Source organism: Stenotrophomonas sp. STEN225 (genome assembly GCF_056756445.1).
The window spans coordinates 1-54,811 of record NZ_JBRRBV010000017.1; the positions used below are offsets into that span (position 1 = coordinate 1).

Sequence of the window (54,811 nt, forward strand, 5' to 3'; positions counted from 1 at the left end):
GGGGGGGGGGGGGCCCCCCCACTCCCCCCCCCCCGGGGGGGGGCCACCCCCCCCCCCCCCTTGGGCCCTCCGACCCCCGGGCCGTACTCACCCCCAGGCGATCAATCCGATCGCCAGCACTGCCAGCGCCAGGCCGGCCCGGTTCCACTTCGTGGTCGGTTCGCCAAAGGCAAACACGCCCACCAGCGCGCCCAGTACCACCACGCCGATGTTCGTGCCGGCGAACACCGTGGCCGGGCTGTCCGGCATCGCCTGGTGCGCGTGCACATAGAACAGGATGTTGCCGCCGTTGAGCAGGCCCAGCAGCGCACCCGCGCCGAGGTTGTGCCAGGCCAGCCGGCTGCGGCCGCTGAAGTGCCGCCACAGCTGCAATGCCAGCATCAGCACGAAGGCCACGCTGAAGCTGGCCAGCACCGCCGCCATCGACGGCGTGCCGGACAGCGCCACCTGCTTGAGCAGCACGTCCACCACCGCGAAGCCGCCCCATACGCCCAGCAGCCAGCCCCAGCCACCGGGCGAGGACGCCACCGCCGGGCCGCGCGGGCGCAGGCTGATGGCCACCATCGCCAGCAGGCCCAGGCCGAGCCCGGCCAGCTTCCACGGCGTGGCGGTCTGGCCGAAGAACAGGAACGCCGCCGCCAGTGACAGCAGCAGCGACAGCCGCTGCGCCACGTCGCTGCGGACGATGCCGGCCACCGCCACCGCGCGGCCCAGCACCAGGAAGATCGAGGGCAGCACCACCGCCAGCGCCAGCAACGACGGCCACGGGGCATGCGGCGCGCGCAGCGCATCCAGCGGTGGCTGCAGCACCACGGCCGTCAGGGTCGCAGCCACCAGGTAGTTCCAGGTGACCATCTGCGCGACATCCAGTTGGCGGCGTCCGGCCACCTTCAACAACACCGAAACCAGCACGCTGCAGATCACGGCCAAAGACAGGTAGAGCATGGGGCGGGCACAGGGCAGGGGCGGGGGACGGTATCATGGTGCCATGCACAAGCCTTCGTTCCCCGTCGCCCCTGGCGAAACCGCCTGCCTCGAACTGGACGGCCCGGCCGGCCCGCTGGAAGTGGTCGTCGACCTGCCCAAGGCCGATGTGCCGGTGCAGCCGATCGTGGCCATCGTCTGCCACCCGCTGTCCACCGAGGGCGGCACCCTGCACAACAAGGTGGTCACCATGACCGCCAGCACCCTGCGCGAGCTGGGCATCGCCACGGTGCGCTTCAACTTCCGCAGCGTCGGTGGTTCGGCGGGCACCTTCGATGGCGGCGTGGGCGAGCAGGATGACCTGAAGGCCGTGACCGCCTGGGTGCGCAGCCAGCGCCCCGACGACCACCTGTGGCTGGCCGGCTTCAGCTTTGGTGCGTTCGTTTCGCTGAAGGCCGCCGCCACGCTGCAGCCGGAGGCGCTGATCTCGATCGCGCCGCCTGCCGGCCGCTGGGATTTCGACGGCGTGCAGCCACCGGCCCGCTGGCTGGTGATCCAGGGCGAGCAGGACGAGATCGTCGACCCGCAGGCGGTCTATCAGTGGCTGGACGCGCTGCAGGCTCCGCATGAGCTGGTGCGGATGCCCGACACCAGCCACTTCTTCCATCGCAAGCTGATCGACCTGCGTGGTGCGTTGACCCACGGCGTCAAGCACTGGCTGGGCGCAGCGGCATGAGTGCAATCGAGTTGACCCCGTCGCAGCGGTATGCGGCCGGGGTTGCCCGGGGTGACTGGCAGGACGACCCCGCCCAGCACGCGGCGCTGGCCGAGCTGGACCGCATCCACGTGGGCCTGCTGGACAACGCCGACGACGGCTGGCTGGACCGGTTGTCCTCGTTCTGGAAGAAGCCCGAGCCGGTCAAGGGGCTGTATTTCTGGGGGGGTGTCGGCCGCGGCAAGACCTTCCTGGTGGATCTGTTCTACGACGGGCTGCCAATCAAGCAGAAGTACCGCACCCACTTCCATCGTTTCATGCGCAGCGTCCACGAGCGCCTGCGCGAGCACCAGGGCCAGAGCGACCCGTTGGCGAAGATCGCCCAGGAATGGCGCAGCAACCTGCGCGTGCTGGTGCTGGACGAATTCTTCGTCACCGACATCGGCGACGCCATGCTGCTGGCGCGCCTGCTCGAACGCCTGTTCGCCGAGGGCGTGACCCTGGTCACCACCTCCAATACGGCGGTGGAGAACCTGTATCTCAATGGCCTGCAGCGCGAGAGCTTCCTTCCCGCCATCAGCCTGCTGCAGCGCTTCTGCGTCGAGCTGTACGCCGAAGGCACGGAGGATTACCGGATGCGCGCGCTGACCCGTTCGCCGGTGTACCGCGCGCCGCTGGCCGCCGATAGCGACGACTGGCTCGCCACGCGCTGGAACGAACTGAGTGGTGGTCAGCCCGCCAAGGCCGGCAACATCGAGATCGAAGGCCGCAAGATTCCGGTCCGCGGCCGGGGCAAGAGCATCGCCTGGTTCGACTTCGCCGCCCTGTGCGAAGGCCCGCGCGGCCCATCGGACTACATCGAGATCGCGCACGAGTTCAATACGGTGCTGCTGGGCGGCATTCCCGCCTTCGATCGCCTGAACGAGGACGCCGCGCGCCGCTTCGTCAACCTGATCGACGAACTGTACGACCGCCACGTCAACCTGGTCTGCACCGCCAGCACCTCGCCGGTCGAGCTGTACACCGGCCAGCGCCTGCAGGGCGCGTTCGAGCGCACCGCCTCGCGCCTGATCGAGATGCAGAGCGCTGAATACCTGGGTACCCCGCACCGGGCGTGAGGGCCCGGGAGCTGCACGATCTGCCGGAAGGGCAGCCGCGCGCAGGCGCTGCAGCGGCAGCTCGACGTTACCGGCTGGGCGCCAGTGCGTTCCCCTGCGGCCGCTCCTCCGGCCCGGTCGACACCTGCAGGCCGTTGTCGCTGCGCTCCAGCAGCCGCAGCGGCTGGCCCTGGTAACGCACTTCCAGCGCATCGTGGGTATCGGCCAGCGCACGCACCAGCGGGCACAACGCCATGGCGCTGGCCTCCACACGCTGGGCACCGGCTTCCAGGCGCCGGTCCAGCTCGGCATCCAGGCGCTCGGCACGTTCCTCCATGGCGTCGCTGCGGCCGGTGAAGACCTGCCAGAGCACGCTGCGGGCGATCGAGCCGGACAGCGTCTCGGCCATGTCCTGCACCTTCGCCTCGAATCCGGGACCGAAGGTCGCCTGTTCCCAGTAGCCCTTTCCGAGCGTCCCCTCGATCCAGTCATCCGCCTGCCGCCGCAGGCGCCTGACCTTGCGGCTGTTGGCGGTGCCGGTCAGGCTCTCGTAGACGCCATCGAGCGCGTCGAAGCTCAGCTGGCTGACATCGCGCGCCAATGCCGTGGCGGCGGGCATCAACCGGCGCGCGCCGGCCTCCAGCTGGCGCAGGCGGGCGGCATCGGCGTCGCTGACCGGCACGATCGTGTCATCCAGGCTCAGCACACCATCGTGGAACACCACCTCGTGCGGCGCCTGTGGGCCGTGTCGCAGCCAGATGCCGCCGCTGTCCACCAGCACGTCATAGTCCGTGCGGATGCCACACTGGTCCGCGTGCAGCTTCGGCGCGTCGGCCGCCTGCGCCGGCATGATGCACAGCGCCGACAGCACTGCCAGGGCAGGCAGTCGCAGGTCCATTGGACATTCCTTTTCCAGTCGCCAGAGCCCAGCGTCCGCCTCTCCGGCGTGTCCGTCATCGGCCGGAAGTCACGCCGTCCACCGGAATCCCACCGGCTGCCCACCTTCTATCCACAGGGTTGTCCCTTGGTCATTCCGTTACTGTCATGTGAAGCTGTCATTGTTCTGTTTCCGCACGCCGTTGTACCGCCGGAATGACGCGTTCCGGTCTTGACTGCGCGGCCCGTTCCGGCAGGTCCAAAGCGTCTGATCCGGGCGCCGATGGCACGATCCTTGCGGCGCAAGGGATTGCCGAATTTCACTACATTTGGCGTTGACGGACCCCACCACCCCCACTATCTTGTGGCCATCGGTCGCAGCGACCCCACGTCGCAAGGACAACGGGGAAGGCGCAGAGGCGGGAGCCACGCGGCACCCCCGTCCACAGCGATACCCGTCGGCGACCGTCACGGCAGCGGCAGGCGCAGGTCTCACCTCCTGCGACGCCCAGCTGCCATCCTGGACCGTCATGTCCTGGGCCGCGCCACCGATGCACCTGCAACCACCCCATCACGCCAAGAGGACACACGCCGTGACCACCGAAACCAGCGCCACCATCGAAAAGGAAAGCGAGTTCCTGTTGACGTCGCCGCCGACGGCCAACGCGATGAGTGTGACCAAGCGCAATGGCACGACCGAACTGGTGGACCTGAACAAGATCGTGCGTGCGGTGCAGCGTTCCTCCGAAGGCCTGCACGCCGTCGATCCGATGCGCGTGGCCACCCGCACCATTTCCGGCCTGTACAACGGCGCCACCACCCGCGAGCTGGACGAGCTGTCCATCCGCACCGCCGCCCTGCTGATCGGTGAAGAACCCGAGTACGGCCGTCTGGCCGCGCGCCTGCTGGCCAACTACATCGCCAAGGAAGTGTCGGGCCAGGAAATCTATGCCTTCTCGCAGTCGGTCAGCCGTGGCCATGAAGTCGGCCTGATCAACGACCGCCTGCTGAACTTCGTGCAGACCAACGCGCGCAAGCTCAACGATGCGATCGACATCTCGCTGGACCTGAACTTCGATTACTTCGGCCTGCGTACCCTGTACGACCGCTACCTGCTGCGCCATCCGCACACCCGCAAGGTGATCGAGACCCCGCAGCAGTTCTTCCTGCGCATCGCCAGCGCGCTGAGCGAGGACGTGTCCGAGACCCTGGCGCTGTACAAGCGCATGGGCAACCTGGACTACCTGCCGTCCAGCCCGACCCTGTTCAATTCCGGCACCACCCACGAGCAGCTGTCCTCGTGCTTCCTGCTCGATTCGCCGCAGGACTCGCTGGAGTCGATCTACGCCAAGTACGGCGATATCGCCCAGCTGTCGAAGTTCTCCGGCGGCATCGGCGTCAGCTACACCCGCGTGCGTTCGCGTGGTTCGCTCATCAAGTCCACCAACGGCCATTCCAACGGCATCGTGCCGTGGCTGAAGACCATGGACTCGTCCGTGGCGGCGGTGAACCAGGGCGGCAAGCGCAAGGGCGCGGCCTGCGTATATCTGGAAACCTGGCACGCCGACATCGAGGATTTCCTCGAGCTGCGTGACAACACCGGTGACGAAGCCCGCCGTACCCACAACCTGAACCTGGCCAACTGGGTGCCGGACCTGTTCATGAAGCGCGTCGAGGCCGACCAGGAATGGTCGCTGTTCGATCCGCGCGTCGTGCCGGAGTTCACCGATCTGTTCGGCGAAGCCTTCGAGCAGGCCTACCTGCAGGCCGAAGCCCAGGGCAAGGCCAACCGCACCATCTCCGCCCGCAAGCTGTACGCCCGCATGATGCGTACGCTGGCCGAGACCGGCAACGGCTGGATGACCTTCAAGGACAAGTGCAACCGCGCCAGCAACCAGACCCTGCGTCCGGGCAACGTGATCCACCTGTCCAACCTGTGCACGGAAATCCTGGAGGTCACCTCCAACGATGAAACCGCGGTGTGCAACCTGGGTTCGATCAACCTGGGCAACCACTTCGACGAGCACAACGAGTTCGACTTCGAGAAGCTGGCCGAGACCGTGCGCCTGGCCGTGCGCCAGCTCGACCGTGTCATCGACCTGAACTTCTACCCGATCGAAACCGCCCGCCGCGCCAACCTGCGCTGGCGCCCGGTCGGCCTGGGCTGCATGGGCCTGCAGGACGTGTTCTTCCGCAAGCGCCTGCCGTTCGACAGCGCCGAAGCCCGTGCCCTGTCGAAGAAGATCGCCGAGACGATCTACTTCCACGCGCTGGAAACCTCGACCGAGCTGGCCCAGGAACGCGGCAAGCACCCGTCGTTCAACGACACCCGTGCCGCCAGTGGCGAACTGCAGTTCGACGCCTGGAACGTGGTGCCGGAAGACACCGCGCGCTGGGATGCCCTGCGTGCCCGCATCAAGGAGCACGGCCTGCGCAACTCGCTGATGATCGCGATCGCCCCGACCGCGACCATCGCCTCCATCGCCGGCTGCTACGAGTGCGTCGAGCCGCAGGTGTCCAACCTGTTCAAGCGCGAAACCCTGTCCGGTGACTTCCTGCAGGTCAACCGCTACCTGGTGAACGAGCTGAAGAAGCTGGGCCTGTGGACCGCCGACATGCGCGATGCCATCAAGCTGGCCGAAGGTTCCATCGCCGGCCTGACGCAGATTCCGGAAACCCTGCGTGAGGTCTACCGCACCGCGTGGGAACTGCCGATGCGTTCGCTGATCGACATGGCCGCCGAGCGTGGCGCCTTCATCGACCAGTCGGCCTCGCTCAACCTGTTCATGGAAAGCCCGAACATCGGCGCGATGTCGTCCATGTACATGTACGCGTGGAAGCAGGGCATCAAGACCACCTACTACCTGCGCTCGCGTCCGGCCACCAAGATCGCCAAGACCACGGTCAGCAACGCGGCCCCGGCCAAGGTGTTCAGCCCGGACGAAGCCATCGCCTGCTCGCTGGAGAACCCGGAAGCCTGCGAGGCCTGCCAGTAATCGCGCGCTGTGCCGTAGATGGAGCCGGGCTCGGCCCGGCTGCGCAATGACAAGGTAGCGCCGGGCCATGCCCGGCGTTTTGACCCGAGAAGACAAGGAAACACCCATGGCCGACAAGCCCAAGCAGATGCTGCTCGATCCCGGTTTTGAACTGACGTTGCGCCCGATGCGCTACCCGCAGTTCTATGACATGTACCGGAATGCGATCAAGAACACCTGGACGGTGGAAGAGATCAATTTCCAGATCGACATCACCGACCTGCACAGCAAGATGTCGCCGGGTGAGCGCCACCTGATCCATCGCCTGGTCGCGTTCTTCGCCACCGGCGATTCGATCGTGTCCAACAACCTGGTGCTGAACCTGTACCAGCACCTCAATGCGCCGGAAGCGCGCATGTACCTGTCGCGCCAGCTGTATGAAGAAGCGCTGCACGTGCAGTTCTACCTGACCCTGCTCGACAACTACCTGCCGGACCCGGAAGAGCGCGCCAAGGCGTTCTCGGCGGTGGAGAACATCGACTCGATCAAGAAGAAGGCCGATTTCTGCTTCAAGTGGATCGACTCGATCCAGGACCTGACCCGCATCGAGACCCGCGAACAGCGCCGCCAGTTCCTGCTCAACCAGATCTGCTTCGCCGCCTGCATCGAAGGCCTGTTCTTCTTTGCTGCGTTCGCCTACGTGTACTACTTCCGTTCGCGCGGCCTGCTGCCGGGCCTGGCCTCGGGCACCAACTGGGTGTTCCGCGACGAAAGCGCCCACATGGAGTTCGCGTTCGAGTCGGTGCGCGTGGTCCGCGAGGAAGAGCCGGACCTGTTCGATGACGAGATGAAGCAGCAGGTGTACGACATGCTGGCCGAAGCGATCGAATGCGAAGTGCAGTTCGCCGAGGACGTGCTGTCCGGCGGCGTGGCGGGCATCTCCACGCGCGACATGCGCCAGTACCTGCAGCACTGCGCCGACCAGCACTTCGCCAAGCTGGGCATGGAAAAGAAGTACAACGTGCGCAACCCGCTGCCGTTCATGGAACTGCAGGACGTGCAGGAGCTGACCAACTTCTTCGAACGCCGCGTTTCGGCCTACCAGGTCGGCGTGCAGGGCGAAGTTGCCTTCGACATGAACTTCTGACCCGTCCGGTCAGGCCTGTCGCAGCGAAAACCCCGGCCGATGCCGGGGTTTTTTGTGGGTAGCGCCGGGCCATGCCCGGCGGGTACCGTCCGGGGCTGCGCGCAGCGTCGACCGCGCTGCGCCTTCGCCGGGCATGGCCCGGCGCTACCGCCGCCCTTCCACCGCCATGCGCACCGCCAGCCCGGCCAGGACCGTGCCCATCAGCCAGCGCTGTGCCGCCTGCCAGCTCGGGCGCGCGGCGAGAAATGCCGCGATGCTGCCGGCCAGCACCACGATCACCGCGTTCACGCTCAGGCTCACCACGATCTGGGTAGCACCCAGGACCAGCGACTGCATCAGCACGCTGCCGTGTCCGTCCGGATGCAGGAACTGCGGCAGCAGGGACAGGTACATCACCGCGATCTTCGGGTTCAGCAGATTGGTCAGAAAGCCCATCGCAAACAATCTGCGTGGGGTGTCCTGCGGCAGGTCGCGCACCGCGAACGGCGAGCGGCCACCGGGTTTGAGCGCCTGCCAGGCCAGGTACAGCAGGTACAACGCCCCCCCGATGCGCAGCGCGTCGTAGGCGAACGGCACCGTCATCAGCAGGGCGGTGATGCCCAGCGCCGCGCACAGCATGTAGAACACGAAACCCAGCACCACCCCACCCAGCGAGACCAGGCCGGCGCGGCGGCCCTGGCAGATCGAGCGCGAGACCAGGTAGATCATGTTCGGCCCGGGCGTGAGCACCATGCCCAGCGAGATGAGGGCGAACGCCAGCAGATCGGAGGTCGCGGGCATGGGCAGTCCTGGCAGTGGGCGTGGCGCAGTGTAGCGCTGCCTGTACGGGGCCTGGCTTAACATTGCCGCACCCCACACCGAAGCCCTACCCATGACCCCGATCCCTGAAACCGTGCCACCGATCGAAGTGCGCATGGCCGAAATCGTCTTTCCCAACCATACCAACCATATGGGCACGCTGTTTGGTGGCCAGGCGCTGGCGTGGATGGACAAGGCCGCCTTCCTCGCCGCCGCCCGCTACTCGCGCCGCACCGTGGTCACCGCGCGCAGCGACCAGGTAGACTTCAAGCTGCCGATCCGCATCGGCCAGATGGTGGAAACGATCGGCCGCATCGTCGAGGTCGGCCGCAGCTCGATGAAGGTCGAGGTGGAACTGATTGCCGAAGACCTGCACAGCGGCGAGCGCAGGCTCTGCACGCGCGGCCACTTCGTGATGATCGCGCTGGACGAGGCGGGCCAGCCGATCGCGGTACCGCCGCTGCCGGCGCCCTGAGCCGGCGCTTGTGGGGGCGCCGTGCTGCCCCCATCTGGGTGGCATGACCCCGCCGCTGACCGACTTCATCGACCGCGCCCAGCGCCTGTTCGTGCTGACCGGCGCTGGCTGCAGCACGGCCTCGGGAATCCCCGATTACCGGGATACCGATGGCCAATGGAAACGCACGCCGCCGGTCACCTACCAGGCATTCATGGGCGAGGCCGCCACCCGCCAGCGCTACTGGGCACGCAGCCTGCTGGGCTGGCCGCGCTTCGGCCTGGCCCAGCCCAACGGCACCCACCAGGCGCTGGCCGCGCTGGAGAAGCAAGGCAAGGTGCAGTTGCTGCTGACCCAGAACGTGGATGGCCTGCACCAGCGCGCCGGCAGCCGGAACGTGATCGACCTGCATGGGCGGCTGGACCTGGTGCGCTGCATGGGCTGCGAGCGCCGCAGCGGTCGCCAGGCGTTCCAGCAGCGCCTGCTGGACGCCAATCCCGGCTGGGACACGCTCGAGGCCGGCATCGCCCCCGACGGCGACGCTGATCTGGAGACCGATTTTTCCTCCTTCGTGGTGCCCGACTGTCCGTCCTGTGGCGGCCTGCTGAAGCCGGACGTGGTGTTCTTCGGCGAGAACGTGCCGCGTGAACGCGTGGCGGCAGTGCATGAGCACCTGCAGCAGGCCGATGCCGTGCTGGTGGTGGGGTCCTCGCTGATGGTCTATTCCGGCTTCCGTTTCGTGCAGGCCGCAGCAAAGGCCGGATTGCCGGTGGCTGCCGTGAACCGTGGCCGCACCCGTGCCGACGACCTGCTGCAGTTCAAGGACGAGCGCGATTGCGCTGAAGCGCTGGCCGGGTTCGTCATCGGGTAGCGCCAGGCCATGCCCGGCGAGCATGCAGCGCCACCGCGAAACAGCGATCCATCCACATGGTTGATTCGCCGCCCTTGCAGCGGTGCAATACGCACCCCCCTCTGCCCGTCCCTGCACCCCTCGTGAGCCAGCTGTTCTCGCCGATCACCTTCGGCCGCCTGACCCTGTCCAACCGCATCGTCATCGCGCCGATGTGCCAGTATTCCGCCGAAGACGGGCGCGCCAGCGATTGGCATGCCATGCATCTGGGCAACCTGGCGCAATCCGGTGCCGGCCTGCTGATCCTGGAAGCGACGGCGGTTGAGCCGCGTGGACGCATCAGCTGGGCCGACCTCGGCCTGTGGGATGACGGTACCGAAGCTGCGCTGGCACACGTGCTGGCCAGCGTGCGGCGCTGGTCGCCGATGCCGCTGGGCATCCAGCTGGGCCATGCCGGCCGCAAGGCCTCGGTACAGCGTCCCTGGGACGGCGGTGGCCAGCTGCCGGCCGATGATGCACGTGGCTGGACCACGGTGGCGCCGTCAGCGCTGCCGTTCCATGCTGCCGATCCCGCGCCGCAGGAACTGGATGAGGCGGGCATCGCGGGAATCGTTGCTGCCTTCGCCGCCAGCGCGGTGCGCGCCGAACGCCTGGGCTTCGAACTGATCGAAGTGCATGCCGCGCACGGCTATCTGCTGCACCAGTTCCTGTCACCGCTGAGCAACCGGCGCACCGATGGCTACGGGGGTTCGCTGCCCAATCGCCTGCGCCTGCTGGTAGAGGTATTCGATGCCGTGCGCGCGGCAGTGTCCGACAAGGTGGCCGTCGGCGTGCGCATCTCCGCCAGCGACTGGGTCGACGGTGGCTGGGATCTGCTGCAGAGCGAAGCGCTGTCCCAGGTGCTGGACGCGCGTGGCTGCGACTTCCTGCACGTCTCCAGCGGCGGCCTGGATGAGCGCCAGAAGATCAGCGTCGGGCCGGGCTACCAGGTGCCGTTCGCGGCCGCGATCAAGGCCAAGGTGCGCATGCCGGTCATCGCGGTGGGGATGATCACCGAACCGGAGCAGGCCGAATCGATCCTGCGTCATCGCCACGCCGATGCCATCGCCCTGGCCCGCGGCATCCTCTACGACCCGCGCTGGCCCTGGCACGCGGCAGCCGCGCTGGGCGACAGCGTGGTGCCGGCTGCGCAGTACCTGCGCTGCGAGCCGCGTGAGGCACGCGGCGTGTTCACCCCGCGCTGAAGGTCATGCCCGCCAGGCCGGCGGCAGGCCGGCCTGCAGGTGATCGAACAGCGCACGGATCCTGGCGGTGAAGTCGCGGCGGTCGCTGACGCAGAAATAGACCTCCATCGGTTCCGGGCGCCATGCGCTGTCCGCGCCGAACACCGCCTGCAACCGGCCATCGCGCAGAAAGGGATCGGCCACGAAGGCCGCCAGCCGGGTGATGCCGGCACCGGCCGCGGCCAGTTCGGCCAGCGCGTCGATGTCATCGCACACCATGCCGGGCGGCAGCGGCGCATCCGCGCGCTGGTCGCCCTTGCGCAGGCCCCAGCGCAGAGGCCGCCCATCGGTGGGGAAACGATGCAGCACACCCCGATGGCCGCGCAGATCGGACGGCTCCTGTGGCCAGCCATGCGCCTGCAGGTAGGCAGGCGAGGCGCAGAAGACGAAGGGAATGCGTGCCAGCGGCCGCGCCACGACGCCGTCCTCCAGCTGCGCATCGATGCGGATGCTGGCATCGACCGCCTCCGGACCATGCTGCACGGCCCGGTCGGACAGCCGCAGTTCCAGCTGCAGCTGCGGATAGCGTTGCTGCAGTGAAGGCAGCAGGGGCGCCAGCACGTGGCGGCCGAACGCGCAGCTGCTGGCGATGCGCAATGGCCCGGCCGGCTCGATGTCACCGCTGGTGACCAGGGCCTGCGCCCGCGCCAGATCGGTTTCGATGTGGCGCACCTGCGCCAGGTACAGCGCACCGGCCTCGCTCAGCGCCAGCTGGCGCGTGCTGCGGTTCAGCAGGCGCACGCCCAGGTGTGCCTCCAGGCGATGGATGTTCTGGCCCACGGCGGTGGCGCTGATGCCAAGGCTGCGGGCCGCAGCGGCAATGCTGCCGGTGTCTGCGGTGCGGGTGAAGCTGCGGATCAGCTGCAACAGGTTCATGACCCGCCAGCGTGCCACGAAAGACGGCCACGATCACCTGGAACTGTCCGAAGCGGTTCGTTGCATCGGTGACAATGGATCACGCGGGCGGGGTGCTGCCCTACACTTGCAGAATGCGACCCGATTCCATCCTCACCCTGTCCTGCCCCGACCGTACCGGCATCGTCTACCGCGTGTCGGGCCTGTTGTTCGATCATGGCTGCAACATCCTCGACGCCCAGCAGTTCGGCGACGAGGAAAGCGGCCGCTTCTTCCTGCGCGTGCATTTCGACCGCGACGCCAGCCTGCCCCTGGACACGGTACATGCGTCCATGGCGGCACTGGCCCGCGAGTTCGGCATGGACTGGCAGCTGCAGGACGGTCGGCGTCGTGCGCGCCTGCTGGTGCTGGTCAGCAAGCAGGGCCACTGCCTGAATGACCTGCTGTTCCGCGCGCACAGCGGGCAACTGAAAGTGGATATCGCGGCAGTGGTGTCCAACCATGCCGATTTCGCACCGCTGGCTGCGTCCTACGGCGTGCCGTTCCACCATCTGCCGGTGAACGCGGATACGCGTGCGGTGCAGGAGCAGCAGATCATCGATCTGGTCGAACACGAGCGTATCGACCTGGTGGTGCTGGCGCGCTACATGCAGATTCTTTCACCCACCCTGTGCCGCGCGCTGGCCGGCCGGGCGATCAACATCCATCACAGCTTCCTGCCCAGCTTCAAGGGCGCGCAGCCCTATCACCAGGCGCACGCGCGCGGGGTCAAGATCATCGGCGCCACCGCGCACTATGTCACCGAGGATCTGGACGAAGGTCCGATCATCGAACAGGACGTGGCCCGGGTCGATCATGCGATGACGCCGCGCGACCTGGTACGCCTGGGCAGCGATACCGAATCGCAGGTGCTGGCGCGTGCCGTGCGCCGCCATGTGGAGCACCGCATCCTGCTCAACGGGCACCGCACGGTGGTGTTCCGCTGATACCTGCCCGGCCGGACGTGCGTCAGAGGATCCCGATCCCCGCAGTGCCCAGTGCTTCGCGCACCATCCCGTCGTTGGCCTCGGTCACCGGCCGGGTCAGGTCCCAGAGGAATTTCACCCTGAAGCCGGACGTGGCTGCGTCCTGCGCGCTCCACAGCACGCAGTAGTCGCGGGCCAGGCCACAGACGTGCACCTCGTCGATGCCGCGCTCATGCAGCCAGCCGGCCAGGCCAGTGGCGGGGCGTCCGCCATCGGGGCCGTGGTTCTCGCGGAAGGCGCTGTAGGAATCCACCTGCTGGCGGGTGCCCTTGCGCAGGATCAGGTCGGCCATGTTCCAGTCCACCTGCGGATGCAGGGCGGCACCGGCGCTGCCCTGCACGCAGTGGTCCGGCCACAGGGTCTGCGGTTGCGCATGCAGCAGGATCGTTTCGAACGGACGATGGCCGGGGTGCTGGCTGGCGAACGAAGCATGGTCCGCGGGATGCCAGTCCTGGGTGGCCACTACGGTGCGGTAGCGGCGCTGCGCCAGCAGCTGCGCGATCGGCGCGACCAGCGCATCGCCACGGTCGCAGGCCAGCGCGCCCCCGGGCATGAAGTCCGGCTGCAGATCGATCACCAGCAGGGCGACAGTGGCGGGCAGGGTGGGCATGGACGTTCCAGCGCGGCGGAAGAGGCGACCAGCGTGGCCGCCCCCTCGCCACACGTCAATCGCCCTGCGGCGTTTCGTTGTCCTGGCCGTAATACAGCAGCCCGATCCGGATCCGCTCGCGGCCGGTCTCCCGGCGGTGCCGGTTGGCATCGCGCAGCGAGTACACGCAGCCACAGTACTCCTGCTGGTAGAACCGCTCGCGCTTGCTGATCTCGATCATGCGGCTGGCACCACCGCCCTTGCGCCAGTTGTAATCCCAGTACTGCAGGCCCTCGTAGCGCGCCGCGGCGCGGATGCCGCAGTCATTGATCTGCGCCATGTTCTTCCAGCGCGAGATGCCCAGCGACGAGCTGATGGTGTCGTAGCCGTGCTCATGCGCGTACAGCGCCGTGCGCTCGAAGCGCATGTCGAAGCACATCGTGCAGCGGATGCCGCGCTCGGGTTCGTTCTCCATGCCGCGCGCGCGGCTGAACCAGTTGTCGGTGTCGTAGTCGCAGTCGATGAAGGGGATGCCATGCTGCTCGGCGAAGCGGATGTTCTCCTGCTTGCGAAGCTCGTATTCCTTCACCGGATGGATGTTGGGGTTGTAGAAGAAGATCGCGTAGTCGATCCCGGAGGCGGTGATCGCCTCCATCACTTCGCCGGAGCAGGGCGCACAGCACGAATGCAGCAGCAGGCGCTTGCCGTCGGCGGGCAGGGACAGGGTGGGGCGTTGGAGCTCGGTCATCATCAGGTACCGCACGGACCGCCGGCAACGGCGGCGGCCCGTGCATCGGGGTGGAGAGACAGGTCAGGCGACGCGGGCGTCGGTGTGCTCGGCACGCAGTTCCACTGCGGCGGCAACCAGTGCCTGCAGTGCAGCGCGGGTTTCCGGCCAGCCACGGGTCTTCAGCCCGCAGTCCGGGTTGACCCACAGCTGCTCCGGCTTCAGCACGGCCAGCGCCTTGCGCAGCAGGTCCACCATCTCCGCCTTGTCCGGCACGCGCGGGGAGTGGATGTCATACACGCCCGGGCCGATCTCATTGGGATAGTTGAACTTCACGAAGGCATCCAGCAGTTCCATGCGCGAGCGTGAGGTCTCGATCGAGATCACGTCCGCGTCCATCGCTGCGACCGAGTGGATGATGTCGTTGAACTCCGAATAGCACATGTGGGTGTGGATCTGGGTGGCATCGCGCACGCCGCTGGTACTGATGCGGAACGATTCCACCGCCCAGTCCAGGTAGGCGCGCCAGTGGGCACGGCGCAACGGCAATCCCTCGCGGATGGCCGGCTCGTCCACCTGGATCACGCCGATGCCGGCTGCTTCCAGGTCCTGCACTTCGTCCCGCAGGGCCAGCGCGATCTGCCGGCAGGTCACATCGCGTTCCTGGTCGTCGCGCACGAACGACCACTGCAGTACCGTCACCGGACCGGTCAGCATGCCCTTCATCGGCTTGTCGGTAAGCGATTGCGCGTAACTGGACCAGCGCACCGTCATCGGCTGCGGGCGGCTGACGTCGCCGAAGATCACCGGCGGTTTGACGCAGCGCGAGCCATAGCTCTGCACCCAGCCGTTGCCGGTAAAGGCGAAGCCTTCCAGTTGCTCGCCGAAGTACTCGACCATGTCGTTGCGCTCGAACTCGCCGTGGACCAGCACGTCCAGGCCCAGCGCTTCCTGCACGCGTACCGCATGCGCGGTCTGCTGTTCCAGGAAGGCCTCGTACTCGGCCAGGCCCAGCTTGCCGGACTTGTGCCGGGCGCGTGCCTCGCGCACCTCCAGCGTCTGCGGGAAGGAACCGATCGTGGTGGTGGGCAGCAGCGGCAGCTGCAGCGCCGCATGCTGTGCGATGCGGCGCTGCGGGTAGGCGGTGTGCCGCTGCGCATCGGCCACGGTCAGCGCGGCCAGGCGTGCGGCCACGGCCGGGTTGTGCACGCGTGGCGAGCGACGACGCCCCTCCAGTGCAGCGCGGTTGGCAGCCAGGCCCGCTTCCGCATCCACCCTGCCATCGAGCGCGTCGGCCAGCAGGCGCAGTTCCTGCAGCTTCTGCCGGGAGAACGCCAGCCAGCCCTTCAGTTCGTCATCCAGCTTCTTTTCCAACGCAAGATCCACGGGCGTGTGCAGCAGGGAACAGGACGGTGCCAGCCAGAGCCGGTCGGCGCCGCGGTCCACCTGGGCAAACCGGGCCAGGATCAGTGCGTTGTCCAGATGGGTGCGCCAGATGTTGCGGCCGTTGACCAGGCCGGCCGACAGCACGCGCTCGGCCGGCAGCGCCTTCAACACGGCGTCCAGCTGCTCCGGCGCGCGCACCAGGTCCACGTGCAGTCCGTCCACCGGCAGGCCGGTGGCCAACGCCAGGTTGTCCTCGAGCGCACCGAAATAGGTCGCGACCAGCAGTTTCGGACGCCGTGCCGTGGCCAACCGGGCATAGGCGCGCTCATAGGCTGCCTGCGCATCGGCGTCGAGATCCTGCACCAGCAGCGGCTCATCCAGCTGCACCCAGTCGGCACCGGCGTCGGCCAGCTGGCCGAGCAGCTGCACATAGGCCGGCAGCAGCGCATCCAGCAGGTCCAGCGCGGCGCTGCCGTCGGTGGTCTTGGACAGCAGCAGGAAGCTCACCGGCCCCAGCAGCACCGGACGGGTGTGGATGCCCAGCGCCCTGGCCTCGTTGAACTCGGTCAGCGGCTTGTCACCGCGCAGGGCGAAGGCCTGGCCCGCGTGCAGTTCCGGCACCAGATAGTGATAGTTGGTGTCGAACCACTTGGTCATCTCCAGCGCGCGCAGGTCGATGCCATCGCGCTGCAGGCCACGGGCCGTGGCGAAGTAGGCGGCCAGTGGATCGTGCGCGGCCAGTTCGCGGTAGCGTTCGGGAATGGCATCGAACAGCCATGCGGTGTCGAGCACCTGGTCGTACAGGCTGAAGTCGTTGCTCGGCGGTACATCGACGCCGGCCTCGATCTGCAGCTGCCAGTGCCGGGCACGCAGTGCCGCGGCGGTGGCCTGCAGGGTGGCGGCGTCGTCCTCGCCGGCCCAGTGGCGTTCGAGCGCCCGCTTCAGTTCGCGCTTGGCGCCGATGCGGGGAAAGCCCAGGTTGGTAACAGTGGTCATTGCAGCGTGTCCTCATTGCATGTCGGCATTGAGGAACGAAGGAACCGCAGGACGACGCGTGCCGTTGCCGGCCCACGGGCGTCTTGCCAGCGACCTTCGCCCCCGCGGGCGAACCGGATGCCGTGAAAAGGACGCACGTGGCCGCGCACCCTGCAGGCGCAGGACGACGACGGCCCCGGCAACCTCCCCGCGGAGATTCCAGGTCGAGTCAGGGGACGGTCGTGTCCCCCGGCCGGGGCCGGTATTCGGGCTGTTGGACGCGGGCCGCAGCCCACCTACTACCTGCCGCTTCCCAGGCGCGAGCCCAGTGCTGTTGGCAGGATTCGTTTCCATTCACCGCTGCGGGGCAGCTCCGGAATGGGCGCGCGAAGCGCCTTCACCGGATTCCCGTTTAAATTCATCCCTTCATTCGCATGAAGAGATGAATACCTTCGGCGTGCACAAGGTAGGCCGGTTGGCAGCAATGGTCAAGGCCCGGGATCACACCACCGGGATGTGGCGCCTTTCTCAGGCCGTGAGAGGCCGGCTTGCGATACTGGCAACCGACGGACGGGAGGTGACGTGTGGCGGCGAAGTACTGCGATCTGGTCATGAAAGGTGGCATCACCAGCGGCATCGTGTACCCCAATGCGGTACTGGCGCTGGCGCGCGAGTATCGCTTCAAGAGCATCGGTGGCACCTCGGCAGGCGCCATCGCCGCCGCGGTGGCTGCGGCGGCGGCCTATGGTGATCGCCGCCAGCAGGCGGGCGAGCCGCTGCCCGGCGATGCCGGGTACGGTGGATTGTCGGCGGTGTCGGCGCAGCTGTCGCGGCGCGGGTTCATCTACGGTCTGTTCCAGCCGGCGCGCGGCGCGCGTGCAGCCTATCGGCTTCTGGTGGTGCTGACCGGCAATGCAGGCTGGCCCCGCAAGCTGCTGTGCCTGGCCATCGCCGTGTTCCAGATCGCGCCGCTGGAAGTGCTGGTGTCGCTGGCATTGCTGCTCGCGCTGGGCGCGTGGGGCGGCGGCTGGAGTGGAGTGGCGGCAACATTGCTGCCGTCCCTGCTGTGCGCCTACGGCGCTGGCGTGGCCGGGGCCGCGCTGCGGGTCGCGCGGGTGGCACGACGCAATCTGCTGGGCCTGTGCAGCGGCCTCGGCAGCGACGCGCGCCGGCCGGCGCTGACGGAATGGCTGCACGGCTGCCTGCAGCAGCTGTCAGGCAAGCCGGCCGATGTGCCGCTTACCTTTGCCGACCTGCACGATGCGCCGCGCTATGCCGACGAGCCGGACAGCCCGCATGCCATCACCCTGCAGATGATCACCACCTGCGTATCGCACAACGAACCCCGCACGCTGCCGCTGGGCGGCGCGCAGTTCTGGTTCCTGCGCGAAGAGTTCGACCAGCTGTTCCCGGCCAGCGTGGTGCAGTGGCTGGTCAACCATGCGGGTCCGCCGCTGGGCGTGGATGGACGACTCTATTACCGCCTGCCGCAGGGGCCGCAGCTGCCGGTACTGGTGGCAACGCGGATGAGCCTGAGTTTCCCGTTGCTGATCAGCGCAGTGCCGCTGCATGAGCCCTCGCGCCGCGAGCGCCGCTGCGAGCCTGGAGCGACCGCCTCCGATCCGGAACACAACGTGGCCGACAGCATGGAGGGGCTGACCAGTGCCGGCCAGGCCTGCGGCCCGGTGATCACCGCCTTCCGGATCTGCTGGTTCTCCGATGGGGGCATCAGCAGCAACTTCCCGATCCATCTGTTCGACGCGGCGCTTCCGCGCTGGCCGACCTTCGCCATCAACCTGGTCTATCCACAGCATGCGGAGGAGGTCAGCTCCGGCGGCAATGCACGGCAGGCGCTGGAGCGATCGGTGTTCCTGCCCAGCGAAAACCGTCATGGCTGGCAACGCACCTACCAGTCCATCGCCGCGCCGGTGGCCGCCGGCGAGCTTGGCCGTTTCCTGTTCGCGGTGGTGGCAACCATGCAGAACTGGCGCGACCTGCTGCAGGCGCGTGCTCCGGGCTATCGCGACCGCATCGTGCACGTGACCCTGCAGGGTGATGAGGGCGGCATGAACCTGGACATGCCGCAGGAGGTGCTGACCCGCATCGCCGACAAGGGCAGCCTGGCCGGTGCGCGCTTCTGCGCGTTCTCCTTCGAGAATCACTACTGGATCCGCTGGCGCAACCTGGCCTCGGCCTACCAGCGTTACACGCTGGAAGTGGCGCGTACCGACGATCCCGCGCAGCAGGTGCTGGCCTATCGGGCGGCGTACACGATGGTGGCTGCCGGCGTGCCGTCGCCACCGTCGTACAAGCTGGGCTCGGAGGACAAGCGGCTGGCGTCACAGCAGTTGTGGGGGCTGATGGTGGAGCAGGGCCGCAGCTGGGAGGATCTCGGCCCGGACCTCACCGACGGCGCACCACGGCCGCTGCCGCAGATGAAGGTGACGCCGATCTACTGACCGCTGCCGCAGCCGATTGAACTGTTCCGGCGGGTGCCGACCTTGTCTGGTGGGTGCCGACCTTGGTCGGCACGATCTGATCCCTGCGGTGGCTCATCGCCAGGATTCAACCGTGTCGACCAAGGTCGACACCCACCAGGGCAATGCGTCGTTCTGACAGCTTGCGGAGATCTGTCGAAGGCGGGGTGGGTCCGGTTGCGGGGGCGTGAGCGCCATGGATGGCGCGACCGAGGCTACATGGACGTACTTGCGCCGTCCCCCGCAACCGGACCCGCCCCGCCATCCCACGGAATGCCAGCTTTTGCCGTTGCCGTTGCTTCGGCCTGTGCAGGTGCAGGGCGCAGCCCTGCCGAACCAACCCTATCGCCCCGGCAGCTGCGCGAACGCGCGCTGCATGCAGTCCTCGCGCGGGCACACCCGGCAACCCGGGCCGATCGACACCGAATTGCCCGGGCTCTGCACATCCAGCCCCAGCGAATACACCAGCCGCTCGGCATGCTGCAGGTCGCAGCCCAGCGCTACTGCGAAGGTCTTGCGTGGTTGGCCGTGACCAACCGGGCCGCTGCTGACCTGCCGGGCCAGCCAGAAATGGCGCCGCCCATCGGGCATGCGCGCGGTCTGGGTCAGGATGCGGCCGGGCTGGTTGAACGCCTCGTAGACGATCCACAACGGGCATGAGCCACCCACCTGCGAGAAGTGGAAGTCGGTGGCCGAGTGACGCTTGGAGACGTTGCCGGCGCGGTCCACACGGATGAAGAAGAACGGCAGGCCGGGCGCGCTGCGGCGGGCCAGCGTGCTCAGCCGGTGGCAGACTGCTTCGAAGCCGACACCGAACTGGTGCGCCAGCAGCTCGATGTCGTAGCTGCTGGCTTCGGCCGCACGCAGGAAGCGCAGGTAGGGCATTACCAGGGCCCCGGCGAAATAGTTCGACAGGCCGATGCGCGCCTGCGCGATGCGCGCCTCGTCGCTGAATCCGGCGCGGGCAATCACCGCATCGATCTGCGGCAGGTAGCCGTGCAGTGCAAGTTCGGCGGCCATCTGGAAGGCCTGCTGGCCCGGCTCCAGGTAGTCCGGCAGCCACAGCCGGCGGGCACCGGCATCGTAGTGGCGCTTCTCGCGCCCGGCCTGCAAGGCAGTCACTTCCACCAGCACGCCGTGGCGATCGGCCAGCAACTGGCGCAGGCGCGGGGCGACGTGTCCCGGCGACAGTCCCCATTCGGCGAATAACCGCTCGGCCAGCTCATCCAGCTCCGGGATGTGGTTGTGCATGCGGTTGAAGAACTCGCGCACCTGGTCGCCCGCCGGCAGGGTGCTGCCGGCACCGGGTTCGCCCAGCTGGAACTCCAGTGCGGCGGCATGTTCCCGCAACGCCAGGTGGCGGCGATGCAGGTCCAGCAGCGCCCGGCTCACCTGCGGCAGGTTGCCGGCCAGTGCCCGCAGCTCGGTGGCACTGACGTCGGCCAGCCCCAGGTCCCGCAGGGTTTCGGCCAATGATTCCTGCAATGCCGCGGGTTCATCCTCGTCGAACAGGGCGGAAACGTCGCCCAACACCTCCCCCAGCTTCTTCTGCACGGCGGGCGTCAACGGGCGCTTGTTGCGCTCGATCTGGTTCAGGTAGCTGGCAGACAGGCCCAGGGCGCGGGCCAGGTCGATCTGGCTGTAGCCGCGCTGCTCGCGCAGGCGCAGCAGGCGCAGGCCCAGCTGGCGCTGTGAGGATGGCAGATTCACAGAATTAACAGGAATCGTGAGGGGTGTTGGCCAGATTAAGCGGATTCAGGCCGGAAATCGAGGCGGCGGCTGTGAATAATGCCAAGCATCTTTCGCACCCCTGGATGTCGTCATGACTGTTGCAGCGCCCCGTATCCGCATGCTGATCGATGGCCAGTTCGTCGAATCGGCGACCTCCCACTGGCAGGACGTGATCAACCCGGCCACCCAGGACGTGCTGGCCCAGGTCCCGTTCGCCACCACCGCTGAAGTGGACGCTGCCGTGGCCGCCGCCAAGGAAGCGTTCAAGACCTGGCGCAAGACCCCGATCGGCACCCGTGCGCGCATCTTCCTGAAGTACCAGCAGCTGATCCGCGAGAACATGAGCGAGCTGGCGCACATCCTCACTGCCGAACAGGGCAAGACCCTGCCGGATGCCGAAGGCGATGTGTTCCGCGGCCTGGAAGTGGTCGAGCACGCCGCCGCCATCGGCAACCTGCAGCTGGGCGAGCTGGCCAACAACGTGGCCAACGGCGTGGATACCTACACGATCATGCAGCCGCTGGGCGTGTGCGCCGGCATCACCCCGTTCAACTTCCCGGCGATGATTCCGCTGTGGATGTTCCCGATGGCCATCGCCACCGGCAACACCTTCATTCTCAAGCCGTCCGAGCAGGACCCGATGGTCACCATGCGCCTGGTTGAACTGGCGCTGGAAGCCGGCATTCCGAAGGGCGTGCTGAATGTGGTCCACGGTGGCGAGGAAGTGGTCAACGCGATCTGCGACCACCCGGACATCAAGGCGGTCTCCTTCGTGGGTTCCACCCGCGTGGGTACCCACGTGTACAACCGTGCGTCGCTGGCCGGCAAGCGCGTGCAGTGCATGATGGGCGCCAAGAACCACGCCGTGGTGCTGCCGGATGCCAACAAGGAGCAGACCCTCAATGCGATGGTCGGTGCCGCCTTCGGTGCCGCCGGCCAGCGCTGCATGGCGGCCTCTACGCTGGTGCTGGTGGGTGAAGCGCGCGGCTGGGTGCAGGATCTGGTGGCCAAGGCCAAGACCCTGAAGGTCAGCGGTGGCACCGTGTCCGGTACCGATGTCGGCCCGGTGATTTCCTGCAGCGCGCGCGAGCGCGTGGAAGGCCTGATCGCCTCGGGCGTGGAGCAGGGCGCGCAGCTGGTGCTCGATGGCCGCAATCCGCAGGTCGATGGCTTCGAGAAGGGCAACTTCGTCGGCCCGACCATCTTTGCCGGTGTCACCACCGACATGCGCATCTACCAGGAAGAAATCTTCGGGCCGGTGCTGGTGATCCTGGAAGCGGAAACGCTGGAAGACGCCATCGCGATGGTCAACAGCAACCCGAACGGCAACGGCACCGCACTGTTCACCCAGTCCGGCGCCGCCGCGCGCAGGTTCCAGGAAGACATCGACGTCGGCCAGGTCGGCATCAACGTGCCGATCCCGGTGCCGGTGCCGCTGTTCTCCTTCACTGGTTCGCGCGCCTCCAAGCTGGGTGACCTGGGCCCGTACGGCAAGCAGGTGGTGCTGTTCTACACCCAGACCAAGACCGTCACCGCGCGCTGGTTCGATGACGAGACGCTGAGCCACGGCGTCAACACCACGATCAGCCTGAAGTAACGGCAGGAGCAGCCATGAGCCACTCGATGACGACGGAACTGGAAGAAGCGCAGCAGGCCTACCGCGAGGCCGCCCGCGACTTCGCACTGGCCGAACTGGCGCCGCACGCCGCGCGATGGGATGCGGAGGGCATCTTTCCGCGCGAGGCGATCGCCAAGGCCGGTGAACTGGGCTTCTGCGGTCTGTACATGGACCCGGAAGTGGGCGGCAGCGGCCTGAGCCGGCTGGACGCCGCCGTCGTCATCGAGGAGCTCGCCAGTGTCGACCCCTCGACGGCGGCCTACATCAGCATCCACAACATGGCCTCGTGGATGGTGTCCAAGTGGGGTCAGCCGGCACTGCGCGACGCGTGGGGCAACGATCTGGCGGCGGGCATCAAGCTGGCCTCGTACTGCCTGACCGAACCGGGCGCCGGTTCCGATGCCGCCTCGCTGAAAACCACCGCCGTGCGCGATGGCGACCACTTCGTGCTGAACGGCGCCAAGGCCTTCATCTCCGGCGCCGGCGCCACCGAACTGCTGGTGGTGATGGCGCGCACCGGCGGTGCCGGTGCCGGCGGCGTCAGCGCCATCGCGGTGCCGTCGGATCTGCCGGGCATCAGCTTCGGCCGCAAGGAAGAGAAGATGGGCTGGAACAGCCAGCCCACCCGGGGCATCACCTTCGAGAACGTCCGCGTGCCGGTCAGCCACCTTCTGGGAGAGGAAGGCGGTGGCTTCAAGCTGGCGATGAAGGGACTCGATGGCGGCCGCATCAACATCGCCGCCTGTTCGCTGGGTGCCGCGCAGGGCGCGCTGGATGCCGCACGCCGCTACATGGGCGAGCGTCGCCAGTTCGGCAAGGCGCTGGCCGAGTTCCAGGCACTGCAGTTCAAGCTGGCCGACATGGTCACCCAGCTGGTGGCCGCCCGGCAGATGGTGCATACCGCCGCGCGCAAGCTCGATGCCGGCGCCAGCGACGCCAACGTGTGGTGCGCAATGGCCAAGCGCTTCGCCACCGATGCCGGTTTCACTGTCTGCAACGAAGCGCTGCAGATCCACGGCGGCTACGGCTACATCCGCGAATACCCGATCGAACGCCTGCTGCGTGACTGCCGCGTGCACCAGATCCTGGAAGGCACCAACGAGATCATGCGGGTGATCGTTGCCCGTCACCTGCTCAACACCGAAGAGGAACTGCGATGAAGGATTGGCGTACCCAGGAGCACGTGGGCCTGAAGGTCGAGGCCGATGGCCACACCGCCGTGGTCACCCTGCACAACCCGCCGGCGCATACCTGGACCGTGCACAGCCTGTCCGCGCTGCGCGACCTGGTGGCTGCGCTCAATGCGGACCGCGACATCTACGCGCTGGTGATTACCGGTGACGGCGAAAAGTTCTTCTCCGCCGGCGCAGATCTGAACCAGTTCGCCTCCGGCGACAAGGCCGCCGCGCGCGAGGCCGCACGCCGCTTCGGCGAAGCCTTCGAGGCGCTGTCCGGCTTCCGCGGCGTGTCGATCGCCGCAATCAACGGCTATGCGATGGGCGGCGGGCTGGAATGCGCGCTGGCCTGCGACCTGCGCATCATCGAAGACCACGCCCAGGTCGCGCTGCCGGAGGCCACCGTCGGCCTGCTGCCGTGCGCCGGTGGTACCCAGAACCTGCCACGGCTGGTGGGCGAGGGCTGGGCCAAGCGCATGATCCTGCTGGGCGAGCGCATCAATGCCGAGACCGCGCTGCGCATCGGCCTGGCCGAGGAGAAGGTCGGCAAGGGCGAGTCCAAGGCGCTGGCGCTGGAATGGGCGAAGAAGGCCGGCAAGCAGAGCCCGACCAGCATCGCGGCCTGCAAGACGCTGGTGCAGTCCACCCGCACCGGCACCCACGCCTCGGCGCTGGTGGCCGAACGCGAGGCCTTCGTCGATCTGTTCGATACCGCCGACCAGGTCGAGGGCGTGAACGCCTTCCTGGAAAAGCGCGCCGCGCAGTGGAAGAACGCATGACCACGGTCGCCGACGAAGCGCCGGTCCTGTTCGAAGAGCGCGTGGCCGGCAATGGCGCGCGCATCGGCATCGCCACGCTGAACGCGCCGCGCACGCTCAATGGCTTCTCGCTGCCGATGGCGCACCTGCTGCTGAAGCAGCTCAATGCCTGGGCCGACGACGACGGCATCGCGATGGTGGTGCTGCAGGGCGCCGGTGAAAAGGCGTTCTGCGCCGGCGGTGACCTGCACAGCCTGTACCAGAGCATGCGTGCATTCCGCGAGGCCGGCCGCAGCGATATCCGCGACAACGACTACGCGGCCGAGTTCTTCGACGTCGAGTACCGCGTGGATTACCTCATCCACACCTATGCCAAGCCGATCCTGTGCTGGGGCCATGGCATCGTCATGGGAGGGGGCATCGGCCTGATGTCCGGTGCCAGCCACCGCGTGGTCAGCGAGCGCTCCAAGCTCGCGTTCCCGGAGATCACCGTCGGTCTGTTCCCGGACGTGGGTGGCAGCTGGCTGCTGCCGCGCGTGCCGGGCAAGGGTGGCCTGTTCCTGGCCTTGACCGGTGCACTGCTCAACCCGGGCGATGCGATCTATGCCGGCCTGGCCGACGTGCACGTGGCCGAAGCGCGCCGCAGCGATGTGTTCGATGCACTGCTGCAGGTGGCCTGGTCGCGCGACGCCGCGAGCAACCACGAGCGCCTGGGTCACCTGCTGCAATCGTATGCCAGCGATGCCGCGACCGGTCCGCTGCTGGCCAACGCGGCGAAGGTCGACGCACTGTGCGACGGCGATGACCTCGATGCCATCGTCGAAGGCATCGCCCACCTGCAGACCGAGGATGCCTGGCTGCAGGCCGCCCAGAAGACCCTCGCGGCCGGCGCGCCCGGTTCGGCGCGGCTGGCGTTCGAGCTGCAGCGCCGCAGTGCGGGCCAGGATCTGGCTGCGGTCTACCGCCTGGAGTACATCGTCGCCCTGCACTGCGCTGCCCACGGCGATTTCGCCGAAGGCATCCGTGCGCTGCTGATCGACAAGGACCGCACGCCGTCGTGGAACCCGGCCACGCTGGCCGAAGCCAGCGCCCTGTGGGCCGATACGTTCTTCGCTTCGCCCTGGGCCGATGCCGCGCATCCGCTGGCCGACCTGGGTACCCCTGCCGCTGAAAGGAGCCTGGCATGAGCCGCATTGCATTCATTGGGTTGGGCAACATGGGTGGCCCGATGGCCGCCAATCTGGTCAAGAACGGCCACACCGTGCGCGTGTTCGATCTGGTGCCGGCCGCCGTGCAGGCCGCCGTCGACGCCGGTGCCGGTGCCGCGTCGTCAGCACGTGACACCCTGGCCGACGCCGAGGTGGTGATCTCGATGCTGCCGGCCAGTCGCCACGTCGAAGGCCTGTACCTCGGCGATGACGGCATTCTCGCCGCGATTCCGGCCGGCGCGCTGGTCATCGACTGCAGCACGATCGCTCCGGCCAGCGCCCGCAAGGTGTCCGAAGCGGCGGCTGCACGCGGCCTGCAGATGATCGATGCGCCGGTTTCCGGCGGCACGGCCGGTGCCCAGGCCGGCACCCTCACCTTCATCGTCGGTGGTGAAGAGGATGCACTGGAGCGTGCGCGCCCGGTGCTGCAGGCGATGGGCAGGAACATCTTCCACGTTGGCGCCAGTGGTGCCGGCCAGGTGGCCAAGCTGTGCAACAACATGGCGCTGGGCGTGATCATGGCCGTCACCGGCGAGGCCATCGCACTGGGCGTGGCGCACGGTCTGGACCCGAAGGTGCTGTCGCAGATGATGGCGGTGAGCACCGGCCGCAGCTGGGCCACCGAAGTGTGCAATCCGTGGCCGGGCGTGCTGGAGAATGCGCCGGCCTCGCGTGGCTACAGCGGCGGCTTCGGCAGCGACCTGATGCTCAAGGACATGGGCCTGGCAGTGGAAGCGGCGATGAGTGTCGGCGCCTCGATCCCGCTGGGTGAAGTGGCCCGCAACCTGTATTCGATGAATCATCAGGCCGGGCGCGGCAAGCTGGATTTCTCCAGCGTCGTACAGCTCATCACCAGCGAGAAGTAAGCGAATGCGTCCCTGGCCGCGTGCCGGGGCCCACCCGGGGTGGGATGGGCGGATGCCTGGTTTCGACCGGCATCCGCCCATTTTTTTTGCGCTTGGAGCCCCGGGGTCAGATCCCTTTGCCGTTGCAAAGGGATCCGACCCCGCCTCCATCAGGCGACGATCAGCGTCACGTCGATGTTGCCGCGGGTGGCATTCGAGTACGGGCACACGATGTGCGCCTTCTGCACAAGCGCTTCAACCTGCTCGCGCGGCACGCCCGGCACGTTGATGGTCAGCTCGGCCTCGATGCCGAAGCCGGTCGGGATCTGGCCGATGCCCACCTTGCCGGTCACGGTGGTGTCGGCCGGCAGCGCGACCTTGGCCTGGCCGGCCACGAACTTCAGCGCGCCCAGGAAGCAGGCCGAGTAGCCGGCGGCGAACAGCTGCTCCGGGTTGGTGCCCGGGCCGCCCGCGCCGCCCAGCTCGCGCGGGGTCGACAGCTGGATGTCGAGCACGTTGTCGGAGGAGACGGAACGGCCTTCGCGGCCGCCGGTGGAGGTCGCCTGGGCGGTGTACAGAACCTTTTCGATGGACATCGGGATGCTCCTGGTCAGTGGGTGGTAGTGCGTTGGAGCCTACTTTGCCCGCTTTCCAAGGACGATGGGTGACAGACCGTCTGAGAAATTTGACCGATCGTCCTGCCTGCCTAGATCGTCCATTCCCGATCGGTGGTGAACATGATCGTCAGCCACCGGTCCGGCGAGGCTTCGCCCAGTGCATCGCCGATCTCGTCACGCAGTTGGTCCCACTCCCGCAGAGGCCGCGGCGGATCATCGGCCGGGACCACGAAGAACAGCTCGATCTGCTCGCCACGTCCCACCTGCGCCACATAGCTGCGGTGTTCGACGAAGCCATGCCTGGCGACGATCGTGCGCGCCACTGCGTCCACGTGGGCCTGCAGCTCCGGCGGAGTCACCAGCAGGATGCCGGCCAATGCCCGCCGCACCGTGCCCAGCGGCGCGATCATCACCAGTACGCAGACGAAGGCGAGGATGGCCGGGTCGATGTACGGCCCGATCCAGTCCCACGCGGTGCCACGCACCAGCGCGCCGCCCAGGAAGGCGACCAGATAGCAGGCCGACATGCTGGCCGCGATCATCCAGTTCTTCGCGTCCAGCGCGATGAACTCCGAACCGATGCGGCGGTTGGCGCGCAGCACGAACACGCCCAGCGCTGCCTCGGCCAGCAGGGACAGCGCGGCGAAGATCATCGCCGGCCCCAGCGCGATGTGGCGGCCGCCGGACATCAGCGCGTCCACGGCATTGACCAGTGCATACAGCGCCGCACCGATCATCAGCGTGCCGCTCACGCCCAGCACGATCGGTTCCAGGTGCCAGAAGCCCATGGTAAAGCGCTGGTTGAGGCGCGACTGCAGCGCATCGGTGTTGGTCGACAGCGCGATCAGGCGCGCGACCAGCAGCGACAGCCAGGTCATCACCACATCGATCAGCCCGTAGATGCCATCGAAGATGATGAGCGAGGAATTGGCCAGCAGGCCGAACACCACAGCAGTCAGCGCCAGCAGCAACGCACCGGCAATCGACAGGCGCAGCACCCCCTGTTCGGTGGTGGGGTCGAAGAAGTGGGGGCGATCGGTAGCCATGACCCGATTGTAGAGCGGAGCCATGCTCCGCTGCCTCCGCGCTGTCGAGGACATCACCGAAACGCCCAGCGAGCGCAACCGCGAATGCGTCGGCCAGGGCGTGGCCAACACGGTCACCGGCTTCCTCGGCGGCATGGCCGGCTGCGCGATGATCGGCCAGTCGATCATCAACGTGAGCTCCGGCGGCCGCGGTCGCCTGTCATGCCTGGTGGCCGGCGTCGTGCTGCTGGCGATGGTGGTGTACGGCAGCGAGCTGGGCGCGGCGTTTGACTACCAGCACGTAGCACCGAAGGTGCAGATTGACCTGCGCGATGCCCATCTGTGGGATCTGACCGCCGTGGCCGCGCTGGAGCGCGCGCAGGAAAAACTGGCCGCGCATGGCGCCGATGTAACGGTGGTGGGGCTCAATGCCGCCAGCCGGACGTTGATCGAGCAGGTGGGTGGGCGCGGCGGCGGGCACTGAGTTCGCACTCATCAATCGCCGCCACCTGTGCTGGGACATGGGTCCATAAGCGCTTCGGCAGGGGGCACCCGGGTGACCGCAGCGGCGGTCACCCGCGTTGTTGCATCAGTTCCTGCGGCCCATGCACCTGACTTCCACCCGCATGTCGGCGTCCATCACTTCGCTGGTGCAGATCATCTGGTTGTCGCCCGGCCCGATGTTGGGGCGCACGCCCAGATCGAAGAGGTAGCGACTGAAGTCCATGTAGGCGTCACTGGTGATGCCACCGGGGAACTCGTACACCACCGGCTTGCCGTCCTTGGCAACGTCTGCTTTCGTCTCTGGAACCGGGTTGCCGTGAACGTCGCGGCCGGTGCCGGGAATAGGCGCCCAGCTTTTCATCTCGATGTCGTACGAGGCCTTGATGCTGGAGCCATCGGCGAAGTTCAGGGTGGTCACCGGGCGGCCCGCAGTCAGCGAGATGTTCTTTCCGCTGACCAAATTGACGAACGTCATGTGCGCCGCATACCCGCGGGCGAGCCAGGAGGCATTCAACTGTTCGATCGCGTTGTTCATCCTGGCCGGGCTCTGCAATGCATCGTATACGGTTGCCGGAACCGGCCGGTCTGCGGCGGGAGCGCGGCCGCCTGCATCTGAGCGTATGAACACCCTTCGCACGGGATATCTTGTATCTGCTTCACCTGCGCGTGCGCTCCCTGCGCACAGAGCAACAACGCCACCGCAGTGGCGTATCGGAACAGCCTCCTCGAATTCGATTCCTAGATGGATGGATTGGGTAGGAAATGAATGACGATCCTGGCTACTGCCGCGATGACCAGCGCAATCGACACGGCGCGGGTGAAGCGATGAATCTCGCGCCGTTGGAAGGGTATCCATACCGTGAGCAGGATGGTTGTGAGACCAAAAACCAGAACCGGGGTGCCGGAGGTCGTCATCGCCATGCACAGGCTGATGAAGGCGAACAGCTCCAGGACCAGTTCGATATAGGTGCGTTGCTGCATTACATGTTCCGTTTGCTTGGGACATCCATGCCGCACATCGTCATGCGGCGCTCAAACGATATCACTTCTCATTCGTATTTGGTGGCGTGGCGGGCGCGTGCCACACCAGCAATGGGGCACCGGCGCTTCGCACATCGCCTGACGCCCCGGCGCCATTCAGCCACCCGGTGTAAACTATTGATCTCACTGGCAATGCCGGTCTCCACGATCAACGCCCCGATGACGTCCGCCACCGCCCGTTACGCCGAATCCCTGCGCCTGTCCGTCGCCCCGATGATGGACTGGACGGACCGCCATTGCCGCGTGTTCCATCGCGTGCTGGCTCCCGGGGCGCGGCTGTACACGGAGATGGTGCACGCCAACGCGGTCATCCATGGTGACCGCGAGCGCCTGCTCGGCTTCGACCGCAGCGAACAGCCGCTGGCCCTGCAGCTGGGTGGCAGCGATCCGGCCCTGCTGGCGCAGGCCGCGCGCATCGCCGCGGACTGGGGCTACGACGAGGTCAACCTCAACTGCGGCTGCCCGTCCGATCGCGTGCAGGCGGGCCGCTTCGGCGCCTGCCTGATGCGCGAGCCGGCGCTGGTGGCCGAATGCGTGGCCGCGATGGTCCATGCGGTCGACATCCCGGTGACCGTGAAGTGCCGTCTGGGCGTGGATGAGGACAACGAGTACGAGGCGTTCGCCAGCTTCGTCGATCGCCAGGTCGCTGCCGGTGCAGCGATGGTGGTGGTGCACGCGCGCAATGCCTGGCTGAAGGGCCTGTCGCCCAAGGAGAACCGTGAGGTTCCGCCGCTGAAGTACGACTGGGCCTACCGCCTGAAGCAGGAGCGGCCCGCACTGCCGGTGGTGCTCAACGGTGGCCTGGCCAGCCTCGAAGCCGTGCAGGCCCAGGCCGGCCATGTCGATGGCGTGATGCTGGGCCGGGCCGCGTACCACGATCCCTATCTGCTGCATCAGCTGGAAGCGCTGCACACCGGTACGCCGCTGCGGTCGCGCGCGGACCTGCTGCGCGCGCTGCGCCCGTATGTCGAGGCCCGTCTGGGCGAGGGCATGGCCCTGAAGCACATCACCCGTCACCTGCTCGGCCTGTTCCATGGGCAGCCCGGTGGGCGCGCGTTCCGCCAGGTATTGAGCGAGGGTGCGCACCGTCCAGGCGCCGACTGGACATTGGTCGAACAGGCCCTTGCCGTGACCGAGCGCGACGCTGACCGTGCCGCTGCGTGACGTCCGTCACATTCCTGACTTGACAACGCCGGCCGATTCGTCCCGAATGTTCACTTAGATGAACAAACCTGCGGTTCGCCCGGAAAAGTTCAGATCGGATTCACTGCCCCAAACCAAGAATTTGCAAAGGAATTGTAAAGACCGGGTCCCGCACCCGGTTCCCGGATTTACGACTTTTGAACGAATCGCCGTGCTCGGCTAGGATCGCATCGATGTCTTCCGCTCCCCTCCATTGCCGCATTGCCCTGGCCACCTGCGTGGTGCTGGCGGCGGCACCGCTGTCGTCGGCAATGGCACAGCAGCCCCCGCGTGCGGAACACGGCCGGGCGGAGATGATGGAGCGGAGCGAGCGGGGTGGCCGTGGCGACGAGCGCTCGCTGTCCGATGCCGTGCGCCGCGTGCAGCGCACCACCGGTGGCCACATCCTGGGCGCCGAACGGGTGCCGTTCGATGGTCGTGACATCAACCGGGTCAAGTACATGGATGACCGGGGCCGGGTCCGCTACATGGACGACCCCGCCCCGTCGCGTTCACAGCCGCGCACGCCGCGGTCGGATATGTCTTCACTACGCGGCGATAACCCCTGAACAGGGATAGTTGTCGCTATCAACCCGTACCCCACTGGCCTCCGGGCCACACCCAGGACACTAGGGAGAGTTCATGCGTATCCTTCTGGTCGAAGACGAAGCCCCGCTGCGTGAGACCCTGGCAGCCCGGCTCAAGCGCGAAGGCTTTGCCGTCGATGCTGCGCAGGACGGCGAGGAAGGCCTCTACATGGGGCGCGAAGTCCCGTTCGACGTCGGCATCATCGACCTCGGCCTGCCCAAGATGTCGGGCATGGAGCTGATCAAGGCGCTGCGTGACGAGGGCAAGAAGTTCCCGGTGCTGATCCTGACCGCGCGGTCGAGCTGGCAGGACAAGGTCGAGGGCCTGAAGCAGGGCGCCGACGATTACCTGGTCAAGCCGTTCCACGTCGAAGAGCTGCTGGCCCGCGTCAACGCGCTGCTGCGCCGCGCCGCCGGCTGGAGCAAGCCGACCCTGGAATGCGGCCCGGTCGCCCTGGATCTCGCCGCGCAGACGGTCAGCGTTTCCGGCAGCAATGTCGACCTGACCAGCTACGAGTACAAGGTGCTGGAGTACCTGATGATGCATGCCGGTGAACTGGTCTCCAAGGCCGACCTCACCGAGCACATCTACCAGCAGGACTTCGACCGCGACTCGAACGTGCTGGAAGTGTTCATCGGCCGCCTGCGCAAGAAGCTGGACCCGGACGGCGAGCTGAAGCCGATCGAGACCGTGCGCGGCCGCGGCTACCGTTTCGCGATCCCGCGCAACGAGGGCTGAGCCGGCTCACCCTGGCGATTGCACGATGTCCGGCCGTCTGTGGTTCTTCCGACGCTGGCGGCCGCGCTCCCTGCAGGCGCGCCAGCTGTTCGCCGCGTCCGTGGGCCTGGTCGCGTTCCTGGCCCTGGCCGGTTACGCGCTCGACGCCGCCTTCGCCGATACGGCGAAGGCCAACCTGCGTGAGCGCCTGAAGAACTACGCCACCGCCTATGCGGCCGGCATCGACTTCACCCGCGATCGTTCGCTGTACATCCGCGAGCAGCCACCGGACCCGCGCTTCGACGTGCCCGGCAGCGGTCTCTACCTGCAGGTGGTGATGCCGGACGGCAAGGGCAATTCGATGTCGGCCGAAGGCCCGATGCTGCCCACCGTCGGCGGCGGCCTGCTTGCGCCACGCCAGGAGGTGTTCGAAGGCCCGCTGCCGATGATCCAGATCGACGGCAGCCAGGGCTCGGTGTACCGCTACGGCTTGGGCCTGGTGTGGGACGCCGATGCCGATCCCGCCACCGAGTTCCCGTACACCATCTACGTGATGGAAGACTCGCGCGCGCTCGGTGCGCAGCTGCGGGTGTTCCGCAGCCGTGTCTGGTTCTACCTGGGTGGCATCGGCCTGATCCTGCTGCTGCTGCAGACCGTCATCCTGCAGTGGAGCCTGCGTCCGCTGCGTCGCGTGATCACCGAGCTGACCAAGGTGCAGCGCGGCGAGACCGAGCGCATGAGCGAGCGCCACCCGCGCGAGCTGGAACCGCTGACCGACAGCATCAATGCCTTCATCGAGAGTGAGCGCGAGAACCTCGAACGCCAGCGCAACACCCTGGCGGATCTTGCGCACAGCCTGAAAACGCCGATCGCGGTGCTGCGCACGCAGATGGACAGCGGTGCCGGTGATGGCGCGCTGCGCGAAGAGCTGGACGTGCAGCTGCAACGCATGAACAACCTGGTGTCCTATCAGCTGGCGCGCGCTGCGTCGTCGGGCCACAAGCTGTTCTCCGCACCGTTGCCGATCGAGTCCAACGCCGAAGAGATCGTGCGGGGCCTGGAAAAGGTCTATGCGGCCAAGGGCGTGCTGTGCGAGTTCGACATCGATCCGGCCGCGCGCTTCCATGGCGAGCCGGGTGACCTGCAGGAACTGCTGGGCAATCTGCTGGAAAACGCCTTCAAGTGGGCCAAGCGCCGTGTCCTGCTGACCGCGCAGCCCCTGCCGGCACCGAATGCACGCCGCGCCGGCCTGCTGCTGGCCGTGGACGACGACGGCCCGGGCATCGCGCCGGACGATATCGGCAAGGTGCTGCAGCGTGGCGTACGTGGCGACGAACGCGTGCAGGGCCACGGCATCGGCCTGTCGATCGTGCAGGACCTGATCAAGGATTACCGCGGCGAACTGGCGGTCGGCCGTTCCAGCGAACTGGAAGGCGCCCGCTTCGAAGTGCGTCTGCCGCCGGGCCCGTAGGGCGGGCCTGCTTCGATCCACCGGTCAACGCGAATGCGGGCAGCGCCGGGCCACGCCCGGCGAACCTATGACATGGCTCAGCCACCCCGCGCCGGCGGTTCACCATAGAAGCGCCGCAGATGTGCGGCAACATCGGGCAGCGCTTCGGCCAGCACGTCCGGGGCGGAGAAGTGGTACTCGCTGGCGACCGCGAAGAACTCCTCCGGTGCTTCGGCGGCATACGGGTCGATCAGCGTCTCCTGGCCGGCATCCACCTGCGCGCAGAACGCATCGTAGGACTGCTGGAAGACAGCAGCCCACTCACGCTGCCACGCACGCGGCAGCGGCGGCGTGCCGTCCATCGCGCCATCGAGCGCATCGAGCTTGTGCACCATCTCGTGCACGGCCACGCAGTAGCCCTCGTGCGGTGCGGCCAGATCGGCCTGCACGTCGGCCCAGGACAGGATCAACGGCCCGCTGTCCCACGATTCGCCGATCAGCTCGTCGTCCCATTCGTGCAGCACGCCCGCCGCATCCATGTGGCTGCGATGCACGCGGAATGCGTCGGGGTACACGATCAGCTGCGACCAGCCCTGCAGTCCCACCTCGCCGAACTCGAGCAGTGGCAGGCAGCACAGGGCCGCCAGCAGCACGCCGTCGGCGGCCTGCAGCTGCAGGTTGCCGATCGGGGTGATGGTCTTCTCATGCAGGAAGCGCGCCGCCAGCGTGCGCAGCCGGGCGCGTCGTTCGTCGGAAAGCCCCTGCAGCCATGCCGCACGGCGGCAGGCCTCATCCCAGTACGCGTCTTCGATCGGCCGCGGTGCGGGCCGCAGCCACTGCAGCAACGACTTGATCAGCGGAACATTCCTGGCAGGTAGCTGTGCCACTTCGGCGCGCGCAGCCGCTGCAGCATGTCCTCATCGCTGCCGCCACCGCCGGTGCTGGTCGCGCTGCTGGCCGCCGGGCGTGCCGGAGCAGGCTTGGCCGTGGTGGTCGATGCCGTCGGTGCGCGCTGCGAGGCGGCATCGCCGTTGGAGGACACACAGGCGCCGCGGCTGTCATCCAGTGCTGCTGTGGCCGACGCCGCGAAGGGCATCGTCAGCAGGATCAGGCAATGGGCATAACGGCGCATTGACGACATCCACGTTAAGGGAAGGTGAGTTCCCGATTCTAGCCCGAACCCGGCACCGGATTGGAAGCCCGCTGCCGGCCCCGTGGCGGGCGTCGCTGGCGGCTTTCCCGCATAATTCCGTCCTGACTTCGTGGAAGCTGCCGTGGACGATCGCCAATTGCTGGCCAAACTCGCTGCCGGTCGCCTGTCCGGCGACGCCCTGGCCCGTGAGCTGGGCCAGACCCGGGCGGCAATTTGGAAGCGCATTCAAGGGCTTAGGGCCGCAGGTGTCGATATCGAGGGCCGTGCCGGCGAAGGCTATGGCCTGACCCGCCCGGTCGAGCTGCTGGACCCGGCGACCATCCGTGCCGCCCTGCCGGCCGATGCCCTGTCCCTGCTGCATGACCTGCAGGTGGCCTGGACGGTGGATTCCACCAATGCCGAATTGCTGCGGTGCAGCGCGCCCCAGCGCGGGGTCAGCGTCCTGCTGGCCGAACGCCAGACCGGCGGACGGGGGCGGCGCGGCCGCACCTGGGCCTCGCCGCTGGCGGCCCATGTCTATCTGTCGGTACTGCGCCTGTTCTCCGGGGGCCTTGGCCGGCTGGCGGGGCTGAGCCTGGTTGCCGGCATCGCCGTGGCCGAAGCGCTGCACGATCTGGGTTTCACCCAGGCGCAGCTGAAGTGGCCGAATGATCTGATCGTCGATGGCCGTCGCAAGCTGGTCGGCCTGCTCGCCGAGGGCGGCGGCGAATACGCCGGTCCGGCTCGCGCGGTGATCGGCATCGGCATCAACACGCACATGCCGCCCTCGTTCGCCGAGCAGATCACCCAGCCCTGGGTGGATCTGGACACACTGGCCGGCGCGCCGGTCGACCGCAACATCGTCGTCGCCGCCGTGCTTGCACGGCTGCTGCCGGCGCTGGAGGAATTCGACCGCGAAGGGCTGGCCCCGTTCCTGCCGCGCTACGCCGCCTTCGACATGCTGGCCGGCCGCGAGGTGCGCGTCGAGCTGGAGGGGCAGTGGCAGCACGGCACCGCACTGGGCCTGGCCGATGACGGCGCGCTGCGCGTGAGCATCGACGGCTGCGAGCGCCGCCTGCATGCCGGCGAAGTCACGGTGAGGGCGGCATGAGCGACTGGTTGTTCGATCTTGGCAATTCGCGCTTCAAGTTCGCGCCGTTGCAGGGGGATCGCGCGGGCGACGTACAGGCCTGGGCGCATGGCGCTGAAGGCATGGCCGGGCAGCCGCCGCACAGCCTGCCCAGCGGCGCGACGGCGTTCGTCGCCAGCGTGGCCGCACCTTCGCTGACCAGCGCCATGCTGGACCAGCTGCAGCGGCGGTTCGACCACGTGCATGTGGTGCGCACCAGCGCCGAATGCGCAGGCGTGCGCATCGCCTACGCGCGCCCGGAGAAGTTCGGCGTGGATCGCTTCCTTGCCCTGCTGGCCGCCGCCAAGGCGCAGCGCCCGGTGCTGGTGGTGGGCGTGGGCACGGCGCTGACCATCGACCTGCTCGATGCCCGTGGCCAGCATCACGGCGGCCGCATCGCCGCATCACCCACCACCATGCGCGAAGCACTGCATGCGCGCGCCGTGCAGCTGCCCGCCAGTGGCGGCGATTACAGCGAGTTTGCCAATGACACCGCCGACGCACTCGCCTCCGGTTGCGATGGTGCTGCGGTGGCGCTGGTCGAGCGCAGTGCGCAGCAGGCGCAGGCACTGCTGGGTGTGATGCCGTCGCTGCTGGTGCACGGTGGCGGCGCGCCCGCGCTGATGCCATTGCTGGACGGCGCCGACTACCACCCCTCGCTGGTGCTGGACGGCCTCGCCCGCTGGGCGGTGCACCAGCCTGCAGGCTAGTATCCGCGCATGCTCACCCGTGCCCTGATCGTCGTCCTGGCCATCCTCAATCTTGGCGTTGCCTGCTGGTGGCTGCTGCGCGATGCGCCGCAGAAGCCTGCGCCGCCACCGCGGCCCGCCGGCGTGGCCGAACTGCGCTGGGTGCCCGGCGGCACCGATGCGGCGGTGGCCGCGCAGGCATCGTCGGAGGCACCGGCGCCAGCACTGGTGGAGCGCGACCCCGCAGCGGCGACCGCCGTGGCGTCCACTCCTGCCCCTGCCGCGCCGGCCAAGCCGCAAGCCGAACCGGCCAAAGCGCCGGGTGCGGAGGCAACCTCCAGCCCGACGCCAGCGCCGGCGCCGGTCGCACCGCCGGTCGCGCAGGCGCCTGCCGCCAGCGAGCCGCCGCGCTGCATCGCGCTGGGTCCGTTCGCCGATCGTGCCGCCGCCAGCGCGGCGCAGGGCCGGGCCGGCGCACTGCTCAGCCAGGCGCGCCTGCGCGAGCAGCCGGCCGCCAGCGGCAGTGCCCGCTACCGCGTGCTGCTGCCGGCCGCCGCCAGCCGCGAAGAGGCGCAGGCCACGGTCAAGCGCATCGTCGCTGCGGGCCTGGGCGACTACTACATCATCAGCCAGGGTGAGGACGCCAACGCCGTGGCGCTGGGCCAGTACCGCAACCGCGAAGGCGCCGAGCGGCGTATCGCTGCGGTGCAGGCCGCCGGCTTCCAGCCGCGCCTGGTGGCCAGCGGTGATGCCGGCCAGTGGTGGCTGGACGGGCAGCTGGCCGGCACCGCACAGCCTGCGCAGGTGAAGCAGCGCAGCGGCGCCGCCCGGCAACAGTCGCTGGAATGCGCGCGACTGCGCTAGAATCCCCCCACTGCGGCGCTGCCGCCAGTGCGTCACCCATGCCGCTTTAGCTCAGTTGGTAGAGCAACTGTCTTGTAAACAGTAGGTCATCCGTTCGATTCGGATAAGCGGCACCATCCCGCAGTCGCTCGCTTCCGCAGCGTTCTTTCTCCTGCCGCGAATTGCAGCGCGTTTGCCAGGCGCCAGAGTCGCATACGCAGGGCTGTCAAAAAGAAGAGTGAACTCGAAGCATCTGAGGTGGCCACGCATCTCCGTACGCCTGAAGAAATGGCCGCCTATCTCGATGCCTGCATCATTGAAAGCAATGGCGATTCGGCCTTCACTGCCAAGACACTGGGCGATATCGCGCGTGCCCAGGGGATGAGCAAGATTGCACGAGCGACGGGGTTGTCGCGCGTGAGCCTCTATCGGGCGCTGTCCGGCGAGCGGAGTCCTGATTTCGCGACCGCTACCTGAGCGGCACGCGCTCGCGCACACGATCTCCCGGAGGCGGCATGCTCAGTCCGGAATGCGGGCGATCACCTTGATCTCGAAGTCGAATCCGGCAAGCCAGTTGACGCCCACCGCCGTCCAGTTGGGATAGGGCTTCTCGGGGAAGACCTCGCTCTTTACGGTCATGACGGTTCCGAACTGGTTCTGCGGGTCCGTATGGAAGGTGGTCACGTCGACGATGTCGTCAAGCCCGCAACCACCGGCCTTCAGGGTTGCCTCCAGGTTCGCGAAGGCCAGGCGGACCTGCGCCTCGAAGTCGGGCTCGGGCGTCCCGTCGCTGCGGCTGCCCACCTGGCCGGACACGAACAGCAGGTCACCCGACTGGATCGCGGCCGAATAGGTCTGCGAGGTGTACAGGTCCTGCCGGCCGGCCGGGAAAACGGCATTGCGCTTGCTCATGGGATTCTCCAGAAGGGGATCGATGAGCCTCAAGGTAGTCCTCGGCATTGGCCGGATAAACGCCTATAAAGCGCCATCACTATTTGCCAAATCAAAACAATCGGCGGGCGTGGCGGCGCGGCTCATGCCGCGTGCAACTGCAGCTCCACATACTCCGCCAGCCCCCGGCAGGCCAGCAGCAGGCCTTCGCGCGCGCCGTCGCCGATGTCGTCCTTTTCGGCGCCATCCACACGCACGCGCTCGGCGGCGTGGAATACCTCCAGCAGCGTGACCAGGCCGGCGGCGGCGCGGTCGGTACGCGCACGGGTCACGCCCTGGCCTGGGCTGGGTACGGGGCCTTTCCACGGCTGACCATCGGCGGCATCGCCGCTGCGGATACGCTGCAGGCAGCCCACCAGCGTGATCGGCTCAGGCAGATCCACGGCAGCGGAAAGCGCAGCTTCCAACGGCTCTGCCAGTTCGCGGGGCAGGTGCTCGGCGGCATCGCCCAGGGTGGCAAGCAGATAGGGGTAGCGGGGTGCGGTCATGGGACATCCTCATGCGGAACAGAGGCGCCACCCGCAAAGGGTGGCGGACGATGCGTGGTTCCAATACCGGAGTCGATGAACCGGCGGGCACAAGGCCCCCACGCACCGCCCGCCGTAGATCGGCAGACGGATTGCCAGCCGGCGCCACCCCGAGACAGGTGGCGCCGACTGACAAGCGTAAACAACATCGACTTCCGGGATTGGAGCCCGGGCCACCCGTTGTCGGTGGCGATTCATCATGCGCACGCGCAAACACCGCCCGCCAGTCATTCTTTCCAATGACTTCGTGCGATTCGAAAGAAAAAATGAATTATCGCTTTTGACCTGTTTCGCGCGATGTAAAGGCAAAAGCGACATCCTGCGCGAGGCCTTTGCAAGGGCGGAATTCCAGTGATCCCACCTGCAGCAACGGACGCGACATACGCGAAGTAAAGCTGGCTTAACCGATGCGGCAGACCACGGCAATCACGATGCTAACGGCAATCGTCGGCAAGCGCAGCGCCGATCCTGATGGTGCTGAAGGATCTGCACTGGCGTAGACGCCTCAGTGCTGCCATCCGCCCAGCCCGGGTGGCCCTGCATCCGCGCATGCGTCGTCATGGCCCATCGCTCACGTGCGGGCTGGCTACATCGCCCACGGGCGCCCGGCCGTGCCGATTCCGACACTGCGTTGCCGTGCGGTGTTCCGCAACCGCTGACCGCGTCTGCCCTGCTGCACCGCCGCGAGTCGTGTCACACAGCTCTGGCTAGACTGTGCTTCTTTTTCCGTTGCAGGAGGCACCCATGGCCCATCCCATTTCCGTCTCGTTGATCGGCGTCCCCACCGATGTCGGTGCCGGCCATCGGGGCGCGCGGCTGGGGCCGGAAGCGCTGCGCGTGGCGGGCCTGCCGGAGGCGCTGGCGGCGCGCGGTGTGGACGTGCGCGATCTGGGCAACCTGGACGGCCCGCGCAACCCGTGGACCGAGCCGGTCGAAGGCTACCGCCATCTGGACGAGGTGGTGGCCTGGAACCATGCACTGATGGAGGCCAGCTATGCCGAGCTGCAGGCCGGGCGCATGCCGATCATGCTCGGCGGCGACCATTGCCTGGGCATCGGCTCGATCACCGCAGTGGCCCGCTGGTGCCGCGAGCAGGGCAAGACCCTGCGCGTGCTGTGGCTGGATGCACACTCGGACTTCAACACCAGTGATGTCACGCCGTCGGGCAACATCCACGGCATGCCGGTGGCCTGCCTGTGCGGGCTGGGGCCGGAGGCACTGACCCGTCTGGGCGGCAGTGCGCCGGCAATCACGCCCGCCCAGGTGCACCAGATCGGCATCCGCTCGGTGGACCCGGAAGAGAAGCGCCTGATCAAGACCCACAAGGTCGATGTCTACGACATGCGCTACATCGACGAGAACGGTATGAAGCGCACCGTGGAGGCCGCGCTGGCCGGAATCGATGACAGCACCCATCTGCATGTCAGCTTCGATGTCGACTTCCTCGACCCGAGCATCGCACCCGGCGTCGGCACCACGGTGCCGGGCGGGGTGAACTACCGCGAAGCGCAGCTGGTGATGGAAATGATCGCCGACAGCGGGCGCATGGGGTCGCTGGATATCGTCGAGCTCAATCCGCTGCTGGACAAGCAGAACGCCACCGCCGAACTGGCCGTGGACCTGGTGGAAAGCCTGTTCGGCAAATCCACGCTGATGCGCGATTGAGGGCATCCCTGAACGGATCGCCGATCCGTTCACACCCGCTGCACGCCGCAGCCGCCAGATTGCACCTCACGCGGCGGCGGTGGCTTCGGCCCCTGCCTGCCGAGCGACAGAACCCCATCCGCGTTGTAGCGGTGAAGCGGCGAACCCAAGGAGAAGCCCATGAAGCGCGTAGTTGCCCTGATGCTGTTGTCGATGTTCTCGGTGGCCATGCTGGCCGGCTGCAACACCGTTGCCGGTGCCGGCAAGGACGTGCAGAAGGCCGGTGAAAAGGTCGAGGATGCCGCCAAGGGCAACTAAGCCCGACGCGGTGTGGAACAGAAAAAGGCCGGGATCTTCCCGGCCTTTTTTGTGCGTGTGTGCTGCCGTGTTGTTGCCATCGCGTGTGGCGATGGAGTGAACCATTCAAGCACGTGAGCATGTGTTTCATGAGCGGTTGACCGCCTTTCAACAGCGGATGCGGGAAGCTGCAGTCACGGTAAGAACGCCGTTGCAACCAAGGATTCCCAGCAATGAACAAAGACATCATTTCCGGCAAGTGGTCGCAGCTGAAGGGCAAGGCCCAGGCCAAGTGGGGCGATCTGACCAACGACGATTTCGATGTGGCCGAGGGCAATGCCGAATATCTGGCCGGCCGCCTGCAGGAACGGTATGGCTGGGCCAAGGACCGCGCCGAGAAGGAAGTCCGTGACTTCGAAGACAGCGTGCGCAAGGACTACCCGGACTACAAGTAAGCAGCCGGCGGTAAGCGGTTCCCCCACGTCGACGCCCGCACCCTCTGGTGCGGGCGTCGTGCTGTCAGGGACTCAACGTGTCGGCGGATCCGGCACGTAGCGGTTCGGAAACGCCTGCGGCTCGCGCGGCAGGCGCGAAGGCGGGTCGAGCACGATGCCGCGTGCGCGCAGCGCGCGTGCGCTGTCGTAACGCAGCTGCACGACCTGCGCCGGCGTGCGGCTGGCCCGTTCGAATGCGGTATCACGCACCGAGGAGCGTTCGCGCGCGCCGTGACCGGTGCCCAGCGACGGTGCCTGCGACCGCGCTGAGTAGCCGTCCATGCGGCTGGCGCTGGCGTCCGCAGCGGATTCCGCAGCGGCCGGCGCCGGGGCGCCACGGCGCAGCAGCGGCTCCGGTCGGAGCGGCCAGCGACGGGCCTCCTCGAACACCGCCGCGCCGATCACCCCGATGTTGTCCGCACGGCCGGTACGGCTGGCATAGCTGCCACTGGGGCTGCTGAAGACGAACTGCGCCACTTCATCCTGGCTCTTGCGCCAGCCGGTGATGTCGGCGCGCTGGCCGGGGTTGAGCACATAGCCGGTCTGCGACGGGTCGGCATCTTCGCCGGAGATGGCATTGATGCCATCCACCGAGAGCACCACCAGCACCCGCCGCGGGCTGTCGTTGTACAGGCGTACCGCATAGCGATGGCCGCGCTCGCCCGCCACCCAGCGCTGTCCATCGGCTGCATGGCTGCGCAGTTCGGTGCCGCGGTCGCGGTCGATCAGGGTCATCCGCACAGGGCCGTCCTGCGGCATCGGCGGTGGCGGCGGAACCGGGCGGAAGCCGGCCAGGGGCAGGATCAGCAGCAGGGGCAGCAGGCGTTTCATGTGGGAACTCCGGTGGGCTCGCGTGAATGAACGACCCGCAGGCCCTGACGGGGTTGGCCGTGGGCACGGTAAACTGGTTCCGTTCATCGAAGGTTTCCCCACGCAGTCATGACGACCCGAGTCCTTACCGGCATCACCCCCTCCGGCACCCCCCATCTGGGCAACTACGTTGGCGCCATCCGTCCGGCCATCGCGGCCAGCCGCACCCCGGGGATCGAGAGCTTCTTCTTCCTGGCCGACCTGCACAGCCTGATCAAGGCGCAGGATCCGCAGCGCACTCAGCGCGCGACCCTGGAGATCGCAGCCAGCTGGCTGGCCTGCGGCCTGGATCCGGAACACGTCTGGTTCTACCGCCAGAGCGACATCCGCGAAACCACCGAACTGATGTGGTTCCTGACCGCGATCGCCAGCAAGGGCATCCTCAATCGTGCCCATGCCTACAAGGCAGCGGTGGACAAGAACCGCGAGGAAGGCCTGGACGAGGATGCCGGCGTCAGCGCCGGGCTGTTCATGTACCCGGTGCTGATGGCTGCCGACATCCTGATCTTCAAGGCCAACCAGGTGCCGGTCGGTCGTGACCAGATCCAGCACATCGAGATGGCCCGCGACTTCGCCCAGCGCTTCAATCACGTCTACGGCAGGGAATACTTCCCGCTGCCGGAGGTGGTGATCGATGAGCAGGTGGCCACGCTGGCCGGCCTCGACGGCCGCAAGATGAGCAAGAGCTACCACAACACCATTCCGCTGTTCGCGCCGCGCGAGGAGCTGAAGAAGCTGGTGTTCTCGATCCTGACCGATTCGCGCGCACCGGGTGAGCCCAAGGACACCGAGGGCTCGGCGCTGTTCCAGATGTACCAGGCCTTCGCCACGCCGGAGCAGACCGCTGCTTTCGCCCGGGCATTCGCCGAGGGCATCAGCTGGGGCGATGCCAAGCAGCAGTTGTTCGAGCGCATCGACGGTGAGCTGTCACCGTTGCGCGAGCGTTACAACGCGCTGATGGCCGAGCCGGAAAAGATCGAGGCGCTGCTGAAGCGCCGTGGCCAGCAGCTGCGCGAGACGTTCGCGATGCCGCTGCTGGATGAGCTGCGGCACGCCGTGGGGTTGCGCGACCTGTCCACCGCCGGCGACATCGCCAGCGAGGATGCCGGCGCTGCCCGCGTGGCGCCGCCGCAGTTCAAGCAGTACCGCGAGAAGGATGGTCGTTTCTACTTCAAGCTGACCGCCGGCGACGGCACGCTGCTGATGCAGAGCATTGGTTTTGATTCGCCGCGCGATGCCGGCCAGCTGATCGCCGTGATCAAGCAGGCCGAGCAGGGTGATGCGCTGCAGAGCGAGCTGTTCAAGCTGGAGGCGGAGGTTGACGCGGTCCTGGCGGCACTGGCCGCGCTGCGCGAAGATGCCTGAGCGGAGGGTGCTGTAACGCCGGGCCCATGCCCGGCGGCGCTAACTGATGCACCCCGCCGGGCATGGCCCGGCGCTACCGGTGGATCTGGAGCCGGGCATGGCCCGGCGCTACCGATGGATGTGGAGCCGGGCATCGGGCCCGGCGCTATGGAAGGAGTCTGCGATGGCGTGGTTGTCGCTGCTGCTTTTCCTGCCCTGGTTCGTCGTGCTGGGCAGCCTGTACTGGCTGTTCCCGCGCCAGCCGCGCACAACGCGGCGGCGCCTGTTCGATGGCCTGGTGCTGCTGCTGGCCTTTGTTCTGAGCATCGTGGCGATGCTGTGGGGCCACCACCTGGGCCTGGTGCAGACCGACGCGGGGCCGATCTGGCCGCAGGTGCTGGCGGTGCTCTATGCCTACGGCGCTTTCCTGGCGGTGCTGGTGCTGGCACTGCTGCTGCGACCGCGATGGTTGTAGTCCCGGGGCAGAGCGCGTGCCTCCGACCAAAGCCGCATCGAACCGGTCCTGCCTGCACGCCTACCATGGACGCCTGATTCCGATTCCGCCAGGTGCGTGCCGATGATCGCCGACCCCAGCATCCACACCATCGATACCGGCTTCCAACGTCCCGACTTCGATGCGGCCTACCTGATCGTCGAGAACGGGCGGGGCGCCTTCGTGGACTGTGGCACCGGCCTGTCCGTGCCGGCGATGCTGCGGGCGCTGTCCGATGCCGGCCTGCAGCCCGACGCGGTGGACTGGCTTCTGCTCACCCATGTGCATCTGGACCATGCCGGCGGTGCGGGTCTGTTGATGCAGCAGCTGCCCAATGCCCGGGCCGTGCTGCATCCGCGCGGTGCGCCGCACATGATCGATCCGACCCGGCTGATCGCCGGCGCCACCGCAGTCTACGGCGCGGAAGAGATCGCACGCAGCTATGGCCGCATCGAGGCGATTCCCGAGCACCGCGTCGTGGTGGCCGAGGATGGCCATCGCCTCGATCTTGCCGGACGCGAACTGCTCCTGCTGCATACGCCCGGCCACGCACTGCATCACTACTGCGTATGGGATGCGCGCAGCCGCAGCTGGTTCACCGGCGATACCTTCGGTATCTCCTACCGCGAACTGGACAGCGCGCAGGGCGCCTTCATTTTTCCGACCTCTTCGCCCGTGCAGTTCGATCCCGAAGCGATGAAGGCGTCGATCCAGCGCATGCTCGACTACGATCCGCAGTCGATGTACCTCACCCACTATGGCCGCGTGGAGCAGGTGCAGCGGCTGGCCGGCGACCTGTTCGAGCAGATCGATGCGATGGCGGCGATCGGCCGCCAGTGCGACGAGCGGCCCGACCGCCATCGCTGCCTGCTGGCGGCGCTGCAGGCCCTGTACCTGGAGCGCGCGCAGCAGCATGGCTGTGTGCTGGATGACGCAGCGGTGGTGGCTGTGCTGGCCATGGACATCGAGCTCAACGCGCAGGGCCTGGCCTGCTGGCTGGATCGCGAGCGCCGCTGACGGAGCGGGACTGCGGCCGGCACTGCTGTCACGTTACACTCTGGTGACTTCCCATCCTGCCGTGGTATTGCCGTGAACCCGATGCGCGTGTTGCTGCTGTCGTCCTGCCTGTTCGTGGGTGGCCTGGCCCAGGCGGCCAATGACCTTCCCGGCGGCGGTATCGACCCGCAGGCGCTGTCGCGCCACGTGCGTGTACTGGCGTCGGACGAATTCGAGGGCCGTGCTCCGGCCAGCGAAGGCGAAGAGCGCACCGTGCAGTACCTGATCGAGCAGTTCCGCAGCTATGGCCTGCAACCCGGCGGCGTGGACGGCAGCTGGGTGCAGCCGGTGCCGCTGGTGCGTGCGCAGCTGGAGGGGGCGGCCACGGCCAGCCTGGCGTTGAAGCAGGGCCGCCGCGCCCTGGTCAATGGCGTGGATGTGACCCTGCAGAGCCTGCAGCCGCGCGCCCGGGTGCAGATCAAGGATGCACCGCTGGTGTTCGTGGGCTATGGCATCGACGCACCGGAACGCCATTGGAACGACTACAAGGACATTGATCTGCACGGCAAGATTGCCGTGGTGCTGATCAATGATGCCGATTTCGAGGCCGACGCTCCCGGCGCGTTCGATGGCAAGGCAGTGACCTACTACGGCCGCTGGACCTACAAGTTCGAAGAGGCTGCGCGCCGCGGCGCCGAAGGTGTGCTGATCGTGCACGAGACCGCACCTGCGGCCTATGGCTGGGCGACGGTGAAGAGCTCGGGCACTTCGCCGTTGTTCGATATCGAGCGCAGCCAGGCCGAGGCGATGGCCCAGCACACACCGCTGCGCGGCTGGATGCAGCGCGAGCTGGCCGAGGCGATCTTCGCCGACGCCGGCCTCGATTTCGAGGCGGAGAAGCGCAAGGCGATGCGTGCCGACTTCCGTCCGGTGGCCCTGGACAACGCGCGGCTGAGCGTCGATTTCGCCCTCAAGCGCGAACAGGTGGTGACCCGCAACGTCGTGGCCAAGCTGCCGGGCGGCGAGCACGGCGATGAAGCGGTGATCTTCTCGGCGCACTGGGACGCTTTCGGCATCGGCCAGCCCGATGCGAAGGGCGACCGCGTGCGCCGTGGCGCCATCGACAACGCCACCGGCGTGGCCACCGTGCTGGAACTGGGCCGGGTGTTCGCGGCCGGCCCGCAGCCGCAGCGCACGCTGTACTTCGTGGCGCTGACGGCTGAAGAAAAGGGATTGCTGGGGGCCAGCTACTACGCCGCGCATCCGCTGGCGCCGCTGGACAAGACCGCTGCCGTACTGAACATCGAGATGTTCAGCCCGGATGGGCCGACCCGTGACATCGCTTCGTGGGGCAAGGGCCGGGTATCGCTGGAAGGCGACCTGGAGCGGGTGGCCAAGGCACGCGGCCGCAGCTACAGCCCGGACCCCAACCTGGAGGCCGGTTTCTTCTACCGCGCCGACCATTTCGCCTTCGCCCGGCTGGGTGTACCGGCGATCACCATCGGCCCGGGCCTGGACAAGCTGGACGGAGGCGTGGACGCCGGACGCGCGCTGCGCGAGAAGTACTTCGCCGACTGCTATCACCAGGCCTGCGACGCGTGGACGCCGGGCTGGGATCCCAGCGGTCATGCCGCCGATACGCTGCTGGTCTACGACCTGGGCGCGGAGCTGGCCAACAGCCGGCGCTGGCCGACCTGGGAGAAGGACTCCGAGTTCCGCGCTGCCCGCGACAAGAGCGAGGCGGCACGCCGCTGACGGCTAGCGCCTGCGCAGCAGCGTCCAGGCACCCCATGCACTGGCGGCCAATGCCGCCAGGTAGCAGGTGATCATGGTGCCGAGGCTGACCGTGCGCAGGCCGCTGAAGCGGCCGAGCAGGTTCATCCGCAGCGAGCTGTGACCGCTGCCCAGGTCCACTGCCAGCTGCACTGCCAGCGCGCTGGCGAAGACCAGAAGGGCGATGCCGAAGCCGGTGCGTGGCCAGCGCGCCTTCGCGCCCGGGCGTCGCAGCAGCCAGCCCAGCGTGGTTGCCACCGCCAGCAGCAGGGCGGCCCACATCAGGGGCGTGGCGGGAGATGCGGCAGCCACCGGCATTGCACCGGTGGCTGCCATCAGCACGGCATCCTTACTTGCGGGTGCCGTCGAGCCAGTTCGGGCCCTTGTTGGTGAGGAAGAACACATAGACCACCAACGATACCGCGATGGTGGCAGTGACATAGATGGCGAACCAGTCCACGTGGCCGGTCTTCAGCGCGCCCTGGTACAGCAGCGGGGCCGTACCGCCGAACAGCGAGTTGGCCAGCGCGTAGCCCAGGCCCACGCCCAGTGCCCGAACGTGGGTCGGGAACAGCTCGGCCTTCACCACGGCGTTGATCGAGGTGTAGCCGGTGAGGATGACGAAGCCCAGCGCCAGGGTGAGGAAGGCGAGGGTGGCATCGTGCTGGTGCGGCAGCTGCGTGATCAGGTACCAGCTGTACAGCACGCCGCCCACGCCGAAGAACACCAGCAGGCTCTTGCGCCCGATGATGTCCGACAGCCAGCCGCCGACCGGCTGCAGCACCATCAGGAAGGCCAGCACGCCCAGGTTGATCAGGGTGCCGGTCATCGGGTCGTCGCCTGCGAAGGCGCTCTGGATCATCTTCGGGCCGTTCACCGAGTAGGTGTAGAAGGCAATGGTGCCGCCGGCGGTGATCAGGAAGCACAGCAGCAGCGGGCGCCACTGGTGCACGAACAGTTCGTACATCGAACCGGATTTCTTGGCCTTGCCTTCGCGCGCGGCCTCGATCGAGGATTCTTCCAGCGACTCATCCATGCCACGGCGCAGCCAGAACACCACGACCGCGGCGATGCCACCGATGCCGAAGGCGATGCGCCAGCCGAACTCGGAGATCTCCGGCTTGCCCCAGACGTTCAGCATCAGGAACAGGGTCAGCTGGGCCAGCACATGGCCGCCGACCAGGGTGACGTAGTGGAAGGAGGACAGGAAGCCACGACGGCCCGGAATGGCGGCCTCGGACATGTAGGTGGCGCTCGCGCCGTACTCGCCACCGGTGGCGAAGCCCTGCAGCAGGCGCGCGAACAGCAGGATGATCGCCGCCCAGATGCCGATGCTGGCGGCAGTGGGGGTGATGGCGATGATGAAGGAGCAGAACGCCATCAGCGTGACCGATACGGTCAGGGCCAGGCGACGGCCATGGCGGTCGGCGAAGCGGCCGAAGAACCAGGCACCGATCGGGCGCATCAGGAAGGTCGCGGCGAAGATCGCCCAGACGTACATCGTGGAGTTCTTGTCTTCCGGCGAGAAGAACTGCGACTCGAAGTACACGGCGAACACCGAGTACACGTAGACGTCATACCACTCCACCAGGTTGCCGGCGGAGCCTTTGAGGGTATTGGAGATCGAGCGGCGCAATGCGGCGCCGTCGTTCGCGGGAACAGCAGGGTGGGGCGTGGTGCTCATCTGGGCGGGGATCCTCGATGCGATAGCGTCCGTGCGCGGAAAGACCGGTGTCAGGGCGCGAGGCGTGCCGACCAGACTCCTGGGAAATGCCTGCCACGTCAACGCCGGATAGCGGAGCAGACGGGACCCAATAGGATGCCAAGAGGTAGGGCCGATCGACCATAACCCAAACGTCCTATGACCACGGCCTTGACCCCAGGTCCCATTCTTACCGAACCGGGGCAGCCGGAGAAGAAATTGTTTCAGCAGGCGCAACAATCGCCTTCTGAAATGATCTTTCAGCGCAGAAGCGTAGAGTCAGCGCGCTGACCGCCAGCCAACCCAGAGACAGCAGGAGCTCCCACGTGGGTACGTCGACGTAGAGCATGCGCACCGGCATGGCTGCCATTGACGTGAAAGGGATGTGCGATAGCAGCTGCATGAAGCCGCCTTCCGGGGCGCGCATTCCGCCAAGGCCGATGATGATCATCGTCAGGGGAAAGGCCGCCAGACTGTTCCGAAAAGCTGAATGAGGACTTCGGATGACTGCAGCACAGGCCGCGAAGAACCAGTTCCATAGCGTCAGGCCCAGCAGGCAGAACGCGAACAGGCTAGCCAGGAACGCAGCAAAACCGGCTGTCGGCAGGATCTGATCCCCAAGCGATCCCTGAAACAGAATCCAGCCGACGAGTGAGTAAGTGCCATATACAGCAATGGTTTTCAGGCCATGAAGAATTGAGGACGTCACCTTGCAGTCAAGCCAGAAGCATGCAGGGACTGCACTTAGAATCATCTCTGTAGCATGGCCGAAGCGCTCGCCGAGGAGTCCGTTGAAGAGCATGCCCAGGCATCCCAGAATGGAGAGTGTTGTCAGCACCACGAGCGCAATCGAAAGCGCAGCCAAGGGCCCCTGCTGTCGAAGAGGGTGGCCGTCGAAACCCACTACCCGAATAGGCGGCCTGCTATCGATGGCCTGCAGCTCAATCGCCGTGACCCCGAGTGACGCCAGTTCATGCCGGCGCTGAAGCACGCCAAGCGTGATGCTGAGCTCGTCGAGCCAGCTGGGAGGCCGCGCGACGTGCAACGTATATCCGCTCTCATCCTTGTTCAGAACCGGGTGACGATGGGCGATACCCTGCGGCATCTGATCAGCAAATGCGAAGCGCCCCTCGCGCAGGCCAGCCAACGAGGTACCCTCTGCAAGCAGCGTTACCGTGGATGATGCTTCTCTCGTGACTATTGAATCACTCACCAGCTTCAATAGCGCAATCACCACGAGGAGAAGAAGCCCTACGAGCTCGCCGCGCACGTCAAGGTGTCGTCGGAACTCAAACAGAGTGACCGCTGCGAAGCGCCGCATACTCATTTGCCCGCCTTCGCGCATTGAGGCAAAGCTGAGGCTGCGAAGAACTGGCGATGAAGCTGACCACCTGACGGGCCACTCTGCACCGCTTTCAAATGCTGATTCTCAAGAATGAACACACGCGTCGCGATGCGTTCGAGGAGATCGAGGTGATGAGCGGACAGCACGACGCCCGTGCCCTCTGACGCAGCCTGTACTATCAGATTCGCAACGGCAATCTGGTTGGCAGGATCCAGACCTGAGAAAGGCTCATCCAGAATCAGAATTCGCGGCTCGTGCAACATGCAGGCTGCTAACTGAAGCTTCTGCAGATTTCCCTTGGAAAGGCTGGAGACCCGATGCGGGGCCCGATCAAGCAGTCCGATTCTGTCCAACCACAGTCGGCACGCATGCGTTGCACCGGCACTGTCCAATCCCCTGAGTCGAGCCCAGAATCTGATGGTTCTGTCCACGGTTACTTCGCTGAAGAGGCTTCTGGACTCTGGGAGATAACCGATGTCGGAGTGTGAGAGTGGACGGGATGCCGAGTTCGCAGTGAACAGGACCTCTCCGGAGTCGGGAGGTATCAAGTTGCAGAGTATCCGGAACAGTGTCGTCTTTCCCGCGCCGTTCACACCGATGATGCCAACAACATCGCCAGGGGAGACCTGCAAGTCCACATTGCTCAGTATCGTCCTTTGGCCGTAGCTCATACATATCCGGTTAGCCGTCAACATGGAGGGCTCCTTCTTCAATTCTTGAAGCAATCTGCCGTGCTCTTCTCCGCATGAAGCTGCTCGAGCACCTTCTTACGAGGCCAGTCAGATTCAAGGCGTCTTGCGCCGATTGGCTGTGGGCAATCAGAGCCTCCAGGGCCGCCATTCGCACTCGCTCCATCGGATGACTTCTGAAAATGTCCATGAGAATTTCTGGAGCTTGTCCATCTGAAGATCCAGCGGCAATCATGAACATGGTCGAGGCACTGGACCTATTGATGACGCTGGAGATCGTTGTCGCTTCAGGTGAGAACTCATACTGATTCATTGTTACGCTGCGTAGCGAGTGCTCCATGATGTTGACGCTTATGGAGAAGCGCTCCGGAGGAATCTGTCTGTGGACATCGGTAAACGCCCGGTACAGGAGAATCTCTCCTTCGGCGAGGCTGCTGGATTCAGTGTGGACAAGATCGACCTTCTCTCCCGGGATGCCTGTGACACTTGAGTAGTCGTACTCGAAGTAATCACTTCCGTAACCTGGGCCCTGATAGCCAACAGTCAGAAAATTGAAATTGTGGTCATGTGGCACGCCATAGAAGAACGCCCCGTCGCCGCTGGCTGCAAGAATGTCGTCCTGCGACCCAGGCCAGAAGCAGGCGCGAATGAAGTAATTCTGGCCTGCCCGCTGTGGCGGATGCAGCATGAAGACCTGTGGCGTATAGTCATTTCCGGCCTGGATGTTGCGATTGTCCTTTAGTTCTTCGCAGATCAAGTCGGACAGGAAGGTGCGATTGTTGCTCAGACGCTTGAGCATCGGCGCGACGTCGAGCATAGACGCATGGTCGCGCGGATCGAAGGGCTCCTGTTGCAGATGCTCGACCAGATCGCTGAGATTGATGGCGGTTGAATTCGTGTCATTTACGCGAATCGGCATGTTTGGATTCATCCTTCGGCAAGGCATTCCGCGGCGAGACAGCGGATCTCAGCGTCTTCGTCCTGCTCTTTCATTTCTGTCAGGCGTTTAAGGGCAGCGTCCGCATCCACGGAGGAAAGCGCACGGAGAGCAGACCAGCGAACAAAGCTGGCGGAATGGTGTGAGATGTTGATCAGCGCTTCGACATTCCCTGTTCCAGGAATGCTGGCAAGGGCTGTGGTCAGGACCTGGAGGCGGGAGTCTTCGACATTGGCAGCGCTGAGGCAGACAAGCGAGCCCGATTTCAGCGAAAAGTGCTGCGTTGCGTCGGTTCTCGGAAGGTTCGAAAGGCACACGATCATCGTCAGCGCGTGCGGCTGCGGTAGCAAGTGCATGCCTTGTCTTCCACCCTTGAGAAAAATATGCTCGCTGGAACTTGCCGATCGGAAGATGGGCTCGCTCAGAGTGGGAGATGTGCAGCTGTCGGTTTCAACATCGAATACCCGATACTGGCATTCTGTGGCTTTAACAAACAGGATCAGTGAATCCGCGCCGTTTACTGTGATGCCTGTTTCCAGCCCAGTTGCGGGCCTTGGCTCTGAAGGGAGGACCTGCATGTAATGAATCTGGACTGCGTCGTCTTTGTAAAGGACCATCCCATGCAGCGGGGTCTTGGTGAAGAATTTTCCAGGGCTCACGTAGAGAGCACATTCTGCGTGGCGTCTACATTCGTCCAGAAGGTAGGTCTGTAATATGTCCGGACTGAACTGCTCACAGATGGAAAGCATGTTCCGCTCAATCACGGCTGCATCACCGTGGTCTCGGAGTCGAGACGAATAAATTCGAACACTGTCCAGGGTGCCGGACTCCTCCAGCACGGTGGTGAGAGGAGTACGGCTGGCATGCAGAGAGATCAGCCGCTGTAGTTCTATGGGACTGTCGGCAAGTTCCAGCATCAGGTCGGCGCGTTCCATCCATTCTTCCTTGTTGTGGGCCAGTGGTCCCTGGCCCACGTGGTTATTCACCTCGGGTGAATTCCTCGGTTGACGAGAATTCCAACGACAATGCCAACCCCGGCGCATGCAGGGCCTGTCGTTTCGATGAGGGCGCAAGAACCATACATCCCGACGGTTCTGGTCTGATTCGGCAGAGATTTGAGTTTCATCAGCTAGGTCTCACACAGGAAGAACAGCAATCACAACCGCAACCGCAATCGTGATGGGCTCCAACGGGGAACAGAGGTGGGGTACTCCAGCCAAGGCGACGGGTTGCGTCAGGGGCGGTGGTTTCAACATCCAGCTTCTCCAGAATTGGGTTCGGTCTGCCCGCAACGTTGCGGGCAGGGCAGTTTGTGCGCCACCGAGGCGTGACATTTACCGACGTGCGTCTCACATTGATCAGCTCTGTCCGCAGACGTCAGAGAACGTCGAATCAGGGCTGCCATAGAGCGGCTGTTGCTCAGATTCCGCCAACGACACGGTGAGGGGATACCCGCCCGCTCTGTAGGTGAAAATCAGCTTGTCGAAATCCGGGGTGATTTCCGTCAGGGGAACGTCCTAGAATCCGCCTTCCCCCGGTCCCTTGGTGCGTCATGTCGGCTCCCCCTGTTCCGTCTGCGGCTGCCCCCCGGGGCGGCCTTGTCGTGTTGGCGCTGCTGCTGGTCTACGTGGTCTGGGGCTCGACCTATCTCGGTATCGCCAAGGCCCTGCACGGCGGTGCGCTGCCGCTGACGATGGTTTCTGGCAGCCGCTTCATCATCGCCGGGGGCCTGATGTACCTGGCGCTGCGCCTGTTCTGGAAAATGCCGAAGCCGACGTTGCGGCAGTGGCGCAACCTGGTGCTCATGGGGGTGACCATGCTGGTGCTGGGCAACGGCATGGTGGTGCTGGCCGAACGCGATGTGTCGTCCGGCCTGGCGGCCACGGCGGTGGCATCGGTGCCCCTGTGGATGGCGCTGTTCTCGGCGCTGCGCGGCCAGCACGCCAGCCGTGGCGAATGGCTGGGCATCGCCATCGGCTTCCTCGGCGTTGTCTGGCTGAATGCGGGCAGCAGCCTGACGGCGACGCCCACCGGGCTGGTGCTGCTGCTGATCGCACCGATCGGCTGGGCCTTCGGCTCGGTGTGGGCGCGCGGCCTGGACCTGCCTGGCCCGTTCATGACGGCCGCCGGGCAGATGATCTGCGGCGGCGTGCTGCTGGTGCTGATCGGGCTGGCGGTGGGTGAGCGGCCCACCACACTGCCCGATACCGGTGGCCTGCTGGCCATGGCCTATCTGTGCGTGTTCGGTTCGATCGTCGCGTTCACGGCCTACGTGTGGCTGCTGCAGAACGTACGCCCGGCGCTGGCCGGCAGCTACGCCTACGTCAACCCGGTGATCGCGGTGCTGCTGGGCGCAGCCCTCAACAGCGAACGCTTCGGCTGGCGCGACGTGCTGGCGATGGTGGTGATTCTGCTGGGCGTGGTGGTACTGACAATGGCAAGGACGCGCAAGCGATGAGCATCGACGAGACAGAACAACGCCGGGGCCTGCTGGTCACCGCATCCACCTTCGTGCTGTGGGGACTGGTGCCGGTGTACTGGCACCTGCTCAATGAAGTGCCGTCGTTCCAGATCATCGCCCATCGCATCATCTGGAGCACGGTGCTGGTGGTGGCCTGGCTGCTGCTCAGTGCGAAACTGGGCTGGTGGCGGAAGATCGCCGCGCAGCCGCGCGCGCTGCCGATCCTGGCGGTGTCGAGCCTGACCATCGCGTTCAATTGGGGCCTGTACATCTGGGCCGTCAATGCCGGCCACGTGATCGAGACCAGCCTGGGCTACTTCATCAACCCGCTGGTGAACGTGCTGCTGGGGGTGCTGGTGCTGAAGGAACGCCTGCGCCGGCTGCAGTGGGTGGCGGTGGGCATGGCGGCGGTGGGCGTGGCCTGGCTGACTCTCGACGCTGGCGCGCCGCCGTGGATCGCGCTGGGCCTGGCCTGTTCGTTCGGCCTGTACGGCCTGCTGCGCAAGCTGGTCTCGGTCGATCCCGTAGCCGGGCTGGGCGTGGAAAGCCTGTATCTGTTCCTGCCTGCGCTGGCGTTCGCGGTCTGGGCCGAGAATGGCCACGGTGGCGGATTCTTCAGCGGCTGGGGCCTGCGCAACGATCTGCTGCTGATCTTCGGCGGCGTGGTCACCGCCGTGCCGCTGATCGGTTTCGCCTACGGTGTGAAGCGCATCGCGCTGTCGCTGGTGGGTATCCTGCAGTACATCGCACCGAGCCTGCAGCTGCTGCTCGGCGTGTTCTTCTTCCACGAATCGTTCGACATGGCCAAGGCCGTCGGTTTCGCAGCGATCTGGGCCGGGCTGCTGCTGTTCATCGGTGACAACCTGCGCACGATGCGGGCGGC

54 protein-coding genes, 1 tRNA gene, 1 pseudogene and 1 riboswitch (1 of these 57 cut by a window edge) are annotated in these 54,811 nt (G+C 66.5%); of the genes and pseudogenes, 33 read left to right on the top strand and 23 right to left on the bottom strand.

Annotated elements, in window-relative coordinates; genetic code table 11:
• Positions 1–87: 87 nt before the first annotated feature.
• Positions 88–945 (bottom strand): EamA family transporter, encoded by an 858-nt coding sequence (locus ACVOJ1_RS15395; RefSeq protein WP_346480612.1) that lies wholly within the window; start codon positions 943–945, stop codon positions 88–90.
• 43 nt (positions 946–988) lie between these two features.
• On the opposite strand from ACVOJ1_RS15395, the gene ACVOJ1_RS15400 reads away from it, so the two are divergent.
• Both ACVOJ1_RS15400 and zapE read left to right on the top strand, forming a co-directional pair.
• A complete protein-coding gene (locus ACVOJ1_RS15400; protein WP_346480613.1) occupies positions 989–1,660 on the top strand; it encodes an alpha/beta hydrolase in 672 nt (223 codons plus the stop codon).
• Positions 1,657–2,757 (top strand): cell division protein ZapE, encoded by a 1,101-nt coding sequence (zapE, locus tag ACVOJ1_RS15405; RefSeq protein ID WP_346480614.1) that lies wholly within the window; start codon positions 1,657–1,659, stop codon positions 2,755–2,757. Before ACVOJ1_RS15400 ends, zapE begins: the two co-directional genes overlap by 4 nt.
• A 67-nt stretch (positions 2,758–2,824) precedes the next feature.
• Here zapE and ACVOJ1_RS15410 read toward each other — a convergent pair whose 3' ends face one another.
• A complete protein-coding gene (locus ACVOJ1_RS15410) occupies positions 2,825–3,634 on the bottom strand; it encodes a DUF2884 family protein (RefSeq protein WP_053518587.1) in 810 nt (269 codons plus the stop codon).
• A 571-nt stretch (positions 3,635–4,205) separates the two neighbouring features.
• Here ACVOJ1_RS15410 and ACVOJ1_RS15415 point away from each other — a divergent pair.
• Positions 4,206–6,608: a ribonucleoside-diphosphate reductase subunit alpha gene (locus tag ACVOJ1_RS15415; RefSeq protein WP_065182038.1), complete on the top strand. Its 2,403-nt coding sequence runs from the start codon at positions 4,206–4,208 to the stop codon at positions 6,606–6,608.
• A 106-nt stretch (positions 6,609–6,714) separates the two neighbouring features.
• Positions 6,715–7,734, top strand: coding sequence for a ribonucleotide-diphosphate reductase subunit beta (locus ACVOJ1_RS15420; protein WP_005420683.1), 1,020 nt, complete (start codon positions 6,715–6,717; stop codon positions 7,732–7,734).
• Between the two features lie 144 nt (positions 7,735–7,878).
• On the opposite strand, the gene ACVOJ1_RS15425 is transcribed toward ACVOJ1_RS15420, so the two are convergent.
• Complete coding sequence (locus ACVOJ1_RS15425) at positions 7,879–8,514, bottom strand: LysE family translocator (protein WP_322523068.1); 636 nt, start codon at positions 8,512–8,514, stop codon at positions 7,879–7,881.
• 91 nt (positions 8,515–8,605) lie between these two features.
• Here ACVOJ1_RS15425 and ACVOJ1_RS15430 point away from each other — a divergent pair, with 91 nt between their 5' ends.
• The 3 genes from ACVOJ1_RS15430 (at position 8,606) to ACVOJ1_RS15440 (ending at position 11,080) form a co-directional block, all read left to right on the top strand.
• Complete coding sequence (locus tag ACVOJ1_RS15430; protein ID WP_053518579.1) at positions 8,606–9,007, top strand: acyl-CoA thioesterase; 402 nt, start codon at positions 8,606–8,608, stop codon at positions 9,005–9,007.
• Between the two features lie 43 nt (positions 9,008–9,050).
• The gene (locus ACVOJ1_RS15435; protein ID WP_065174189.1) at positions 9,051–9,857 is read left to right on the top strand and encodes an NAD-dependent protein deacetylase; all 807 of its coding nucleotides are present in this window, start codon (positions 9,051–9,053) and stop codon (positions 9,855–9,857) included.
• Between the two features lie 122 nt (positions 9,858–9,979).
• A complete protein-coding gene (locus tag ACVOJ1_RS15440; protein WP_080375304.1) occupies positions 9,980–11,080 on the top strand; it encodes an NADH:flavin oxidoreductase/NADH oxidase in 1,101 nt (366 codons plus the stop codon).
• 3 nt (positions 11,081–11,083) lie between these two features.
• Here the strand turns inward: ACVOJ1_RS15440 and ACVOJ1_RS15445 are convergent, their stop codons facing one another.
• On the bottom strand, positions 11,084–11,995 hold the full coding sequence (locus tag ACVOJ1_RS15445; RefSeq protein WP_346480615.1) for a LysR family transcriptional regulator: 912 nt from the start codon (positions 11,993–11,995) through the stop codon (positions 11,084–11,086).
• A gap of 113 nt (positions 11,996–12,108) precedes the next feature.
• Here ACVOJ1_RS15445 and purU point away from each other — a divergent pair, with 113 nt between their 5' ends.
• Positions 12,109–12,960 carry a formyltetrahydrofolate deformylase gene (purU, locus tag ACVOJ1_RS15450; protein WP_053518573.1) on the top strand — a complete coding sequence of 284 codons (852 nt, stop codon included), beginning with the start codon at positions 12,109–12,111 and terminating at the stop codon, positions 12,958–12,960.
• A gap of 22 nt (positions 12,961–12,982) precedes the next feature.
• Here purU and pncA read toward each other — a convergent pair whose 3' ends face one another.
• Genes pncA through metE form a run of 3 tightly spaced genes read right to left on the bottom strand, consistent with a single transcriptional unit; the run spans position 12,983 to position 16,697 of the window.
• A complete protein-coding gene (pncA, locus tag ACVOJ1_RS15455; RefSeq protein ID WP_065174191.1) occupies positions 12,983–13,609 on the bottom strand; it encodes a bifunctional nicotinamidase/pyrazinamidase in 627 nt (208 codons plus the stop codon).
• A gap of 55 nt (positions 13,610–13,664) precedes the next feature.
• Positions 13,665–14,339 carry an epoxyqueuosine reductase QueH gene (locus ACVOJ1_RS15460; protein WP_428992936.1) on the bottom strand — a complete coding sequence of 225 codons (675 nt, stop codon included), beginning with the start codon at positions 14,337–14,339 and terminating at the stop codon, positions 13,665–13,667.
• Between the two features lie 60 nt (positions 14,340–14,399).
• A complete protein-coding gene (gene metE / locus ACVOJ1_RS15465; RefSeq protein WP_346480616.1) occupies positions 14,400–16,697 on the bottom strand; it encodes a 5-methyltetrahydropteroyltriglutamate--homocysteine S-methyltransferase in 2,298 nt (765 codons plus the stop codon).
• A gap of 219 nt (positions 16,698–16,916) precedes the next feature.
• Positions 16,917–17,146, bottom strand: a riboswitch (cobalamin riboswitch).
• A gap of 141 nt (positions 17,147–17,287) precedes the next feature.
• Here metE and ACVOJ1_RS15470 point away from each other — a divergent pair.
• Positions 17,288–19,135, top strand: a complete 1,848-nt coding sequence (locus ACVOJ1_RS15470) for a patatin-like phospholipase family protein (RefSeq protein ID WP_164972340.1) — start codon at positions 17,288–17,290, stop codon at positions 19,133–19,135.
• A gap of 360 nt (positions 19,136–19,495) precedes the next feature.
• Here the strand turns inward: ACVOJ1_RS15470 and ACVOJ1_RS15475 are convergent, their stop codons facing one another.
• Positions 19,496–20,857, bottom strand: coding sequence for a helix-turn-helix domain-containing protein (locus ACVOJ1_RS15475; RefSeq protein ID WP_219631758.1), 1,362 nt, complete (start codon positions 20,855–20,857; stop codon positions 19,496–19,498).
• 118 nt (positions 20,858–20,975) lie between these two features.
• Between ACVOJ1_RS15475 and ACVOJ1_RS15480 the strand changes: the two genes are divergently transcribed.
• Genes ACVOJ1_RS15480 through mmsB form a run of 5 tightly spaced genes read left to right on the top strand, consistent with a single transcriptional unit; the run spans position 20,976 to position 26,509 of the window.
• Complete coding sequence (locus ACVOJ1_RS15480) at positions 20,976–22,481, top strand: CoA-acylating methylmalonate-semialdehyde dehydrogenase (RefSeq protein WP_053520140.1); 1,506 nt, start codon at positions 20,976–20,978, stop codon at positions 22,479–22,481.
• Positions 22,482–22,507: 26 nt separating this feature from the next.
• The gene (locus tag ACVOJ1_RS15485) at positions 22,508–23,662 is read left to right on the top strand and encodes an acyl-CoA dehydrogenase family protein (RefSeq protein ID WP_440210885.1); all 1,155 of its coding nucleotides are present in this window, start codon (positions 22,508–22,510) and stop codon (positions 23,660–23,662) included.
• Complete coding sequence (locus ACVOJ1_RS15490; protein WP_053520138.1) at positions 23,659–24,456, top strand: enoyl-CoA hydratase; 798 nt, start codon at positions 23,659–23,661, stop codon at positions 24,454–24,456. Before ACVOJ1_RS15485 ends, ACVOJ1_RS15490 begins: the two co-directional genes overlap by 4 nt.
• A complete protein-coding gene (locus ACVOJ1_RS15495) occupies positions 24,453–25,622 on the top strand; it encodes an enoyl-CoA hydratase/isomerase family protein (RefSeq protein ID WP_065174195.1) in 1,170 nt (389 codons plus the stop codon). The genes ACVOJ1_RS15490 and ACVOJ1_RS15495 overlap by 4 nt, the downstream gene beginning before the upstream one ends.
• A complete protein-coding gene (mmsB, locus tag ACVOJ1_RS15500) occupies positions 25,619–26,509 on the top strand; it encodes a 3-hydroxyisobutyrate dehydrogenase (protein ID WP_065174196.1) in 891 nt (296 codons plus the stop codon). Before ACVOJ1_RS15495 ends, mmsB begins: the two co-directional genes overlap by 4 nt.
• 149 nt (positions 26,510–26,658) lie before the next feature.
• Here mmsB and ACVOJ1_RS15505 read toward each other — a convergent pair whose 3' ends face one another.
• Both ACVOJ1_RS15505 and ACVOJ1_RS15510 read right to left on the bottom strand, forming a co-directional pair.
• On the bottom strand, positions 26,659–27,084 hold the full coding sequence (locus ACVOJ1_RS15505; RefSeq protein ID WP_049464150.1) for an organic hydroperoxide resistance protein: 426 nt from the start codon (positions 27,082–27,084) through the stop codon (positions 26,659–26,661).
• Between the two features lie 110 nt (positions 27,085–27,194).
• Positions 27,195–28,175, bottom strand: coding sequence for a cation diffusion facilitator family transporter (locus ACVOJ1_RS15510; protein WP_053520135.1), 981 nt, complete (start codon positions 28,173–28,175; stop codon positions 27,195–27,197).
• A 1-nt stretch (position 28,176) separates the two neighbouring features.
• Here ACVOJ1_RS15510 and ACVOJ1_RS15515 point away from each other — a divergent pair.
• Positions 28,177–28,614 (top strand): annotated as a pseudogene (locus ACVOJ1_RS15515) (SulP family inorganic anion transporter); the annotation flags it as partial.
• A 105-nt stretch (positions 28,615–28,719) separates the two neighbouring features.
• Here ACVOJ1_RS15515 and ACVOJ1_RS15520 read toward each other — a convergent pair.
• Together ACVOJ1_RS15520 and ACVOJ1_RS15525 are read right to left on the bottom strand one after the other, a co-directional pair.
• On the bottom strand, positions 28,720–29,169 hold the full coding sequence (locus ACVOJ1_RS15520; RefSeq protein WP_346480617.1) for a hypothetical protein: 450 nt from the start codon (positions 29,167–29,169) through the stop codon (positions 28,720–28,722).
• Positions 29,170–29,372: 203 nt separating this feature from the next.
• Positions 29,373–29,615 carry a hypothetical protein gene (locus ACVOJ1_RS15525; RefSeq protein ID WP_107231488.1) on the bottom strand — a complete coding sequence of 81 codons (243 nt, stop codon included), beginning with the start codon at positions 29,613–29,615 and terminating at the stop codon, positions 29,373–29,375.
• Between the two features lie 192 nt (positions 29,616–29,807).
• Here ACVOJ1_RS15525 and dusA point away from each other — a divergent pair, with 192 nt between their 5' ends.
• The 4 genes from dusA to ACVOJ1_RS15545 all read left to right on the top strand — a co-directional run bounded on the left by dusA (position 29,808) and on the right by ACVOJ1_RS15545 (position 33,633).
• Complete coding sequence (gene dusA / locus ACVOJ1_RS15530) at positions 29,808–30,839, top strand: tRNA dihydrouridine(20/20a) synthase DusA (RefSeq protein ID WP_065174200.1); 1,032 nt, start codon at positions 29,808–29,810, stop codon at positions 30,837–30,839.
• Positions 30,840–31,051: 212 nt separating this feature from the next.
• Positions 31,052–31,426 (top strand): hypothetical protein, encoded by a 375-nt coding sequence (locus ACVOJ1_RS15535; RefSeq protein ID WP_053520383.1) that lies wholly within the window; start codon positions 31,052–31,054, stop codon positions 31,424–31,426.
• 73 nt (positions 31,427–31,499) lie between these two features.
• A complete protein-coding gene (locus ACVOJ1_RS15540) occupies positions 31,500–32,183 on the top strand; it encodes a response regulator transcription factor (protein WP_053520384.1) in 684 nt (227 codons plus the stop codon).
• Positions 32,184–32,208: 25 nt separating this feature from the next.
• On the top strand, positions 32,209–33,633 hold the full coding sequence (locus ACVOJ1_RS15545) for an ATP-binding protein (protein WP_065174201.1): 1,425 nt from the start codon (positions 32,209–32,211) through the stop codon (positions 33,631–33,633).
• A 77-nt stretch (positions 33,634–33,710) separates the two neighbouring features.
• Here ACVOJ1_RS15545 and ACVOJ1_RS15550 read toward each other — a convergent pair whose 3' ends face one another.
• Both ACVOJ1_RS15550 and ACVOJ1_RS15555 read right to left on the bottom strand, forming a co-directional pair.
• The gene (locus ACVOJ1_RS15550) at positions 33,711–34,499 is read right to left on the bottom strand and encodes a M90 family metallopeptidase (RefSeq protein WP_181452118.1); all 789 of its coding nucleotides are present in this window, start codon (positions 34,497–34,499) and stop codon (positions 33,711–33,713) included.
• Positions 34,466–34,744, bottom strand: coding sequence for a hypothetical protein (locus ACVOJ1_RS15555; protein ID WP_053520154.1), 279 nt, complete (start codon positions 34,742–34,744; stop codon positions 34,466–34,468). The genes ACVOJ1_RS15550 and ACVOJ1_RS15555 overlap by 34 nt, the downstream gene beginning before the upstream one ends.
• Positions 34,745–34,886: 142 nt before the next feature.
• Between ACVOJ1_RS15555 and birA the strand changes: the two genes are divergently transcribed.
• From birA to ACVOJ1_RS15580, 5 genes are all read left to right on the top strand, one after another.
• On the top strand, positions 34,887–35,855 hold the full coding sequence (gene birA, locus ACVOJ1_RS15560) for a bifunctional biotin--[acetyl-CoA-carboxylase] ligase/biotin operon repressor BirA (RefSeq protein WP_053520153.1): 969 nt from the start codon (positions 34,887–34,889) through the stop codon (positions 35,853–35,855).
• The gene (locus ACVOJ1_RS15565; RefSeq protein ID WP_053520152.1) at positions 35,852–36,583 is read left to right on the top strand and encodes a type III pantothenate kinase; all 732 of its coding nucleotides are present in this window, start codon (positions 35,852–35,854) and stop codon (positions 36,581–36,583) included. Before birA ends, ACVOJ1_RS15565 begins: the two co-directional genes overlap by 4 nt.
• Positions 36,584–36,592: 9 nt before the next feature.
• On the top strand, positions 36,593–37,426 hold the full coding sequence (locus tag ACVOJ1_RS15570; protein ID WP_111186499.1) for an SPOR domain-containing protein: 834 nt from the start codon (positions 36,593–36,595) through the stop codon (positions 37,424–37,426).
• Between the two features lie 40 nt (positions 37,427–37,466).
• A tRNA-Thr gene (locus tag ACVOJ1_RS15575) sits at positions 37,467–37,542 on the top strand.
• A gap of 121 nt (positions 37,543–37,663) precedes the next feature.
• Positions 37,664–37,882, top strand: coding sequence for an addiction module antidote protein (locus ACVOJ1_RS15580; protein ID WP_258391177.1), 219 nt, complete (start codon positions 37,664–37,666; stop codon positions 37,880–37,882).
• A 42-nt stretch (positions 37,883–37,924) separates the two neighbouring features.
• Here ACVOJ1_RS15580 and ACVOJ1_RS15585 read toward each other — a convergent pair whose 3' ends face one another.
• Together ACVOJ1_RS15585 and ACVOJ1_RS15590 are read right to left on the bottom strand one after the other, a co-directional pair.
• A complete protein-coding gene (locus ACVOJ1_RS15585) occupies positions 37,925–38,317 on the bottom strand; it encodes a RidA family protein (RefSeq protein WP_111186497.1) in 393 nt (130 codons plus the stop codon).
• A gap of 122 nt (positions 38,318–38,439) precedes the next feature.
• Positions 38,440–38,844 carry a hypothetical protein gene (locus ACVOJ1_RS15590; protein ID WP_111186496.1) on the bottom strand — a complete coding sequence of 135 codons (405 nt, stop codon included), beginning with the start codon at positions 38,842–38,844 and terminating at the stop codon, positions 38,440–38,442.
• 783 nt (positions 38,845–39,627) lie between these two features.
• Here ACVOJ1_RS15590 and rocF point away from each other — a divergent pair.
• The 3 genes from rocF (at position 39,628) to ACVOJ1_RS15605 (ending at position 41,279) form a co-directional block, all read left to right on the top strand.
• On the top strand, positions 39,628–40,548 hold the full coding sequence (rocF, locus tag ACVOJ1_RS15595; protein WP_193395758.1) for an arginase: 921 nt from the start codon (positions 39,628–39,630) through the stop codon (positions 40,546–40,548).
• Positions 40,549–40,707: 159 nt separating this feature from the next.
• The gene (locus tag ACVOJ1_RS15600) at positions 40,708–40,845 is read left to right on the top strand and encodes an entericidin A/B family lipoprotein (RefSeq protein ID WP_053520147.1); all 138 of its coding nucleotides are present in this window, start codon (positions 40,708–40,710) and stop codon (positions 40,843–40,845) included.
• Between the two features lie 212 nt (positions 40,846–41,057).
• The gene (locus ACVOJ1_RS15605; protein ID WP_019661831.1) at positions 41,058–41,279 is read left to right on the top strand and encodes a CsbD family protein; all 222 of its coding nucleotides are present in this window, start codon (positions 41,058–41,060) and stop codon (positions 41,277–41,279) included.
• Between the two features lie 72 nt (positions 41,280–41,351).
• Here the strand turns inward: ACVOJ1_RS15605 and ACVOJ1_RS15610 are convergent, their stop codons facing one another.
• Positions 41,352–42,149 (bottom strand): hypothetical protein, encoded by a 798-nt coding sequence (locus tag ACVOJ1_RS15610; protein WP_065174207.1) that lies wholly within the window; start codon positions 42,147–42,149, stop codon positions 41,352–41,354.
• 108 nt (positions 42,150–42,257) lie between these two features.
• Here ACVOJ1_RS15610 and ACVOJ1_RS15615 point away from each other — a divergent pair, with 108 nt between their 5' ends.
• From ACVOJ1_RS15615 to ACVOJ1_RS15630, 4 genes are all read left to right on the top strand, one after another.
• Complete coding sequence (locus ACVOJ1_RS15615) at positions 42,258–43,553, top strand: tryptophan--tRNA ligase (RefSeq protein ID WP_111186494.1); 1,296 nt, start codon at positions 42,258–42,260, stop codon at positions 43,551–43,553.
• A gap of 163 nt (positions 43,554–43,716) precedes the next feature.
• Positions 43,717–44,007, top strand: a complete 291-nt coding sequence (locus ACVOJ1_RS15620) for a hypothetical protein (protein WP_053520144.1) — start codon at positions 43,717–43,719, stop codon at positions 44,005–44,007.
• Between the two features lie 102 nt (positions 44,008–44,109).
• Complete coding sequence (locus tag ACVOJ1_RS15625; protein WP_053520143.1) at positions 44,110–45,042, top strand: MBL fold metallo-hydrolase; 933 nt, start codon at positions 44,110–44,112, stop codon at positions 45,040–45,042.
• Positions 45,043–45,123: 81 nt separating this feature from the next.
• On the top strand, positions 45,124–46,776 hold the full coding sequence (locus ACVOJ1_RS15630; RefSeq protein WP_111186493.1) for a M28 family metallopeptidase: 1,653 nt from the start codon (positions 45,124–45,126) through the stop codon (positions 46,774–46,776).
• A 3-nt stretch (positions 46,777–46,779) separates the two neighbouring features.
• On the opposite strand, the gene ACVOJ1_RS15635 is transcribed toward ACVOJ1_RS15630, so the two are convergent.
• The 6 genes from ACVOJ1_RS15635 to ACVOJ1_RS15660 all read right to left on the bottom strand — a co-directional run bounded on the left by ACVOJ1_RS15635 (position 46,780) and on the right by ACVOJ1_RS15660 (position 52,402).
• A complete protein-coding gene (locus ACVOJ1_RS15635; RefSeq protein ID WP_227255248.1) occupies positions 46,780–47,130 on the bottom strand; it encodes a hypothetical protein in 351 nt (116 codons plus the stop codon).
• Between the two features lie 13 nt (positions 47,131–47,143).
• On the bottom strand, positions 47,144–48,478 hold the full coding sequence (locus tag ACVOJ1_RS15640; protein ID WP_111186492.1) for an MFS transporter: 1,335 nt from the start codon (positions 48,476–48,478) through the stop codon (positions 47,144–47,146).
• 208 nt (positions 48,479–48,686) lie between these two features.
• The gene (locus ACVOJ1_RS15645) at positions 48,687–49,823 is read right to left on the bottom strand and encodes an ABC transporter permease (RefSeq protein WP_053516554.1); all 1,137 of its coding nucleotides are present in this window, start codon (positions 49,821–49,823) and stop codon (positions 48,687–48,689) included.
• Positions 49,820–50,536 (bottom strand): ABC transporter ATP-binding protein, encoded by a 717-nt coding sequence (locus ACVOJ1_RS15650; RefSeq protein ID WP_346480618.1) that lies wholly within the window; start codon positions 50,534–50,536, stop codon positions 49,820–49,822. The genes ACVOJ1_RS15645 and ACVOJ1_RS15650 overlap by 4 nt, the downstream gene beginning before the upstream one ends.
• Positions 50,523–51,449, bottom strand: coding sequence for a transposase (locus ACVOJ1_RS15655; protein ID WP_111186491.1), 927 nt, complete (start codon positions 51,447–51,449; stop codon positions 50,523–50,525). The genes ACVOJ1_RS15650 and ACVOJ1_RS15655 overlap by 14 nt, the downstream gene beginning before the upstream one ends.
• 8 nt (positions 51,450–51,457) lie before the next feature.
• On the bottom strand, positions 51,458–52,402 hold the full coding sequence (locus ACVOJ1_RS15660; RefSeq protein ID WP_346480619.1) for a HEAT repeat domain-containing protein: 945 nt from the start codon (positions 52,400–52,402) through the stop codon (positions 51,458–51,460).
• A gap of 617 nt (positions 52,403–53,019) precedes the next feature.
• On the opposite strand from ACVOJ1_RS15660, the gene yedA reads away from it, so the two are divergent.
• Together yedA and rarD are read left to right on the top strand one after the other, a co-directional pair.
• Positions 53,020–53,925, top strand: coding sequence for a drug/metabolite exporter YedA (gene yedA, locus ACVOJ1_RS15665; protein ID WP_111186490.1), 906 nt, complete (start codon positions 53,020–53,022; stop codon positions 53,923–53,925).
• Positions 53,922–54,811: the 5' portion of an EamA family transporter RarD gene (rarD, locus tag ACVOJ1_RS15670; protein ID WP_262218896.1), read on the top strand. 10 nt of this gene lie beyond the right edge of the window; 890 of the gene's 900 nt are visible here — the first part of the coding sequence; it begins with the start codon at positions 53,922–53,924; the stop codon falls past the right edge of the window. The genes yedA and rarD overlap by 4 nt, the downstream gene beginning before the upstream one ends.

Excerpts from the sequence above, each read along its gene's own strand:
- ACVOJ1_RS15395 (WP_346480612.1), bottom strand. The coding sequence starts at position 945 with ATGCTCTACCTGTCTTTGGCCGTGATCTGCAGCGTGCTGGTTTCGGTG.
- ACVOJ1_RS15400 (WP_346480613.1), top strand. The coding sequence starts at position 989 with ATGCACAAGCCTTCGTTCCCCGTCGCCCCTGGCGAAACCGCCTGCCTC.
- zapE (WP_346480614.1), top strand. The coding sequence starts at position 1,657 with ATGAGTGCAATCGAGTTGACCCCGTCGCAGCGGTATGCGGCCGGGGTT.
- ACVOJ1_RS15410 (WP_053518587.1), bottom strand. The coding sequence starts at position 3,634 with ATGGACCTGCGACTGCCTGCCCTGGCAGTGCTGTCGGCGCTGTGCATC.
- ACVOJ1_RS15420 (WP_005420683.1), top strand. The coding sequence starts at position 6,715 with ATGGCCGACAAGCCCAAGCAGATGCTGCTCGATCCCGGTTTTGAACTG.
- ACVOJ1_RS15425 (WP_322523068.1), bottom strand. The coding sequence starts at position 8,514 with ATGCCCGCGACCTCCGATCTGCTGGCGTTCGCCCTCATCTCGCTGGGC.
- ACVOJ1_RS15430 (WP_053518579.1), top strand. The coding sequence starts at position 8,606 with ATGACCCCGATCCCTGAAACCGTGCCACCGATCGAAGTGCGCATGGCC.
- ACVOJ1_RS15435 (WP_065174189.1), top strand. The coding sequence starts at position 9,051 with ATGACCCCGCCGCTGACCGACTTCATCGACCGCGCCCAGCGCCTGTTC.
- ACVOJ1_RS15445 (WP_346480615.1), bottom strand. The coding sequence starts at position 11,995 with ATGAACCTGTTGCAGCTGATCCGCAGCTTCACCCGCACCGCAGACACC.
- purU (WP_053518573.1), top strand. The coding sequence starts at position 12,109 with ATGCGACCCGATTCCATCCTCACCCTGTCCTGCCCCGACCGTACCGGC.
- pncA (WP_065174191.1), bottom strand. The coding sequence starts at position 13,609 with ATGCCCACCCTGCCCGCCACTGTCGCCCTGCTGGTGATCGATCTGCAG.
- ACVOJ1_RS15460 (WP_428992936.1), bottom strand. The coding sequence starts at position 14,339 with ATGATGACCGAGCTCCAACGCCCCACCCTGTCCCTGCCCGCCGACGGC.
- metE (WP_346480616.1), bottom strand. The coding sequence starts at position 16,697 with ATGACCACTGTTACCAACCTGGGCTTTCCCCGCATCGGCGCCAAGCGC.
- ACVOJ1_RS15470 (WP_164972340.1), top strand. The coding sequence starts at position 17,288 with ATGAAAGGTGGCATCACCAGCGGCATCGTGTACCCCAATGCGGTACTG.
- ACVOJ1_RS15480 (WP_053520140.1), top strand. The coding sequence starts at position 20,976 with ATGACTGTTGCAGCGCCCCGTATCCGCATGCTGATCGATGGCCAGTTC.
- ACVOJ1_RS15485 (WP_440210885.1), top strand. The coding sequence starts at position 22,508 with ATGACGACGGAACTGGAAGAAGCGCAGCAGGCCTACCGCGAGGCCGCC.
- ACVOJ1_RS15490 (WP_053520138.1), top strand. The coding sequence starts at position 23,659 with ATGAAGGATTGGCGTACCCAGGAGCACGTGGGCCTGAAGGTCGAGGCC.
- ACVOJ1_RS15495 (WP_065174195.1), top strand. The coding sequence starts at position 24,453 with ATGACCACGGTCGCCGACGAAGCGCCGGTCCTGTTCGAAGAGCGCGTG.
- mmsB (WP_065174196.1), top strand. The coding sequence starts at position 25,619 with ATGAGCCGCATTGCATTCATTGGGTTGGGCAACATGGGTGGCCCGATG.
- ACVOJ1_RS15505 (WP_049464150.1), bottom strand. The coding sequence starts at position 27,084 with ATGTCCATCGAAAAGGTTCTGTACACCGCCCAGGCGACCTCCACCGGC.
- ACVOJ1_RS15510 (WP_053520135.1), bottom strand. The coding sequence starts at position 28,175 with ATGGCTCCGCTCTACAATCGGGTCATGGCTACCGATCGCCCCCACTTC.
- ACVOJ1_RS15520 (WP_346480617.1), bottom strand. The coding sequence starts at position 29,169 with ATGAACAACGCGATCGAACAGTTGAATGCCTCCTGGCTCGCCCGCGGG.
- ACVOJ1_RS15525 (WP_107231488.1), bottom strand. The coding sequence starts at position 29,615 with ATGCAGCAACGCACCTATATCGAACTGGTCCTGGAGCTGTTCGCCTTC.
- dusA (WP_065174200.1), top strand. The coding sequence starts at position 29,808 with ATGCCGGTCTCCACGATCAACGCCCCGATGACGTCCGCCACCGCCCGT.
- ACVOJ1_RS15535 (WP_053520383.1), top strand. The coding sequence starts at position 31,052 with ATGTCTTCCGCTCCCCTCCATTGCCGCATTGCCCTGGCCACCTGCGTG.
- ACVOJ1_RS15540 (WP_053520384.1), top strand. The coding sequence starts at position 31,500 with ATGCGTATCCTTCTGGTCGAAGACGAAGCCCCGCTGCGTGAGACCCTG.
- ACVOJ1_RS15545 (WP_065174201.1), top strand. The coding sequence starts at position 32,209 with ATGTCCGGCCGTCTGTGGTTCTTCCGACGCTGGCGGCCGCGCTCCCTG.
- ACVOJ1_RS15555 (WP_053520154.1), bottom strand. The coding sequence starts at position 34,744 with ATGCGCCGTTATGCCCATTGCCTGATCCTGCTGACGATGCCCTTCGCG.
- ACVOJ1_RS15565 (WP_053520152.1), top strand. The coding sequence starts at position 35,852 with ATGAGCGACTGGTTGTTCGATCTTGGCAATTCGCGCTTCAAGTTCGCG.
- ACVOJ1_RS15570 (WP_111186499.1), top strand. The coding sequence starts at position 36,593 with ATGCTCACCCGTGCCCTGATCGTCGTCCTGGCCATCCTCAATCTTGGC.
- ACVOJ1_RS15585 (WP_111186497.1), bottom strand. The coding sequence starts at position 38,317 with ATGAGCAAGCGCAATGCCGTTTTCCCGGCCGGCCGGCAGGACCTGTAC.
- ACVOJ1_RS15590 (WP_111186496.1), bottom strand. The coding sequence starts at position 38,844 with ATGACCGCACCCCGCTACCCCTATCTGCTTGCCACCCTGGGCGATGCC.
- rocF (WP_193395758.1), top strand. The coding sequence starts at position 39,628 with ATGGCCCATCCCATTTCCGTCTCGTTGATCGGCGTCCCCACCGATGTC.
- ACVOJ1_RS15600 (WP_053520147.1), top strand. The coding sequence starts at position 40,708 with ATGAAGCGCGTAGTTGCCCTGATGCTGTTGTCGATGTTCTCGGTGGCC.
- ACVOJ1_RS15605 (WP_019661831.1), top strand. The coding sequence starts at position 41,058 with ATGAACAAAGACATCATTTCCGGCAAGTGGTCGCAGCTGAAGGGCAAG.
- ACVOJ1_RS15610 (WP_065174207.1), bottom strand. The coding sequence starts at position 42,149 with ATGAAACGCCTGCTGCCCCTGCTGCTGATCCTGCCCCTGGCCGGCTTC.
- ACVOJ1_RS15615 (WP_111186494.1), top strand. The coding sequence starts at position 42,258 with ATGACGACCCGAGTCCTTACCGGCATCACCCCCTCCGGCACCCCCCAT.
- ACVOJ1_RS15620 (WP_053520144.1), top strand. The coding sequence starts at position 43,717 with ATGGCGTGGTTGTCGCTGCTGCTTTTCCTGCCCTGGTTCGTCGTGCTG.
- ACVOJ1_RS15625 (WP_053520143.1), top strand. The coding sequence starts at position 44,110 with ATGATCGCCGACCCCAGCATCCACACCATCGATACCGGCTTCCAACGT.
- ACVOJ1_RS15630 (WP_111186493.1), top strand. The coding sequence starts at position 45,124 with ATGCGCGTGTTGCTGCTGTCGTCCTGCCTGTTCGTGGGTGGCCTGGCC.
- ACVOJ1_RS15635 (WP_227255248.1), bottom strand. The coding sequence starts at position 47,130 with ATGGCAGCCACCGGTGCAATGCCGGTGGCTGCCGCATCTCCCGCCACG.
- ACVOJ1_RS15640 (WP_111186492.1), bottom strand. The coding sequence starts at position 48,478 with ATGAGCACCACGCCCCACCCTGCTGTTCCCGCGAACGACGGCGCCGCA.
- ACVOJ1_RS15645 (WP_053516554.1), bottom strand. The coding sequence starts at position 49,823 with ATGAGTATGCGGCGCTTCGCAGCGGTCACTCTGTTTGAGTTCCGACGA.
- ACVOJ1_RS15650 (WP_346480618.1), bottom strand. The coding sequence starts at position 50,536 with ATGTTGACGGCTAACCGGATATGTATGAGCTACGGCCAAAGGACGATA.
- ACVOJ1_RS15655 (WP_111186491.1), bottom strand. The coding sequence starts at position 51,449 with ATGCCGATTCGCGTAAATGACACGAATTCAACCGCCATCAATCTCAGC.
- ACVOJ1_RS15660 (WP_346480619.1), bottom strand. The coding sequence starts at position 52,402 with ATGGAACGCGCCGACCTGATGCTGGAACTTGCCGACAGTCCCATAGAA.
- yedA (WP_111186490.1), top strand. The coding sequence starts at position 53,020 with ATGTCGGCTCCCCCTGTTCCGTCTGCGGCTGCCCCCCGGGGCGGCCTT.